This is a genomic window from Streptomyces venezuelae, assembly GCF_008642275.1.
GTDB lineage: Bacteria > Actinomycetota > Actinomycetes > Streptomycetales > Streptomycetaceae > Streptomyces > Streptomyces venezuelae_E.
The window spans coordinates 1292238-1347830 of record NZ_CP029189.1; the positions used below are offsets into that span (position 1 = coordinate 1292238).

Consider the following 55593-nt stretch of genomic DNA (forward strand, 5'->3'; position numbering starts at 1 on the left):
ACTCAGTGGTCGCCGGTGCCCGTTCCGTGGGTTTCGGCGAGGGTGCGCAGGGCGCGGGCGTCGCCGATCGCCTGCTGCTTGGCGATGCCCGGCTGGATGCCGAGGGCGGGCAGGCTGGTGCCGTCGCTGAGGTCGAGGAACACCCACGGGTCGCCCGGGCGGAGGTTGACCCGGAGGATCTGGGCCCACTCCAGGCGGCGGGTGTTGGTCAGGTTGACGACCGTGACGCCGGACTCGTCCGCGACCACCTTGGGGCGGCTGAGCAGGACGAGTACGGAGCTCAGCAGGACGGCGGTGAAGACGAAGCTGATCCGCTCGCCCGGGCTGAGGTTCTCCAGCAGCAGGGCGATGGCCGTGATGGTGGTGAACATGGCGAGGCCGACGCCCAGCAGGACGACCCGGGTACGGGTCGGCCGGAAGGTGACCGGCAGGGTGGGTGTGGCGGGCTGGGCGGCGGACTCGGCCATGGTGCGGTGCCTTCTGGAGGTGGCGTGCGGTTCGGGAGGCGGCGTGCCGGTCGGGCACGCCGGTCCTCAGAGGCGGCAGGCGTGGATCGAGGTGGTGAGGATCGCGCGCGCGCCGAGCTCGTACAGGTCGTCCATGATCCGCTGGGCTTCCTTGGCGGGGACCATCGCGCGGACGGCGACCCAGCCCTCGTTGTGCAGCGGGGAGACGGTCGGCGACTCCAGGCCGGGGGTGAGGGCGACCGCGCGCTCCAGGTGCTCGGCGCGGCAGTCGTAGTCCATCATCACGTAGCTGCGGGCCACGAGGACGCCCTGCAGGCGGCGCAGGAACTGCTGGACCTGCGGGTCGCCGGCGTCGGCGCCGTTGCCGCGGATGACGACGGCCTCGGAGGTGAGGATCGGCTCGCCGATGACTTCCAGGCCGGCGTTGCGCAGGCTGGTGCCGGTCTCGACGACGTCCGCGATGATCTGGGCGACGCCGAGCTGGATGGCGGTCTCGACCGCGCCGTCGAGGTGCACGACGGAGGCGTCGATGCCCTTCTCGGCGAGGTGCTTGGCGACGATTCCCTCGTACGAGGTCGCGATGGTCATCCCGCCGAAGTCCTCGGGGCCCTTCGCCGTGCCGGGGGTGGTGGCGTAGCGGAAGGTGGAGCGGCCGAAGTTCAGCGGCAGGATCTCCTCGGCGCTGGCGCCGGAGTCGAGCAGCAGGTCGCGGCCGGTGATGCCGATGTCGAGCTTGCCCGAGGAGACGTAGATCGCGATGTCCTTGGGGCGGAGGTAGAAGAACTCCACCTCGTTCTCGGGGTCGACGACCACGAGCTCCTTGGACTCCTTGCGCATCCGGTAGCCGGCCTCATGGAGCATCGCCGACGCCGGTCCGGAGAGTGAACCCTTGTTGGGGACGGCGATGCGCAGCATGGGGCTTCCTTTGGTGCGTGGGTTACGGGTTGTACGGGCGGGTGTGCGTGCCGGACTCAGAGGTGGGCGTAGACGTCGTCGAGGGAGATCCCGCGCGCCACCATCATCACCTGGACGTGGTAGAGCAGCTGGGAGATCTCCTCGGCGGCGGCTTCCTTGCCCTCGTACTCGGCGGCCATCCAGACCTCGGCGGCCTCCTCGACGACCTTCTTGCCGATGGCATGGACGCCCTTGTGGACGAGCTCGGCGGTGCGGGAGGTGCTGGGGTCGCCTTCGGCGGCCTTGCGCTGGAGCTCGGTGAAGAGCTCCTCGAAGGTCTTGGGGGTCTTGTCAGCCATGATGGTCCTCAGAATACGGGGTTCCCCGTCGCCACTCAGCGCCAGGGTTCGCTGACGGTGCGCAGGGTCATGGCGGTGGAGACGGCGGCGGTGACCGCTTCGTGCCCCTTGTCCTCGTTCGACCCTTCGAGGCCGGCGCGGTCCAGCGCCTGCTCGTCGTTGTCGCAGGTCAGTACTCCGAAGCCGACGGGGACTCCGGTGTCGATCGACACCTGTACCAGGCCCTGGGTGACGCCCTGGCAGACGTAGTCGAAGTGCGGGGTGCCGCCGCGGATGACGACTCCGAGGGCGACGATGGCATCGTAACCGCGACCGGCCAGTACCTTCGCCACGACCGGGAGCTCGAAGCTGCCGGGGACCCGGAGCAGGGTGGGCTCGTCGATGCCCAGCTCGTGCAGGGCCCGCAGGGCCCCGTCGACCAGTCCGTCCATGACCTTCTCGTGCCACTGGGCCGCGATCACGGCGACTCGGAGGTCTCCGCAGTTCTTCACGCTCAGTTCGGGTGCGCCCTTGCCGCTCACAGCTCTGCTCCTCGGTGGTTCGTGGTGGGTGGTGTGGATGTGTGTACGGGTGGTGGTGCGTGCCTACTGGTTGCCGCAGGCGGAGGTGGTGACGGGCCCGTCCAGCCAGGGCAGGTCGTGCCCCATCCGGTCCCGCTTGGTGCGCAGGTAGCGCAGATTGTGCTCGCCGGCCTCGACCGGCATCGACTCCCGGCTGCTGACCGTGATGCCGTGCTGGACGAGGGCGTCGGACTTCTCGGGGTTGTTGGTCATCAGCCGCACGTCGTGGACCCCGAGGTCGGCGAGGATCTGGGCGCCGGCGCCGTAGTCGCGGGCGTCGGCGGGCAGGCCGAGTTCGAGGTTGGCGTCGAGGGTGTCGCGGCCGCGCTCCTGGAGTTCGTACGCGCGCAGCTTGGACAGGAGTCCGATGCCGCGGCCCTCGTGACCGCGCAGGTAGACGACGACGCCGCGGCCCTCGTCCTTGATGCGTTCCATGGAGGCGTGCAGCTGGGGGCCGCAGTCGCAGCGCTGGGAGGCGAAGATGTCGCCGGTCAGGCACTCGGAGTGCATGCGGACCAGCATGTCGGTGCCGTCGCCGATCTCGCCGTGGACGAGGGCGACGTGCTCGACGCCGTCGACGGTGGAGCGGTAGCCGTAGGCGGTGAACTCGCCGAAGGCGGTCGGCAGGCTGACCTCGGCCTCGCGGCGCACGGTGGGCTCGGCGGAGCGGCGGTAGGCGATCAGGTCCTCGATCGAGATGATCGTCAGGCCGTGCTTGCGCGCGAAGGGGATCAGCTCGGGCAGGCGCAGCATCACACCGTCCTCGCCGGCGATCTCCACGATGGCGCCGGCCGGGCGCAGGCCCGCGAGGCGGGCGAGGTCGACGGCGGCCTCGGTGTGGCCGTTGCGGACCAGGACGCCGCCGGGCTTGGCGCGCAGCGGGAAGATGTGGCCGGGACGGACGAAGTCGCCGGGTTCGGAGACCCCGTCGGCGAGCAGGCGCAGGGTGGTGGCGCGGTCGGCGGCCGAGATGCCGGTGGAGACGCCGTGGGCGGCGCTCGCGTCGACGGAGACGGTGAAGGCGGTCTTCATCGACTCGGTGTTGTGCTGCACCATCTGGGGGAGTTCGAGCCGGTCCAGCTCGGGGCCCTCCATGGGGGCGCAGATCAGGCCGCGGCACTCCGTCATCATGAAGGCGACGATCTCGGGGGTGGCCTTCTCGGCGGCGATGACGAGGTCGCCCTCGTTCTCGCGGTCCTCGTCGTCGACGACGACGACGGGGCGGCCCGCCGCGATGTCACGGATGGCCTGCTCGACGGGGTCGAGGCGGAAGGTCTCTTCGGGGATGTCGGGCACGGGCTTGAGGGTGGTCATGCCGTTGCTCCTTCCAGGGCCTGGGCGGGGGTGGTGCGAGAACGCTGGTACCAGTCGTAGGCGCCCCACAGCACGAGGGCGAAGTACACGACGTAGACGAGGCCGGAGAAGGCCAGTCCGTTGTTGAAGGCGAGGGGGACGCCGACCAGGTCGACGAGGAGCCAGGCGAACCAGAACTCGACGAGGCCGCGGGCCTGGGCGACCATCGCGACGATGGTGCCGACGAAGATGTACGCGTCGGCCCAGGGGCTCCACGACAGCGACGGGTAGAGGGTGAAGAGGCCGCCGACGGCGAGGGTGCCGAGGGCCGCTCCGCCGAGGAGCACGCCGCGCTCGGTCCAGGTGGCGGTGCGGACGGCGATGGAGCCGTCCTGGGCCTGCTGCTTGCCGCGCTGCCAGGCGATCCAGCCGAAGACGGCCACGCCGATGACGAGGAGCTGCTTGCCGACGCCGCCCGCGAGGTGTGCGGAGGCGTAGGCGGCGATGAGGATCAGGCCGGAGAGGAGCTGGGCGGGCCAGGTCCAGATGGAGCGGCGCCAGCCGAGGGCGAGCGCGGCCAGGCCCATCAGGTTGCCGATCATGTCGGACCAGATGACCTTCTGGCCGAAGACGGTGAAGGCCTCCGCGTTGAGCCAGGTCAGGGCGCTCACCGGTCGTCTCCCGTCGCGTGCAGCGGGTTCACGCCGGCGGCCAGCAGGCGCTCGACGTACTTCGCGAGGACGTCGACCTCCAGGTTGACCGGGTCGCCGCTCTGCTTGATGCCGAGGGTGGTCAGCGCGAGGGTGGTGGGGATGAGGCTGATGGTGAACCAGTCGGCGGCGGCCTCGACCACGGTGAGGCTGACGCCGTCGACCGTGATGGAGCCCTTCTCGACGACGTAGCGGGAGAGGTTCGCGGGGAGGGCGACCTTGACGATCTCCCAGTGCTCGGAGGGGGTCCGGGAGAGGATCTCGCCGGTGCCGTCCACGTGTCCCTGGACCAGGTGGCCGCCGAGTCGTCCGCCGAGCGCCATCGGGCGCTCCAGGTTGACGCGGGAGCCCTTGGTCAGGGCGCCGAGGCTGGAGCGGTTCAGGGTCTCCTGCATCACGTCGGCGGTGAACTCGCCGTCGGCCGTCTCCACGACGGTGAGGCAGACGCCGTTGACCGCGATGGAGTCACCGTGCTTGGCGCCTTCGGTGACGAGGGGGCCGCGCAGCCGGAAGCGGGAGGCTTCCTCGAGCTGCTCGACAGCGGTGACCTCGCCCAGTTCTTCGACGATTCCGGTGAACACTCAGTGCTCCTTGGTGGCGGTGGCGGTGGTGGCGGTAGCGGGGACGGGGACTGCGGTGATGCGGAGATCGGGGCCGATGCGGACGGCCTCGGTGATGTCGAGGCGCTGCGCACCGGAGATGTTCTTGATTCCGGCGTCGGCGAGGGCCGCGGGGCCGGCACCGAGCAGGGCCGGGGCGATGTAGCCGATGACGCGGTCGACGGCGCCGCCTTCGAGGAAGGCGCCGGCCAGTGTGGGCCCGCCTTCGAGCAGGAGGGAGCGGACGCCGCGCCGGTCGAGGTGGGTGAGGAGGTCGTGGACGCCGATGCGGCCGTCGTGCAGGGGCAGCCGGAGCAGTTCGACGCCCGGCAGGTGCCGGGTGTCGGCGTCCTCGCCGACGACGAGCAGGGTGGGTGCGGCGTCGTCGAGGACGCGGGCGGTCGGCAGGAGTGCGGCGCGGGCGTCGAGGGCGATGCGCAGTGGCTGCGTGGCGCCTTCGACACCGCGGACAGCGAGGTGCGGGTCGTCGGCGCGCAGGGTGCCGGCGCCGACGAGGACGGCGTCGCTCTCGGCGCGCAGCCGGTGGACGTCGGCGCGGGACTCGGCGGAGCTGATCCAGCGGCTGCTGCCGTCGGCGGCGGCGCTGCGGCCGTCGAGGGTGGCGGCGTACTTCCAGGTGACGTGCGGCCGGCCCAGACGTACGGAGGTCAGCCAGGCGGCGTTGCCCGCTTCCGCCTCGTCCGCGAGGAGCCCGGCGGTGGTGTCGATCCCGGCGGCGCGCAGGGTGGCGGCTCCACCGCTGGCCTGCGGGTTCGGGTCGGGGACGGCGTAGACCACGCGGGTGATCCCGGCGTCCACGAGGGCCTGGGCGCAGGGACCGGTGCGGCCGGTGTGGTTGCAGGGTTCGAGGGTGACGTAGGCGGTGCCGCCGCGGGCGGCCCCGCCTGCCGCGCGCAGGGCGTGGACCTCGGCGTGCGGGCCGCCGGCCCGCTCGTGCCAGCCCTCGCCGACGATCGCGCCCGAGGCGTCGGTGAGGACGCAGCCGACGACCGGGTTGGGGCTGGTGGAGCCGAGTCCGCAGGCGGCGAGCTCGATGGCTCGGCGCATGGCACGGGTGTCCGCGTCGGGTGCTGCTGCGTGCGCGGCGTGGTTCGCCACCGGGTCCTCCTGCCTCATCGGGCACGGACTCCGGGGCCTGTCGGGATACGACAGATGAAGCGGTACAGCACACAGGGGACGCCGAGGCCGGAAAAACGGTTCGACCAGGCATATCCGTAGGGATATGCCGACGAACCGCCGACGGCGGCGTACCGGTGACTGGCCCGCCGCGCACTGCCTCCCATCCGGACTTTAACCGTCGGTCCAGGAATCTCACCTGGTCAACCGGCCGCTGGCTGCGGACGGGTCGCGGACTATAACCGCCGGTTCGGAATTACACCGACCCCGGAGTGCGCTGCTACTGGTACTCCAGCCAGTCTGCCACGGCCGATCGACAGCCATGCGGGTGATGCGGTGTGGGCTGGCTCACAAGAGCGGCGGGACGGATGCGGACTTTGTCAAGTCGAGCGGGGTTGGTCCAGACCTATTGACGGGGTGGTCTAGTCCTCTTAACGTTCCCTTCATCTTCCCGGGAACGGTCCGTCAGATGTGCACACGTCACGGGCCAACACGCTTTCGCACCACCTCTGTTGCTTCATGTTGTGTCCAGTTGTGTCCTGCATCCTCCCCTCCCCAGGAGGCACAATGCCGTCCCCCACACGTACGAGAGCGATGCTCCTGGCATCCGGCGCAGCGATCGCCGGACTCCTGGTGGGCGGGCTCTCGGCCGGCGTCTCGCACGCGGCCGACAACGAGGGCTGTCGCCCGAACGGGCTGTACAAGACCGTCGGCGTCGACGTCCCGTACTGCTCGGTCTACGACACCGAGGGCCGCGAGAAGATGGGCGCCGACCACCAGCGCCGCGTCATCGGATATTTCACCGGCTGGCGCACCGGCAAGGACGGCACCCCCGCCTACCTCGCCAACAACATCCCGTGGTCCAAGGTCACCCACCTGAACTACGCCTTCGCCCACGTGGGCGCCGACAACAAGATCTCCGTCGGCTCGGACGGCGTGAACAACGCCGCCACCGGGATGACCTGGCCCGGCGTCGCCGGCGCCGAGATGGACCCGGCCCTCCCCTACAAGGGCCACTTCAACCAGCTGACGAAGTTCAAGAAGCAGTACCCGAACGTCAAGACGCTGATCTCGGTCGGCGGCTGGGCGGAGACCGGCGGCTACTTCGGCGACGACGGCAACCGCGTCGCCTCCGGCGGCTTCTACTCCATGGCCACGAACGCCGACGGCTCGGTCAACCAGGCCGGCATCGACACCTTCGCCGACTCCTCGGTCGAGTTCGTCCGCAAGTACGGCTTCAACGGCGTCGACATCGACTACGAGTACCCCACCACCATGAAGGACGCCGGCAACCCGCTGGACTGGCAGCTGGCCAACGCCCGCCGCGCCGGCCTCGTCCAGGGCTACGCCGCCCTGATGAAGTCCCTGCGCGAGAAGCTCGACCGCGCGGGCGCCGACGACGGCAAGCACTACCTGCTCTCCGTCGCCGCCCCCTCCTCCGGCTACCTGCTGCGCGGCATGGAGACGTTCCAGATCCAGAAGTACCTGGACTACGTCAACATCATGTCCTACGACCTGCACGGCGCCTGGAACGAGTACGTCGGCCCCAACGCCTCGCTCTTCGACGACGGCAAGGACGGCGAACTCGCCGCCGCCGGCGTCTACTCCACCTCCCAGTACGGCGGCATCGGCTACCTCAACACCGACTGGGCGTACCACTACTTCCGCGGCTCGATGCCGGGCGGCCGGATCAACATCGGCCTGCCCTACTACACCCGCGGCTTCAAGAACGTGCAGGGCGGCACCGACGGCCTGTGGGGCAAGGCCCCCGCCACCACCTGCCCCGCCGGAGCGGGCCTGACCAAGTGCGGCGACGGCGCGGTCGGCATCGACAACCTGTGGCACGACAAGGACACCAACGGGGCCGAGTCCCCGGCGGGCTCCAACCCGATGTGGCACGCCAAGAACCTGGAGAAGGGCGTCGTCGGCGACTACGTCACCAAGTACGGCTTCCCGGCGAACACCACGCTGACCGGCACCTACGCCCGCAAGTACGACTCCACCCTGGTGGCGCCGTGGCTGTGGAACGCGCAGAAGAAGGTCTTCCTCTCCACCGAGGACGAGCAGTCGGTGGCCGCCAAGGCCGACTACGTGGTCGACAAGGGCATCGGCGGCACGATGGTCTGGGAGCTCGCGGGCGACTACACGTACAACGCGGCCAAGGGCCAGTACGAGATGGGCGACACGCTCACCGACACGATGTACCAGAAGTTCAAGTCGGCCTCCCCCTACGGCGCGAAGAAGGCGGGCGCCACCGCCCTGCCGACCCAGGCCGTGGACATCAGGACGGAGTTCACCGAGTTCAAGCTGGGCGACTCCAACTACCCGCTCACCCCGAAGCTGAAGATCACCAACAACACGAACGCCACGCTGCCCGGCGGCACCGAGTTCCAGTTCGACTACGGCACCTCCGCCCCGAACAACGCCTCCGACCAGTCCGGCTTCGGTACGACCGTGATCAGCAGCGGCCACACCGGCACCAACGTCGGCGGCCTGAAGGGCGACTTCCAGCGGGTCTCCCTGAAGCTCCCGGCCTGGCAGACGCTGGCACCCGGCGCCTCCGTCGACCTGGCGTTCAACTACTACCTGCCGGTGTCCACGCCCTCCAACTGGACCGTGAAGATCTCCGGCACCACCTACGCCCTCGCCGGCGACCTGGCCCGCGGGACGACGCTGGTCCAGCCCGGCTCCACCCAGCCCCCGACGACTCCCCCCACCACTCCCCCGACCACCCCGCCCACCACTCCCCCCACGACGCCGCCGACCACGCCGCCGGGCGGGACCTGCACCAACCCGGCGTACGTGGCGGGCACGATCTACAACAGCGGCGACGTCGTCTCCCACAAGGGCCGCAACTGGAAGGCCCAGTGGTGGACGCAGAACGAGGAGCCCGGCACCACCGGCGAATGGGGTGTCTGGAAGGACCAGGGCGCCTGCTGACCCCCGCACCCTGATCCACGAGTGAACGTGAGGACCCGGTGGCCCGGCGGCCACCGGGTCCTCGCTCTTTCCGCGCCTGACCGGACTCGTACGCTGCAGCGGTGATCACACACATCACCGCGTCCGACGCGGACTTCGAGGAAAACCGTCCCCGGATGTTCGGCATCGCCTACCGCATGCTCGGCTCGGCCGCGGAGGCCGAGGACACCGTGCAGGAGGCGTACCTGCGCTGGGCGTCGGCGGACCGCGCGGAGATCGAGCACCCGGGCGCCTGGCTCGCCAAGGTCGTCACGAACCTGTGCCTCAACACCCTCACCTCGGCGCGGGTCCGGCGCGAGGCGTACGTCGGCCCCTGGCTCCCGGAGCCCGTCCTCACCGGGGACGGCACCCTCGGCCCGCTGGAATCCGCGGAGCAGCGGGACAGCGTGTCCATGGCCCTGCTGGTGCTGCTGGAGCAGCTCACGCCGGTGGAACGGGCCGTGTACGTACTGCGCGAGGCCTTCGCCTACAGCCACCGGGAGATCGCCGGACTCCTGGACCTCACCGAGGCCAACTGCCGCCAGCTCTACCGGCGGGCGGCCGGCCGGGTGACCGCGGAGCGGCCGGCCGCGGCGGAGCCACGCTTCGAGGCGGACCCCGAACGGTGGCAGAGCCTCGTGGAGACCTTCATGACGGCGGCGCGCAGCGGGGACCTGGCCCGGCTGGAGGGGCTGCTGACGGCCGACGCCCGGTTCGTCTCCGACGGCGGCGGCGTGGTCAGTGCAGCGCTGCGGCCGATCCTGGGGCGGGAGAAGGTGGCCCGGTTCACGATCGGGGTGCTCAAGAAGTTCGCCGGGGACCTGCAGGTCAGCGTCGCGGAGATCAACGGGGTACCGGCACTCGTCTTCGGCGGGACGGGCGTCCTCCTGGTGGAATTCGAGAACGGGCTGGTCAGCGGGCTCAGCACGGTACTCAACCCGGAGAAGCTGGAGTTCCTCCAGCGGCAGCTGTCACATTCCTGAGAGCCCTCCGGTCTCCGCTGCGGAAGAACCTTCATCGGCGAAAGGCGGACCCCATGAGCACCATCCTCGTCACCGGCGGCACCGGCACCCTCGGCGTACTGGTCGTGGACCGGCTCCGGAACGCGGGCCACGAGGTCCGCGCACTGAGCCGGCACGCCCCGGAGTACCCGGTCGACCTGTCGGACGGCACCGGGCTGGACGTGGCGATGGCGGGCGCGGAGGTGGTCGTGCACTGCGCGAGCGACACGCGCGGCGGGGGCAAGGACGACGAGGCCGCCGCCCGGCACCTCGTCGACGCGGCCCGGCGGGCCGGGACCGTGACCAACGTCGTCTACATCTCCATCGTCGGGGTGGACGTGGTGCCGTTCGGCTACTACCGGACGAAGCTGAAGGTGGAGCGGCTGCTGGAGGCGTCCGGGCTGGGCCTGACCATCCTGCGCACGACCCAGTTCCACGACCTGGTGGCGCAGGTGGTGGACATGGCGGCGAAGCTGCCGCTCGTGCCGATGCCCAGCGGGGTACGGGTCCAGCCGATCGCCGTCGGCGAGGTGGCGGACCGGCTGACAGAACTGGCCGTCCCGACCCCGTCGGGCCGGGTCCCGGACATGGGCGGCCCGGAGATCCACACGCTGCCCGACCTGGCCCGCACCTACCTGACCGCGATGGGCCGCCACCGCCGGGTGATCTCCCTCCCCCTGGCGGGCAAGGCCTACGCGGGCTTCAAGCGCGGCGGCAACCTGGCCCCGTCCCACGCGGTGGGCCGCCTCACGTTCGCCCAGTTCGCGGCGTCGGCGGCGCCGGCGGCGCCTGAAGCCGGGCGGGGGCGGTAGGGGCGGGGGCGGCAGGGGCGGGGCCGGCCGACCGGGGTCGGAACGGTACGTCGGGGACTTCGCGGGGCGGGAGCCGCCCCCACCCCTACCCCCCGAACAGCACCGCCTGCGCAGCCTCCCGCGCCGCCAGTTCGGCTCCTGCCAGGACCGCCGGGTCACCCAGGGTCGTGGCGCGGATCTCCGTCGGGACCGGGGTCAGTTTCGCCACGCGGTGGGCGACCCGGGCGGCCAGGGCGGGGCCGCCGGCGCGGCCCAGTTCGCCCGCCAGGACCACGCAGCCCGGGTCCAGGATCGCCGCGGCCGCCGCCGCGCCCAGCGCGAGCCGTTCGGCCAGGGCTTCGAGGAAGGCCTCGCCCGCGGCTCCGGCCACGGCCTCCTCCGCCGGGCCCGCGAAGCCGTGGGCGCGCGCCAGCGCGGTCACGGCTTCGCGGCCCACGAGGGCGTGGAATCCGCCCGCGCAGTCCTCGGCCGACGGCAGGCCTGCGGTTCCCGGTACCGGGAGGAAGCCGATCTCTCCCGCTCCGCCGGAGGCGCCCCGGCGCAGCCGGCCGTCCAGGACCACGGCGGCGCCCACGCCCGCGCCGAGCCACAGCAGGACGAAGGAGTCCAGGTCGCGGGCCACGCCCAGGCGCTGCTCGGCGAGAGCGGCGAGGTTGGTCTCGTTCTCGACGACGACCACCGCGGGCAGGCTCCGCTGCAGGGCGGTGACCAGGTCCCGGTGCCAGGCGGGGAGGCCGCTGGTGTCGCGGAGTTCGCCGGTGGCCGGGGCGACGAGGCCCGGGGCGCCCATGACGACGGTGTGCAGTTCGGCGGCGCCGGCCTCGCGTGCGGTGCGCAGCAGGGCGGCCACCGCGTCCTCGGGGGCGCCGACGGGCAGGGCGGCTTCGGCGAGGGGGCGGCCGAGGAGGTCGGTGACGACGGCGGTGACCCGGTCGGTGCGGACGTCGAGGGCGGCGAGGTGGGCGCGGTCGGCGACGATTCCGTAGAGCTTGGCGTTGGGTCCGCGGCGCTGTTCGCCGGATTCGCCGGCGACTTCGATGAGTCCGGCTTCGGTGAGGCGGTCGACGAGGTCGGCGACCGAGGGCCGGGAGAGGCCGGTCATGGTCTTCAGCTGGGTGGCCGTCAGCGGCCCGGATTCCTGGAGGAGTTGCAGGGCGAGGCGGTCGTTGATGGCCCGGGCCGTGCTGGGTGAGGCGGGGGACGGTGCCGGGGTCGTGGTGGGGGCAGGAGTCACGGAGCCCATCCTAGGGAGTCGGGCCCATTATCTATCAGGCAGGGTCCCTGATAGTTTAATCCTCATGACCGGGGACACCGACCTCAGCCCGGCGCGCCTGCGCCATGCCCGCTACGCCATCGCCGCCGTCTTCTGCATCCACGGCGCCGTCACCGGCTCCTTCGCCACGCGCATCCCCTGGATCCAGGAGAACGCCCAGCTCAGCGCGGGCACTCTGGGTCTGGCCCTCGCCGCGCCCGCCGTGGGCGCGGCCCTCGCGATGCCGCTGGCGGGCCGGATCAACCACTGGCTCGGCGCCCGGACCGCGCTTCGGGTGCTGCTCTCGCTGTGGACCCTGTCGCTGATCCTGCCGAGCCTCGCCCCGAACCTGCCCGCCCTCTGCTTCGTACTGTTCGTCTACGGGGCCACCGCCGGCATGTCGGACGTGGCGATGAACGCGCTGGGCGTGGAGACCGAGAACCGGCTGGGCCGTTCGATCATGTCCTCGCTGCACGGCATGTGGAGCGTGGGCGCGCTGCTCGGCTCGGCCGCGGGTACCGTCGCCGCGCACGCCGGGGTCGACGCCCGGCTGCACCACCTGGTCGCCGCGCTGGTCCTGACGGCGGGCGGGCTGTTCGCCGTACAGGGCGTGCTGGACCTGAGGGCCGACGAGGAGGCTCAGGCGCCGCCGCACTTCGCGCTGCCGCCGAAGTCGGCGCTGCTGATCGGGGCCGTCGGCTTCTGCGCGGTGTTCGCCGAGGGCGCGAGCCTGGACTGGTCGGCGGTCTACCTGCGGGACGTCCTGCACACGGACGCGGGCCTGGCGGCGGCCTCCACCACCGCCTTCGCCCTCACGATGGCCGTGGCCCGGCTGGTCGGTGACCGGGTGGTGGACCGGTTCGGGGCGGTGCGCACGGTCCGGGCCGGCGGGCTGGTCGCCACCGCGGGCGGGCTGCTCGTGGTCGGGGTCCGGCATCCGGCGGGCGCGCTGGCCGGGTTCGGGCTGATCGGGCTCGGGATCGCGGTGGTGGTCCCGCTGGCCTTCGCGGCGGCGGGACGCAGCGGCCCGGCTCCGGCGCAGGCGATCGCCGGTGTCGCGACGATCACGTACACCTCGGGGCTGATCGCGCCGTCGGCGATCGGCGCGGTGGCGGACGCGACCTCGCTGGTGGTGTCCTTCGGACTGGTGACCTTGCTGGCGTTCGCACTGGTCGCGGGTGCCGCGGTACTGCGCCAGGGACCGCCGGTGCGGCAGGCTGGGGCCGGTCTCGGCGGGGTGTCGGCGAAATCCGGCCCCACCGACCTCGACGAACCTGCTCAAACCCGGCCGTAACATGTCGACTGGCCGCAGCGGCACGCACCCGTGCGCTGCGGCCTCGATGTGTGAGCAGCCGGAGAAACGGAGTGGAACATGGGCCTCGGCGTGGGCTGGACCCTGCACGGAGACGGGCGGACTCCCGCCCCCGGGGCGGTGGTCCGGCCGGATGAGCGGCTGTCGTGGCCGCGGACCGCCGGGCTGGGCGCGCAGCACGTCGTGGCGATGTTCGGTGCGAGTTTCGTCGCTCCGGTCCTGATGGGCCTGGATCCGAACCTGGCCATCATGATGTCCGGTGTCGCGACGGTGATCTTCCTCCTCGCGACCCGCGGCAGGGTCCCCTCGTACCTGGGCTGCTCGCTGTCCTTCGTCGGTGTGGCGGCGGCCATCCGGGCCGCCGGCGGGGACAGTGCGGTGGTCACGGGCGCCGTCTTCGTCGTGGGCGTGGCACTGTTCCTGGCGGGCCTGGTGGTCCGGCGCTTCGGTGCCCGCGTCATCCACGCGGCGATGCCGCCCATCGTGACGGGCGCGGTGGTGATGCTGATCGGCTTCAACCTGGCGCCGGTGACGGCGAGCACGTACTGGCCGCAGGACCAGTGGACGGCGCTGCTGACGATGCTGTTCACGGGGGCTGCCGTGGTCTGCCTGCGCGGGTTCTGGTCGCGGATCGCGATCTTCCTCGGCCTGCTCTTCGGGTACGGGATCTCCTGGATCTCCGACCTGCTCTTCGGGAAGATCCACTCGACGCTGGGCGGGGAGGCGGCCGTCGACCACTGGCGCCTCGACCTCTCGGCGGTGGCCAAGGCCGACTGGATCGGGCTCCCGTCCTTCCACGCGCCCGCCTTCGAGTGGTCGGCGATCCTGATCGCCCTGCCGGTGGTGATCGCGCTGATCGCCGAGAACGCGGGCCACATCAAGGCCGTGGGCGAGATGACCGGCGATCCGCTCGACGACGAGCTGGGTACGGCGATCGCGGCGGACGGCGCCGCGTCCATGCTGTCCACGGCGGTCGGCGGTCCGCCGAACACCACCTACTCCGAGAACATCGGTGTCATGGCGGCCACCCGGGTCTACTCCACGGCGGCCTACTGGGCGGCCGCGGGCTTCGCGCTGCTCTTCGGGCTGTGTCCCAAGTTCGGTGCGATCGTCGCGGCGATCCCGGGCGGGGTGCTCGGCGGCATCACGGTCATCCTCTACGGGATGATCGGCCTGCTCGGCGCACAGATCTGGATCAACGGCGGGGTGGACCTGCGCAATCCGCTGAACCTGGTGCCGGCCGCGGCGGGCATCATCATCGGCGTCGGCGGGGTGAAGCTGCAGATCACCGACACGTTCGAGCTGGGTGGCATCGCGCTGGGCACGGTCGTCGTGATCACGGGCTACCACGCGCTGCGGTTCCTCGCGCCCGCGCACCTCAAGCAGGAGCCCCTCCTCGACGAGGGCACCTCGGGCTACGACACCGGCGACGGCCCCGGGGGCGGCCAGGACAAGCCCCGTTGACGGGGTTTCGCCCGAACCGGGGAAGCGTACGGCCAAGTTCCCCGGATCCGCGTCGGCGCCTGCGACTCTGCCCCCATGGAAGCGGTGCTGGCGCGGATGCGCGCCCTGGAGGAGCGGCTCCCGCCGCAGGACGGTGTCGCCGTCTTCAACCGGGTCTACCTGACCGTGACGGAGACCCTGCACCGGCGGATCGAGCACGGCGCCTTCCCGGCGCCCCGGCGGGCGGAGACGCTCAGTGTGCGGTTCGCGGAGCGGTACCTGACGGCGGTCGAGGCGGAGCGGGCCCCGGCCTGCTGGCGTCCGCTGCTGCAGTACCGCCGCCACCCCGGGATCCGCCCGCTCCAGCACGCGCTGGCCGGGATCAACGCGCACATCGGCCACGACCTGGCGCTGGCGGTGGTCGCCACGTGCGGTGAGCTGGGATGTGAACCGCGTGCTCTGGAGGCGGACTTCGACCGGGTCGGGGACACGCTGGTCTCCCTGGAGGAGCACATCCGGGAGGACCTGATGCCGGGCCCGGACCTGTTGGAGATCGCCGACCCGCTGACCCACCTGGTCGGCTCGTGGAGCCTGGAGCGCGCCCGCGCCGGGGCCTGGTCGGCGGCCCGCCTGCTGTGGACGCTGCGCCGGGCGCCTGAACTGGCCGAGGAGTTCACGGACTCGCTCGACGCGGGCGTGGGCCTGGTGGGCCGCTGCCTGCTGACCCCGCGGGGCTGACCCGCCCCGCGGCCACGCGCCGTCGGCGCGGTCCCGCTGGTACCCCCTCGGGGCCGCCTCGGGCGTCTTCACTACGCTCTGCTCAATGGCAGGAAGAATGAGCGAGCAGAACCGCACCGTCCCCCGCTGGTTCCGTGGCGGCCCGGAGCTTCACCAGTCCCTGCTGGACCTCACGGCATGGCATCCGGAGGCGACCGAGATCGCCACGTCCCCCAGGGCGCCGGACGACTTCGCCACGGACACGATGCTGGAGTTCCTGTCCCAGGAGCTGATGCGGTCCGGATACGCGGACGACTGGTCGGTGACCTCGCACGGGCAGGAGATCGAGGACCTCATCGACGTGTTCCACCGCATCGCACAGCGCAGATGGCCGGCTGCGGGGTGAGCCCCGGACGGCTGCCTGCCGGGCCTCGGCGGAGGCGGCCGCCGAACGCGACCCGCGCAGGAACCCGGTCCGGCGGCGCGCCCGCCGGCCCGGACATGGAGAACGGGCCGCCGGCCCGCGTGCTGACGGCGCGGGGCGGCGGCCCGTGATCATGGGACCGGAGGATCAGTCCTCGGGGAGTTCGACCGGGGCGATGTCGTCGTAGACGTCGCCCGGGCCCGGGTTGGTGGAGTCCGTGGAGCCACCGAGGTGGTGCATGACGCCCCAGACCGCGTTGAGGGCGGTCTGGACCGCGCCCTCGGCCCAGCCGGCCGTCCACGAGATGTCGTCGCCCGCGAGGAAGATGCCGCGCTTGTCCTCGGGGAGGCGGTCCTGCATGAAGTGGGTGAACAGGCGGCGCTGGTACCGGTAGTGGCCCGGCAGGTTGGCCTTGAACGCGCCCATGAAGTAGGGCTCGTCCTCCCAGGACACGGTGACCGGGTTGCCGATGATGTGACGGCGGATGTCGACCTTGGGGTAGATCTCGCCCAGGGACTTCAGCATGACCTCCATCCGCTCGTTCGCGGACAGCGGCAGCCACTTGAGGCTGTCGTCGCACCAGGTGTACGAGAGGCAGATGACGGCGGGCTTGTCCGGTCCGTTGTCCAGCAGGTACGTGCCGCGGGTCATCCGGTCGGTCAGCGTCATCGACATGACGTCACGGCCGGTCTCCTCGTCCTTGTCCAGCCAGAACGGCCGGTCGACGGGGACGAACAGCTTGGACGACTCCATGTAGTGGGTGCGCTCGATCGCCGTCCAGTGGTCGATCGGGAACAGCGTGTCGTCGCACTCGATCTTCGACAGCAGCATCCAGGACTGGGCCGTGAAGATCGCGGCGCGGTACGTGCGGATGTCGCCGGAGGAGTCGGTGACCGTGATGCGGTTGCCGGCCGTGCGGTGCAGGCGGGTGACCGCCGGGCGCGGGGTGCCGTCGTGCAGGGAGGACAGCGAGGTGCCCTGGGCCCAGTGCACGATCTTCTCGGGCTCGCGCTCCCACAGGCGCAGCGGCAGCTGCTGCGAGCCGCCCACGATGCCGCGGTGGTGGTCGTCGGCCTCGGTGTAGACGACGCGCAGGATCTCCAGGATGGAGTTCGGGAAGTCGGTGTCCCAGCCGCCCGTGCCGAAGCCGACCTGGCCGAAGATCTCGCGCTTGCGGAAGGACTTGAAGGCCTCGGACTTGCAGAGGAAGCCGTAGAAGGTCTCGTCGTCGAGCTTCTCGACGAGCTTCGCCCAGATCTCGCGGATGCGCGGGACGTCCCGCTCGCGCATCGCGGTGTTCATGTCGGAGAAGTCGGCGCCCTCGTCGAGGCAGGCGTTCCACGCGGCGGACACGTCGCGGTAGATCTGCGGGAGGTCCGCGATCGTCTCGGCGTAGTGCGTCTCGCCCTTGAGGTCGACGACCGTCGAGGGGGTCGACTCGGCGAGCGGGTTCGGGAAGGGCTCCGTGACCAGGCCGACGAGGTCGATGTAGTGCTGCAGGGCGGTGGAGGACGGCGGGAAGCGCATGGCGCCCATCTCCGCGGTGAGGCCCTCGGTCTCGGCGCCCTCGAAGCCGACGGTGCGCAGGCGGCCGCCGATCTGGTCGGCCTCGTAGACGACGGGCTTGAGGCCCATCTTCATCAGCTCGTACGCGGAGATGATGCCGGACAGCCCGCCGCCGATGACGGCGACCTCGGTGCCGAGCTCGGTCGCCGGTATCTGGCCGAGGCCGGCCGGGTGGGCGAGGAAGTCGTCGTACGCGTAGGGGAAGTCCGGACCGAACATGGTGATCGGCGGCTGTCCGTCGCTGTGCGGGACGGCGGTGGTGGGCACCGTGGACGTCATGGGGGTACGTCTCCTTGCGGCAGGGCTGGGGGAGGAAGAGGGCTCAGACGAGGGAGGCGTAGAGCCCCGGTCGGCGGTCGCGCAGGTACGGGTTGTTCTCGCGCGAGGCGGACAGCAGCTCGGGGTCGGCCTCGCCGAACACCAGCTCCTCGCCGCGTCCGGCCCGGGTCCGGGTGACCCCGTCGGGGCTCGCCAGGCAGCTGAGTCCGACGAACTCGAACTCGCCTTCCGGGCCGGTGCGGTTGACGTACGCGATGTACATCTGGTTCTCGAAGGCCCTTACGGGGACCAGCTGTTCGGCGACGAACTGGAACGGGTGCATCTGCGCGGTCGGCACCAGGAGGAGGTCGGTACCGGCGAGCGCGTGCGCCCGGACGTTCTCGGGGAACTCCACGTCGTAGCAGATCATGATGCCGATGCGGAGGCCGTTCAGGTCCGCCTGGACGACGGGGGTGTCGCCGGGGGTGAAGGCGTCCTGTTCGAAGCAGCCGAAGAGGTGGGTCTTGCGGTAGTTCGCCAGCGCCGCGCCGTCGGGGCCGATGAGCTGGGCGGCGTTGTAGACGACGCCGTCCGCGCTCTCGGGGTAGCCGTACAGGACCGCGATCCCGTGGCGGCGGGCGATCTCGCCGATGGCCTGGGCGGAGGTGCCGTCGGCCGCTTCGGCGAGGCCGGGGATGTCCTGGAGGTCCAGCGCGTAGCCGGTGAGGAACATCTCCGAGGTCACGAGGAGCCCGGCCCCGCTCTGTGCGGCGCGCGCGGCTGCCTCGTCGAGCGCCTTGAGGTTCTCGGCGGTGTCGCCGAGAACGCCGGAGCTCTGGAGGAGGGCGGTGCGCAGCGGGGGCATGGGCTACCTCTGTGACAGGCGGGAAGGGGGTTATCAAACGGTACGTTCGCGCGTTCGACCCGGACAAGCCGTGAGCGTTGCGCTCCGCGCATCGATTCGTTGCGTGTTCCCCCGTCGGCGCGGTGATTCGTTGCGCGGGTGCCCCGCGCCTTCCTCGTGGACCCGTGCGCCGGCCTGCTACGAGCCGGTGCGGAAGGCCGGGTGGGCGGCCAGGAAGCGCAGGTCGTCGAGGATGTCGGGGGTGTGGTCGGAGACGACGCGGCCGCTCCAGGTGTCGACGAGGGCGGGGACGGTCAGGGCGCCGTCGAAGTGGTGTCCGGTGGCCTCGTAGGCCAGGCGGAGCGCGCCGTGGTCGGCCGCCCGGGGGTCCGCGCCGAGGACGGTGGCGGTGACCGCGCGGGCCAGGCCCAGCTCGGCGAGGGCGCCGGTGATCCGCCGGGAGCGGGGACAGCCGGCGCGGAGGTAGAGGTGGTAGCGGTGCGGTACGGGGGAGAAACCGGCTCCGATGCGGCCGCGCGGGGCGGGCGCCGGGCCGGTGCGGGGCAGGGGGGTGCGGGGCAGGACGGTGTGCGACATGACGCTCCCGGGGTGGAGGACAACACGGCTGGGCCCGGGGGCGGCGCGGTGCGCGCTCCCGGTCCGGGTCACTCGTCTCTGAGGGGTCAGCCGCGCGGGCCGAATGCGCTGCACACCCGCAGGAGGTCGATGTGCAGGCGCCGGGTGAGCCACCAGCGTCGGCGGGTCCGGGCGCGCGCGTCCGTGTCCGTTTCCGCCGTCCAGGCCGTGTCCGTGGGCCGGGCCGTGTCCGCGGGCCGGGCCGTGTCCGTGGGCCGGGCCGTCTTTGCCGTGCGGGCCGTGTCCACCGCCGCTCACCCCCGTCCCTGTCCTGGGCCGCTCCCGTCCGGTGCTGGTTAGGCTTCCGGTGGCGGGCGCCGTCCGTCCTGGCCGTCCCCCGCAGTCTCGTGGTGGCGCCGGAGGCCGTCAAGAAGGCGGCCACGACCCGGACGCCGCCGCCCGTGGAAGGAGTCCCCCACCGATGTCCCCCGAAAGCGGCACGCTGAACGGCAGTGAGGTCCTCGACAATCCGGTCTGGGCCGCGCTGACCGGGACGCACCGGGATTTCGCCGAGTTCGCGCCCGCCGGTCTGGCGGCCCGGTACACGCCGGACACCTCCCCCTTCGCGGCGCTCGCCGATCCCCTGGATCCGCGGGCGTGGGCGGATCTGGCCGAGCTGGCCGGTCCGGGGCAGGAGGTCTGGGTGACCGGGCTGCTGACCCCGCCGCCGGGATGGCAGACGCTGGTGGAGGTCGCGGGCGTGCAGCTGGACGGGCGCGGCGTTCGGGCGGTGGCGGCGCCGGATGCGGTGCCGCTCGGGCCGGATAACGTACCGGAGATGCTGGAGCTGGTGGGGCTGACCCGGCCAGGCCCGTTCCTGGACCGTACGGTCGAGCTGGGCACGTACCTCGGGATCCGCCACGAGGGCCGGCTGGTCGCGATGGCCGGGGAGCGGATGCGGCCGGAGGGCTGGTCGGAGATCAGCGCGGTGTGCACGCACCCGGACCACCGGGGCCGGGGCCTGGCGGACCGGCTGGTACGCGCGGTCGCGGCGGAGGTCCGGGAACGCGGGGATCAGCCGTTCCTGCACGCGGCGGCGGACAACACCGGGGCCGTGCGGCTCTACGGGGCGATGGGCTTCACCCTGCGCCGCAGCCCCCTCTTCGTGGGTGTGCGTACCCCGGCCTAGGTGTATTGCCCAGTGAGGTTGGGGACGCGGCTGGCGGGTGGTTTGCCTGCGAGCGCGGTGTGTCCGCGGTGGTGATTGTAGGTGTGTAGCCATTGGGGGAAGGCGTCGCGTCGTTCCTGCTCGGAGCGGTAGGGGCGGGCGTAGGCCCACTCGTCCAGCAGGGTCCGGTTCAGTCGTTCGACCTTGCCGTTGGTCTGGGGCCGGTAGGGCCGGGTTCGCTTGTGGGCGATCCCGGCCGCTGCCAGCAGGTCACGCCAGGCGTGGGACTTGTAGCAGGAGCCGTTGTCGGTCAGGACCCGTTCGACGGTGATTCCGGCACTGGCGTAGTAGGCCTGGGCCCTGCTCCAGAAGGCCGTGGCGGTTTCCTTCTTCTCGTCGGCGTGGATCTCGCTGTAGGCGAGGCGGGAGTGGTCGTCGACGGCGGTGTGGATGTACTGGTAGCCGACGCCGGTCTTGGTTTTGCGGCCGGCCTGCCGGCCGAGGGTCTTGTGGCCGCCGCCGTCGGGGATGTTGCCGAGCTTTTTGATGTCGACGTGGACGAGTTCGCCCGGACGCTCACGTTCGTAGCGGCGTATGACACGGCCGGTGGCCCGGTCCAGATGCGTCAGGCGGGCCAGGCCGAACCGGGCCAGCACACGGTGCACGGTCGAGGGCGCCAGGCCCAGCAGGTGGGCGATGCGGGCCGGACCCCACCGCCGCTGGATGCGGACCTTGATGATCCGGCGTTCGGTGCGGGTCGCGGTCCGGCGAGGGCTGTGGTGCGGTCGGGAGGAATGGTCGGCCATACCGGCCTCGCCCAGGGCCCGGTAGCGGATAGCCCACCGCTGGGCGGTGGTCGGCGAGACCTGGAAACGCTCGGCAGCCCGCCGAAGGGGCCAGCCGTCCACGACCACACAACGGGCCAGGCGTAGTCGTCCGGTCTCGGTCAGGGGTGCATTACGGTGGGGCACGAGGGCCTTTCTGGTCGCCGGTGCAGATGTCGCAATCCACACCAGGCCAGAAGGCCCTCACCCATTTCAAGATCCCTCAACCGAGACCTGCATCACCCGTCCACAACCTCCCCGGACAGAACACCTAGGCCGGGGCGCCCGAGGTGAAGCGGCGCAGGAGCGGGGAGAGGACGAGCACCGACTTGGTGCGTTCCACGAACGGCTCGCCCGCGATGCGTTCCAGGACCCTCTCGAAGTGGCGCATGTCCGAGGCGAAGACCTGGACGAGGGCGTCCGCGTCGCCGGTGACGGTCGACGCGGCCACCACCTCGGGGTACCGCTCCAACCCTCGCCGGATGTCGTCCGGCGAGGTGTTGTGGCGGCAGTAGATCTCGATGAAGCCCTCGGTCTCCCAGCCCATCGCGGCCGGGTCCACCCGGACCGTGAAGCCGGTGATGGCGCCTTCGGCACGCAGCCGGTCCACGCGCCGCTTCACGGCGGGGGCCGAGAGACCGACCTCGGAGCCGATGTCCGCGTAGGAACGCCGGGCGTCCTCGGCGAGGGCGTGCACGATGCGTTCGTCGAGATCGTTCAGTCGCACTGCGGGTGGATCACTTCTCTGCTGTGGCCAGTCGGGAGCGGCGGATGCCGTACAGGAAGTAGAACACGAGGCCTGCGATCATCCAGCCACCGAAGACGATCCACGTGGCGGTATCGAGGCTGAACATCATGTAGCCGCAGGCGATGACGCCGAGGATCGGCGTGACCGGGAACAGCGCGACCTTGAAGGTGCGCGGCATGTCCGGGCGGGTCCTGCGCAGGATGATGACGGCGACGTTGACGAGGCCGAAGGCGAAGAGGGTTCCGATGCTGGTGGCGTCGGCCAGCTTGCCGAGCGGGATGAAGGCCGCGAGGGCTCCGCAGAAGAGGGAGACGATCACCACGTTGGCGCGGGGGGCTCCGGTCTTCGCGTTGACCTTGGCGAAGACCTTGGGGACGAGGCCGTCGCGGGACATGGCGAAGAGGATGCGGGTCTGGCCGTAGAGCACGGCGAAGACGACGGAGGCGATGGCGACGACGGCACCGGCGGCGAGGACGACGCCCCAGAAGGTGTGGCCGGAGACGTCGGTCATGATCTGCGCGAGCGCGGCCTCGGTGCCCTCGAAGTCCTGCCACGGCATGGCGCCGACGGCGACGAAGGCGACGAGGACGTAGAGCACGGTGACGATCAGCAGCGAGAGCATGATCGCGCGGGGCAGGTCGCGCTTGGGGTTCTTGGCCTCTTCACCGGCGGTGGAGGCGGCGTCGAAGCCGATGTACGAGAAGAAGAGCGTGGAGGCGGCGGCGCTGATGCCGGTGACGCCGAGCGGGGCGAGCGGGGCGTAGTTGCCGGCCTTGATGCCCATGAAGCCGATGCCGATGAAGAGCAGCAGGGTGACGATCTTCACGCCGACCATGATCGAGTTGACCCGGGCGCTCTCCTTGGCGCCGCGCATCAGGAAGACCATGGCGAGGAGGACCACGACCAGCGCGGGCAGGTTGATGAGACCGCCGTCGCCGAGGGGTGCGGAGACCGCTTCGGGGATGGTGATGCCTATCGTCCCGTCGAGCAGTTCGTTGAGGTACTCACCCCAGCCGACGGCGACCGCCGCGACGGACACGCCGTACTCCAGGACCAGGCACCAGCCGCAGATCCAGGCGATGAGCTCGCCCATGGTGGCGTAGGAGTACGAGTACGAGGACCCGGAGACCGGGACCGATCCGGCCAGCTCCGCGTAGGAGAGCGCCGAGAACAGGGCGGTCAGGCCCGCGATGACGAAGGAGATCGTCACGGCGGGGCCGGCCTTGGGGGCCGCGGTGCCGAGGACCACGAAGATGCCGGTGCCCAGGGTGGCGCCGATGCTGATCATCGTCAGCTGCCACATGGTGAGCGAGCGGCGCAGCGTGCCGCCCTCGCCCTGGCCGCCCTCGGCGACGAGCTGCTCGACGGGCTTGCGGCGCATCAGCGGGTGGACGGGCCTACTGGGCTCGGACGTGAGCGGTGGCGCCTGGCCGGTTTCGAGCACGTGTGACTCCTTTGACACTGCGGGTGGGGATAAGGCTTCGACCGCAGCGGTCCGGAGCGGGCGGGCAGGAGCCAGCCTGGGCATGGGGAACCGCCGAGCAGGCGGTCCACGCCACTCCACGTACAGCGAGTGAGCCTACGAGCTGAGAGATACCGCCCGTAATGCACCATCCTTGCACATTGGCGCACGATCATTGCGCGGATCTGTCACCGACAGTCGTTTGTTGCGTATGGATGATCGATCGCTGCGCAGGTCTCCCGGAAGCCCGTTCATTGACACTTCGTCAGATCTGTCGCAGCGTGTGCCGCCCCGGACCCTCCCGGATCACGCGGGGTGCCGCCCGGGCCGGACCGGCGGCATTCGTCCGCTCCGCGGCGGTGCAACGGGGCCCGCGCGGGGTACGGGTGAACGCGGTGGCACCGGGGGTGGTGCGGACCCGCGGGCCGTTCCCGTATCCGACGATCGGAGGCGACCAGTGACACCAGCGGGACCAGCAGGGCCGGCGGGCCCCGAGGGGCTGGAAGGGCCAGGACTGCCCGGCGAGCCCGCCGGACCGGCGTGGTCGGCCGGGCTGCGGCGCCACCCCGACGAGCCGTGTCCCTGGCAGGACGCGCTCCCCTTCCTGCGCGGCGTCGCCTGGCTGGACCGGGGACGGCCGGTGCGCGCCGACCCGGCCGACACCATGCGGCTGCCCTGGGACACCGGTGAGCGCTCCACCCTGCCCATCGGCGTCCGGCTGGAGTTCACCACCGAGAGCGCGCGGGCGGTGGAGGTCCGCTACCGGGCGACCGTGCCCGGCCCCACCGACGCGCTGCGCGACCTCGCGCACGGCTTCGCGCTCTGGGACCGGCACGGGATCGTCACCGAGGTGTTCACCGACCCGGCCGCGGAGGCCGTCGTACGCATCGGCCTGGGCGGCGGCACCGGCCCGTTCACCATCCACCCGCCCGAGACCCAGTCCCCCCTGATCCTCGGACTGCGCGGGATCGGCGGCCCGCTCGCCCCGGCTCCGCCCGCCCCGCGCTGGGTGGTGCACGGCGACTCCATCACCGAGGGCTGGTGGTCCACCCGCCCCGCGCACGGCTGGCCCGCCGTCACCGGGCGGGCGCTCGGCTGGGACACCGTCAACCTCGGCTACGCGGGGGCCGCACGCGGTGAGCTGGCCACCGCCGAACAGCTGGCGGGCCTGCCCGCCGACGTCCTCACGCTCGCCTTCGGCACCAACTGCTGGTCCCGGGTGCCCTTTTCGGCTCCCCTGCTGTACGAGACCACGCGGGCGTTCCTCGAACTCGTCCGCCAGGGCCACCCGCGGACCCCGATCCTGCTGGTCTCCCCCGTCCTGCGGCCCGACGCCGAGCGCACTCCCAACCGACTCGGCGCCACCCTCGGCGCCCTGCGGGACGCCATGGAGCGCGCCGCCCGGGACCGGATCGCCGCGGGGGACGACCGGCTGTCCGTGCTCCCGGGCCGCGACCTGCTCGGTCCCGAACACCTGGCGGACGGGCTGCACCCCAACGACAGCGGACATCAGGTACTGGGCCTCGCTGTGGCCACGGCTCTGCGGCGCGCGGGGTTCGGACCCGGCTGAGTGAAACAGCCCACACCGGAGCGGGTGAACAGATCGCGCCCACCGCGGCGTGTCCTGGGCAGAGTTGACGCCATCACGGTGGCGGACACGAAGCACACCACACGTGGGAGAGATCAAGATGGGCATCAAGCGCGGAACCACCCTGGCCTCGGCCGCGATCGTCGTCGTCCTCGCGGCAACGGCCTGCGGCCCCACGGACGACAAGGCCGCGGACACGACCAAGCCGGTGGGGGCCGCCGCCGCTGCCCAGGACTACGGGCAGGCCCCGGCCGCCGCCGACGGCGCCCCGGGCACGGGGCCCGCCGGACAGCTGGCCGCCGCCCCCAACGACCAGCTGGGTTCGGTCCTCACCGACAGCGCCGGGCTCACCCTCTACCGCTTCGACAAGGACACCGCCAAGCCGCCGAAGTCGAACTGCGACGGCGACTGCGCGAAGACCTGGCCGGCGGTCGCCGCGGGCGATGTCACCGCCGCGTCCGGCATGGACCCGGCGCTGCTGGGCGAGGTCGTGCGCACCGACGGCAGCAAGCAGCTGACGGTGGCCGGCTGGCCCGCGTACCGGTACGCCAAGGACGCCAAGCCGGGCGACGTCAACGGCCAGGGCGTCGGCGGGGTCTGGTTCGCCTTCGGGCCGGACGGCAAGAAGGCCGCCAAGGGGGCGGCGGCGGCGCCCGCCGCTCCGGCTGAGGGCGAGGCCCCGGCCGGTGGCGCCGCCCAGGCCGACGGGAAGCTGTCGGTGGCCAAGGACCCCAAGCTGGGCGAGCACATCGTCGACGGCAAGGGCATGACCGTCTACCGGTTCAAGCCGGACACCCAGTGGCCGATGACCTCCAAGTGCGTGGGCGACTGCGTGGCCAAGTGGCCGGTCGTCGCGCCGGTGGAGAAGGCCGAGGGCAAGGGGATCGTCGAGAAGAACTACACGGTGCTCAACCGCCCGGACGGCCAGAAGCAGCAGAGCGTCGACTGCTGGCCCGTGTACACCTTCACCGGCGACAAGAAGCCCGGAGACGTCAACGGCCAGGGCGTGGGCGGCACTTGGTACGCCGTGTCCCCCGACGGCAAGCTCATCACCGTCCAGTAGCCCCTGCCGTCCCTCCCCCCACCCCCGTTCGCGCGGCCCTCGCCCACATCCCCCCTGGGCGGGGGCCGCGCCCCTTAGACTCGGGCGCATGCTGCGCGTTCTGGCCGTCGACGACGAGAAGCCGCTCCTGGAGGAACTCCTCTACCTGCTGCGCTCGGACCCCCGGGTACGCCGCGCGGAAGGCGCCTCGGACGCCACCGAGGCCCTGCGCCGGGTCACCCGGGCGCTGGAGTCCGGCCCCGACGGGGCCGACGGCATCGACGTGGTGTTCCTGGACATCCACATGGCCGGGCTGACCGGGCTGGACGTCGCACGCCTGCTGGCCGGGTTCGCGCGGCCGCCGCTGATCGTGTTCGTCACCGCCCACGAGGGTTTCGCCGTACAGGCCTTCGACCTGAAGGCCGTGGACTACATACTCAAGCCCGTGCGCCCCGAGCGGCTGGCCGAGGCCGTCCGGCGGGCCTGCGAGCAGCTGAGCCGGTCCGAGGAGGGCCCGGTGGCCGCCGGGCCGGCCGCAGCGGCCCCCGTGGCGGGCGCACGGGCCGTGACGGCGCCGCGCCACCCGCTCGCCGAGGTCACCGTCGCCGACCGCGGACCGGACCAGATCGCCGTCGAACTGGGCGGGGTCACCCGCTTCGTGGCGATCGCGGACATCTCCTACGTCGAGGCGCACGGAGACTACGCCCGCCTGCACACCGACGAGGGCAGCCACCTCGTCCGGATCCCCGTGTCCACGCTGGAGGAGCGCTGGGCGGCGCGCGGGTTCGTACGGATCCACCGCCGTCATCTGGTGGCCCTGGCGCGGATCGACGAGCTGCGGCTGGAGGCCGGGACCACCAGTGTCCGGGTGGGCGCGGCCGAGCTCCAGGTGAGCCGCAGGCACGCGCGGGAGCTGCGGGATCTGCTGATGCGGCAGGCGACCGGCTGAAACCGGCCGCGCCCCGGCCGTCCCCGCCACCGCCGTCGGTCCGTCCGCGCCCGACCGTCCGGCGCTCGGGTGCGCCGTTCGTCGCGCGGGGAGGGACGTACGGCGATCCGCCGGAACCGTCGGCCGCACCGCCCGTCGATCGGCCCTCGGCGCCGCCGCCCCTCTCGTATCGTGGATCTTCCGGCGCGGGAGGAGCGAGATGTCCGAGATCCAGGCGCTGGTCGACGCCCTGAGCGGGCTGCCCCGGGCCCGGCCCGCAGGGCCCGCCGAAGCCGAGGTGCTGCTGGCCCGGCTGCGCAGTGCGGCGGCCCGCTGGGCCGACATCCTGTACGAGGCCCGCGAGGGGGTCCGTGAACAGGTGCCGCCGCGCGCGGAGGCGGCCCTGACCCTGGCGTTCCGGCGTGCGGAGGAGTCGTACGTGGAGCTGGAGATCGCCCTGCGCGACTGCGCGGAACACCGCGACCCGGCCCTCTGACGGGGGCTGTCCGGCCGGGCGGATCCGACGGCTCCGGTGGGTCCGAATCGAGCCTGTCGCCCGGTCGGGGGCGTGCGTAGACTCCGGACACCCCCTCCAGCCGAAGGACCGCCCGGTGAACCAGACGTACGCGCTGACCGCGGTCGCCGTCGTCGTCCTGGTGACGGTTCTGGTCGGCGCGCTGGGCCTGCGGATGTCCCGGACCACCTCCGACTTCTACGTCGCCTCGCGCACGGTGGGGCCCCGGCTGAACGCGGCGGCCATCAGCGGCGAGTACCTGTCCGCCGCGTCCTTCCTCGGAGTCGCGGGGCTGGTGCTGCTCCAGGGGCCCGAGATGCTCTGGTATCCGGTGGGCTACACCGCCGGGTACGTGGTGCTGCTCGTGCTGGTGGCGGCCCCGCTGCGCCGCTCGGGCGCGTACACGCTGCCCGATTTCGCGGAGGCGCGGCTGGAGTCGCCGGTGGTGCGCCGGATCGCGGTGCTGTTCGTGGTCGGGGTCGGCTGGCTCTACCTGCTGCCGCAGTTGCAGGGGGCGGGGCTGACGCTGGAGATCCTGACCGGGGCGCCGTACTGGGTCGGCGGGCTGGTCGTCGCGTTCGTGGTGACGGTGGCGGTGGGCTGCGGCGGGATGCGTTCGGTCACCTTCGTCCAGGCCTTCCAGTACTGGCTGAAGCTCACCGCTCTGCTGGTGCCGGCCTTCTTCCTGATCGCCGCCTGGGCCGGGGACGGCTCGCCGCGGGCCACCTTCGACGCACCGGCCGTCTTCCGGGAGCACACCGCGGTGACGGTCGCGCAGGACGTGCGGCTGTCGGTGGCGAAGCCCCTGACGGTGACGGTGACCGGGCAGGTGGACGGGCACGGCTACGTGTCGGTGCCGCTGACCCTGGCCGCCGGCGAGCATTCCGTACGGGCGCACGCGCGGCTGGAGTTCGCCCCGGACACGCCCGTTCCGGACACCCTGGCCGAGACGCGGCCCGGGGTGTCCACCTGGGCGGTGCCGACCTCCGACGGGCTGCGCGCGTACCGGCTGTACGCCACCTACGGGCTGATCCTGGCGACCTTCCTCGGCACGATGGGCCTGCCGCACGTCGCGGTGCGGTTCTACACCAGTCCCGACGGGCGGACCGCGCGGCGCACCACGCTGGTCGTGCTCGCGCTGGTCGGCGTCTTCTACCTGCTGCCGCCGGTGTACGGGGCCCTGGGCCGGATCTACACGCCCGAGCTCGCCCTGACCGGTGACGCGGACGCGGCGGTGCTGGTTCTGCCCGGGCGGATGCTCGGCGGGGTGCTCGGCGAGCTGCTGGGTGCGCTGCTGGCCGGGGGTGCCTTCGCGGCGTTCCTGTCGACGGCGTCGGGGCTGACCATGGCGGTGGCGGGGGTGCTGCACCAGGACGTGCTGCCGGCCCGCGGGGTGCGCAGTTTCCGCTCGGCGGCGGTCGTGGCGATCCTGGTGCCGCTGGCCGGGAGCGTGGCGGCGACGCAGGTTCCGGTGGCGGACGCGGTGGGCCTGGCCTTCGCCGTGTCGGCGTCCTCGTTCTGTCCGCTGCTGGTGCTGGGCATCTGGTGGCGCGGGCTGACGCCGCCGGGTGCGGTGGCCGGGCTGGTCACGGGCGGCGGGGCGGCGCTGGGCGCGGTGCTGGCGACCCGGGCCGATCTGGCGCCGCCGGGCTGGACGCACACGCTGCTGGCGTGGCCGGCGGCGTGGTCGGTGCCGCTCGGGTTCCTGACGATGGTGGGGGTGTCGCTGGCCACCCGGTCGCGGATCCCGGCGGGCACCGCGGCCACCCTGGCCCGGCTGCACCTGCCGGAGGTCGTGGCCGGGGAGCGGGCGGGGGGTCCGCGGTGAGTGGGGTGGCGCCGGTGGTCCTGGCTTCGCTGGCGCTGGCGGGTGCGGTGCTGCTGCTGGGCGCGGGGTGGGCTGCGGGCCGGTGGCACGCCCGCCGTGGGGAGCGGGCGGCGGGCCTGGACCTGGGGACCCCGGTGGAGCGGGCCACCTTCCACACCCTGCACACGGCTTCGCTGGCCGCTCCCCCGCTGCGCGCCGGGCTGACCGAGGACGCCGCGCGCAAGGCGGCCCGGCGGCTGCGGTCGCTGCTGGGCACGGAGGCGCTGTGCCTGACCGACCGGGAGGCGGTGCTGGCGTGGGACGGGCCGGGCGCCGATCACCATCAGCGCCGGGCGATGGCCCGGGTGGCGGTGATGCTGGCGTCGGGGCGCAGCCAGAGCGTGCGGACGGAGTGCCAGCGGCCGGACTGTCCGCTGAAGTGGGCGGTGGTGGCCCCGCTGACCGGTGAGGACGGGGTGCTGGGCGCGCTGGTGGCGTACGGTTCGCGGGAGTCGGCGGTGCTGGTGCGGGCGGCGACGGAGGTCGCCCGGTGGGTGTCCGTACAGCTGGAGCTGTCCGAGCTGGACCGGTCGCGGACCCGGCTGATGGAGGCGGAGATCAAGGCGCTGCGGGCGCAGATCTCCCCGCATTTCATCTTCAACTCGCTGGCCGCGATCGCCTCGTTCGTCCGGACGGATCCGGAGCGGGCCCGGGAGCTGTTGCTGGAGTTCGCGGACTTCACCCGGTACTCGTTCCGGCGGCACGGTGACTTCACCACGCTGGCCGACGAGTTGCGTTCCGTGCAGCAGTATCTGGCGCTGGCCGGAGCCCGGTTCGGCGACCGGCTGAAGGTGACCCTGCAGGTGGCGCCGGAGGTGCTGCCGGTGGCGCTGCCGTTCCTGTGTCTGCAGCCGCTGGTGGAGAACGCCGTGAAGCACGGGCTGGAGGACTCCACCGAGGAGTGCCGGATCGCGATCACGGCGCGGGACGCGGGGGCGGAGGCGGTGATCACGGTGGAGGACAACGGGGTCGGGATGGATCCGGCGCTGCTGCGCCGGATCCTGGCCGGGGAGCACGGTGGCTCTTCCGGGATCGGTCTGCCCAATGTCGACGAGCGGATCCGTCAGGTGTACGGCGACGAGTACGGTCCGGTGATGGAGACGGGGGTCGGGGCCGGCATGAAGGTCACCCTGCGCATCCCCAAGTACCGGGTGGGGGTGCACAGTTCGCCGTCGCGGCAGCCGCCTCCGCGGTGTTGAGGAACCGTCGGCCCGTGGACCGTGGACGCCCGTGGCCCCGGGCCGTCCTGCGGGGGACGGTCCGGGGCCACGGGAGGGAAGTGACTAGCTCCAGCTGGCGTGCAGCGGCTTGCCCTCGGCGTAACCGGCCGCGGACTGGATGCCGACCACGGCCTTCTCCTCGAACTCGGCGAGGGAGCCGGCACCGGCGTAGGTGCAGGAGGAGCGGACGCCCGCGATGATCGAATCGATCAGGTCCTCGACGCCCGGGCGGGCCGGGTCGAGGAACATGCGCGAGGTGGAGATGCCCTCCTCGAACAGACCCTTGCGGGCGCGGTCGTAGGCCGACTCCTCGCTCGTGCGGTTCTGCACCGCGCGGGCGGAGGCCATGCCGAAGGACTCCTTGTAGAGGCGGCCGTCGGCGGACTGCTGGAGGTCGCCCGGGGACTCGTACGTACCGGCGAACCAGGAGCCGATCATGACGTTGGACGCGCCGGCGGCCAGCGCCATCGCGACGTCACGCGGGTGACGGACGCCGCCGTCGGCCCACACGTGCTTGCCGTACTTCTTCGCCTCGGCGGCGCACTCCAGCACCGCGGAGAACTGCGGGCGGCCCACGCCGGTCATCATGCGGGTGGTGCACATGGCGCCGGGGCCCACACCGACCTTGATGATGTCCGCGCCGGCGTCGATGAGGTCCTTGACGCCCTCGGCGGCGACGATGTTGCCCGCCACGATCGGGACCTGCGGGTCCAGGGCCCGGATGGCCTTGATCGCGTTGATCATCGACTCCTGGTGGCCGTGCGCCGTGTCGATGACGAGCGTGTCCACGCCCGCGTCGAGCAGCTGCTTGGCCTTGGCCACGAAGTCGCCGTTGATGCCGACGGCGGCCGCGATGCGCAGCTTGCCGTTCGCGTCGGTGGCCGGGGTGTAGAGCGTCGCGCGCAGTGCGCCCTTGCGGGTGAGGATGCCGACGAGCCTGCCGTCCTCGTCGACGGCCGGGGCCAGCTTGCGGTGGCCGGCGTCGAGCTGGTTGAAGGCCTCGCGGGGGTCGATGTCGGCGTCGATGAGCAGCAGCTCCTTCGACATGACCTCGGAGAGCTGGGTGAAGCGGTCGACACCGGTCAGGTCGTGCTCGGTGACGACGCCGACCGGGCGGCCCTCGGCGTCGACGACGACTCCGGCGCCGTGGGCGCGCTTGGGCAGCAGGGACAGGGCGTCGGCGACGGTCTGGGTGGGCGCCAGCGTGATCGGGGTGTCGAGCACGTGGTGGCGGGTCTTCACCCAGGAGATGACGTCGGTGACGACCTCGATCGGGATGTCCTGCGGGATGACGACGATGCCACCGCGGCGGGCGACCGTCTCGGCCATCCGGCGGCCCGCGATGGCGGTCATGTTGGCCACGACCAGGGGAATGGTGGTGCCGGTTCCGTCGGGCGAGGACAGGTCGACACCCTGACGGGAACCGACCGCGGAGCGGCTCGGCACCATGAACACATCGTCGTACGTCAGGTCGTACGGCGGCTTCAGGTCATTGAGGAAACGCACGTGCTGAACATCCCAGTCGATCGAAGGATCCGTCTACGCCCCGGCAGGACAGCCGAGGAAACGCACGTACTTCATTCTCCCACGACCTGGCGTTCACGCCGCCCGGGCTGATCGTCCAGTACGGACCCGGCCGGGTGGTTCTTTCCTACGGGACCTTGGTCCCGGCGGGCCGGGTCCGGCGGTGCACGGGGCCGTGCCGCCGGGCCAGCGGGAGCACCGATCCGCCGTGCCGGACGGCCGTGAACTCGGCCGCTATGGCCAGGGCGGTCTCCTCCGGGGTGGCGCCGCCGAGGTCGAGTCCGATGGGTGAGCGCAGGCGGGCCAGGGCGGTGTCGGTGACGCCCTCGGCCCGCAACCGTCTCTCGCGTTCGGCGTGCGTGCGCCGTGACCCCATGGCCCCCACGTATCCCAGGGGCAGCCGCAGGGCCAGTTCGAGCAGGGGTACGTCGAATTTGGCGTCGTGGGTGAGGACGCAGACCGCGGTACGGGAGTCCAGGCGGCCCGCGTCCCATTCGGCGGCCAGGTGCCGGTGCGGCCAGTCGACGACGACCTCGTCGGCGCCGGGGAAGCGCGCCGGGGTCGCGAAGACGGGCCGGGCGTCACACACGGTGACCCGGTGGCCGAGGAAGGCGCCGATCCGGGCGAGGGCGGCGGCGAAGTCGATGGCGCCGTAGACGAGCAGCCGGGGCGGCTCGGCGGCCGATTCGACGAGGAGGGTCAGGGGCTGCCCGCAGAGCCCGCCGGCCGTGCCGAGCTCGGCGGTGCCGGTGCGACCGGCCAGCAGCAGCGCCCGTACCTGCCGGGCGGCGGCCCGGTCCAGGTCGGAGCCGCCGGCGAGCCCGCCCTCGTAGGAGCCGTCGGCGTGGACGGCGAGCGCGCGGCCCAGCTGCGGCGGCGGTCCGGAGACCACCCGGGCGAGTGCGGCCCGGGTGCCCCCGGCGGCGGCGTCGAGCACCGAGCCGAGCACGGGCCGGACCGGATCGAGGCCGCGCACCGGGGTGACGAGGATGTCGAGGACTCCGCCGCAGGTCAGGCCCACGGCGAAGGCGTCGTCGTCGCTGTAGCCGAAGCGGTGCACGCCGCCTTCGCCGGAGGCGAGGGCGTCCAGGCACAGCTCGTGCACGGCGGACTCCACGCAGCCTCCGGAGATGGAGCCGAGCGCGGTGCCCTCGTCGTCGACGGCGAGGGAGGCGCCGGGGCCGCGGGGAGCGCTCCCACTGACGGCGACGACGGTGGCGAGGGCGAACTCCCGCTGCGCGGCGCACCACGCGCGTAGCTCGTCGGCTATGTCGAGCATCAGCGGATGTACTCGCGGCGCGGGGTCTGTCCGGGCAGGTGCGGGCGCGGCGGCCGGACGGCCGGGGTCGCCGGCCGGGCTGGCGCGGGTGCGTGCGGTGCGGCCGTCGCGGCGGCCGACCGGGTGGGTCCGGGGTATCCGTCGGGGATCGGCGGGCGGGCGCCGAGCAGTCGTGCGGCGTGGGCCACGCTGGCGAGGGTGGCGTGGTGGTGCCAGCCCCGGAAGGAGCGGCCCTCGAAGTCCCGGATGCCCACGGGTTCGCAGGTCTCGGCGAAGTCGAGGGAGACGCGGTCGGTGAGTTTCGCGAGCAGGAACAGCTGGGCGAGCGGCCGGTCGCCGATGTTGGTGATCCAGAACTCTGAGGGCAGCAGGGCGGTCTCGGTCCAGGCTCCGACCAGCAGCAGCGGGGTGGGCGGCGCGGGCACGGGGCGGTCCTCGCAGGGGGTGGCGAAGATCGAGGCCGAGGTCAGCAGGGTCACGGCGCCTTCGGCGCGGCCGTGCCGGGTCCATTCGACGACGCGGCGCTGGGAGCGCAGGGAGTCGATGAGTTCACGGGCGGGGGCGGTGTGCGGCCCGGGTTTGTACCGGCCGGCGCCACCGAAGGACACGGGGAGCGAGCCGTCGACCTTGAAGACGAAGGGGATGTCCTGGAGGGTGAAGGACTCGATGCTCTGGGGGAGATCGCAGTTGGCGACCTCCATCACCACGGGCCGGCGCTGGAGTTGCCAGCTGGCGGCCATCCGCTGGACGGCGTGTACGGCGTCCTGGGCGGGGGTGAGGGAGCGGGCCGTGTCCGGGATGCCGGCCCGGCGGCGGCGCAGGAGTTCGCTGGTCCAGGGCCCGGGGAGGGTGAGGGTCCATTCGACCGGGAAGCTGGCCTCGCTGGAGGCGAGCCAGATCCCGCTCGCCTGCTGGCAGTTGGCGGTGCGGCCGAGCTGGGGGACGAACTGCCGGCCGACGCCGACGGAGCGGTCCCCCGCCTTCTCTATGACCATGGGCTGGAGCACCCAGGCCAGGGGGCGCTGTGCGGTGCGTTCGAGGTGCTGGGCCAGGGAGCGGCGGACCGGTGTCCAGTCCCAGGGGGACTTGCTGATGAACTGCTGGAGGCTCTGCTCGACGGAACTGGCCCCTGTTCCGGCGATGTTACGAATTGTTTTCTTTCCGGTGGTCCGCACCAGGCCGTTCAGATAAACGCGGGCCCAGTTTCGCTGGTCCCGCCGGGGTAATGATTCGAAGAGAAGAGAGATCAGGACGTCGATCAATTCGGAGATTTCCGTCGTGGAATCCTCCGGCAGAACTACGCGAGCCATCTGGGCCTCCCCCGCGACCAGCTAGATCCAATACCCTACTTGACCGTGTAGAACGGCCGTAGGCCCCGGCGGCTACTTCCTGAGGTCGCTGGCAGTTTCGAGCCGCTCTTCCTCTACCACGAGGGGGATGGGGATCTGGTTCGCCGCATAGTAGATCGCGATCAGGAAGTGGGCGACAAGTGTGAGCGGTGCGGAGTAGAAGGCCAGCAGGACGGTGAGGGGGTACGCGATGGCCCCGAGACCGAAGCGCACCCGTGTGGCGCGTGCGCCCTCCTTGTCCACCTGCTCGTGGAAGAGGTGGCCGACCCGGGTGACGTACCACCAGAAGGCCAGGAACGCCAAGGCGTAGGCCACCGTGACGGCGCTGTAGAGGACGGCGGCCGGACTGGCGGAGCCGCCGCCCTCGGTGAGGTGCTCGGCGAGGACGTTGGTGGTGTACGGAATCACCGACACCACCATGAGTACCAGGAGATTCAGGAACAACAGGGGGCGGTCGACCCTTTTGAGGTGACTGAAGATGGTGTGGTGGTTCACCCACATCACGCCGATGATGAGGAAACTCACGACGTAGGCGGCGTAATGGGGCCATTGTTCTGCGACTCCGTGCCAGAAGTCCGAGCCGGTTTCTTCCGGAACCTTCAATTCCAGAACGAGGATCGTGATGATGATGGCGAAAACGCCGTCACTGAACGCCTCGATCCGACCGGTTTCGTTTTCCATTGCCTCCCCTTTGCCGTCTCCTGCATATATGCAGCCCGCGCGTACGCGCTATGCCACACATACGGGGAGGGCGCTGCGGCGCCCTCCCCGCACACGCTACCCAGATTTCGGCCGTCAGCCGCCGAATCCGGCTGTCTGGCGCCAGATTCGGCCATCGCGGACGACGAGCGTCCCGAACGCGTGCTCCGGTTCACCGTTCAGGTTCATGATCGCCCGGTAGAAGATGGTGTCTTCGGTCTCGATGTACTCCTGGAGTTCCACGAGCGTGGGCTTCACCGTGAGATAGCCGGTGAACGTCTCGCGAACCGCTTCGATCCCGACCGAGACCCCCTCGAACCGCAGCAGCACGGCGTCGTCGGTGTAGTTCTTCATCACCGCCTCGATGTCGAGGGCGGCCAGCGCCTCCATCTGACGGACGAACACCGGGTGCAGCTTGGAGATGTCGTACTTGGCCATGTCGACTCCGTTTCAACTGGGAGAGGTGCCCACGATGGGTGCCGTTTCGGGTGTTGCCGCAGGTGAGGCGCAGGACTGGGCGCTGCCGGCGAACGGCAGCCGGACGACCATCCGGGTCTCACCGGGACGCGAGCGGGCGGTGATCGACCCGTGATGGCGCTGGGTCACGATGCGGTAGCTGAGGTGCAGCCCCAGGCCCGTGCCCTTGCCCACGTCCTTGGTGGTGTAGAAGGGTTCGAAGATCCGCGGCAGGGATGCGGCGGGGATGCCGCGGCCGGTGTCGGCGATCTCGACGACCATGCAGACGCCTTCGGCGCGGGCCCGCAGGGTCAGCACCCCGGAACCCTCCATGGCCTCGGCGGCGTTGTCGACCAGGTTGGTCCACACCTGGTTCAACTCGCTCGGATAGCCCGTCAGTTCGGGCAGGCCGGACTCGTACTCACGCACGATGCTGATGCCCGCGAGCTTGGCACGCAGGACGACCAGCGTGTTCTCCAGTCCGTCCGTCACCGGGAAGCGCTGTTCGGGCGCCCGGTCGAGGTTGGCGTAATCCCGGGTGGCGGAGACGAGCTGGGAGATCCTCGGACCCGCGGCCCGGAGCTCCGCCGCGAGCGAGCGGATCTCCAGCAGCGCCGCCAGGTGGTCCAGGGCCGGGACCAGGGCCGGCTCCGCCACGCCCTCCAGCCGCTCCCGCAGCCAGCCCAGCTCCAGCCCGAGGTCCGCGACCCCGGATCCGAGCAGGCCGGGCCGTTCGCTGCCCGCCTCCTCGGCCCAGTCGGTGATCTCCTCCTCGGCGTCGGCCTGGGCGAACGGGTCGGTGGTCGCCGGTGGCGGCAGCTTGTCCAGCTCGTCGGCGAGCCGGTCCAGGAGCGAGCGCTCCGCGCCCGAGGCGGCCGCCCCCCAGGCCTGGGCGGTACGGGTGAGCCGGTCCAGGGCCGGGGCCAGTTCCTGCGCGGCCCGGGCCACGGCGGCCGCCGGGTTGTTCAGCTCGTGGGCGAGTCCGGCGGCCAGGGTGCCGAGCGCCTCCACGGTGGCCCGTTTGCGGGCCTGCACCTCGGAGGACTTGATGCGCCAGGCCAGTACGGGGATCAGTACGGCGGCCACCCCGTGGCAGCGGGTCAGCATCTCGAAGAAGACCGGCTTCGGATAGGCCACCACCGTGGTGGCCGGGCCGCTGGCGGCCGCGGTGGCCACGTAGGACCCGTCGGTCAGCAGGGGCAGCTCGCCGGTGAACCGGTGGGCGGCGGACGGCTTGCCGTCGTGGTCCTCGGCGGCGGCGCTCTCCTCCTCGGTGGAGTGCCGGGTGAGCACCTCCTCCCGGCCGTCGACGACCTTGGTGACGACCAGCCCGCCGGAGAGCAGGACGTGGAAGCCGGTGGCCTCCTCGCCGTCCCGGAAGAGGACGTCGCCGTCGGCGAGGACGCGGGGCTCGGACACCGAGACCAGCCAGTCCAGCTGCTCCTCGGTGATCCCGGCGAAGATCTCCAGCTCGCGCAGGGCCGACCGCAGTTCCTGGTCCTTCATGTCCGCCGCGTTCACGCCGTACTCCCCTCGGCCCGGGTACGGGCGGCCAGTCGCAGGGTGGCCAGCAGGGCCAGCGCGCACACGCCGGCCACGGCTGCCATGAAGCCGACCGAGGTGCGGTGCAGCCCGTGGACGTTGGTGAGCATCCCGGCGAGGACCGCCGGCACGCTCATCGCGAGGTACGCGAACACGTACACGGCGGCGGTCAGTTCACCGCGGTGCGCCGGCTGCGCGAGCGTACTCAGCGCGCGGAACGAACCGAGGAACGCGGCGCCCCAGCCGCTGCCGAGGACGGCCGTGGCCACGAGGAACACGGCCGCCGAGCGGATCCCCAGCGCGACCAGCACCAGGCCGAGCCCCGCGAGGAGCCCGAACAGACCGAGCACGGCGGTGCGCAGCGCCCCGGTGCGTCCGAGCATCAGCTGGGCGGCGGTGGCGGCGCCCGCGAGCAGGGCGACCGTGGCGCCGCCGACCAGGTAGTTGGTCGACTCCAGCAGGGACAGGGCCAGGTGCGGCCCGAGGGAGAGGTAGAAGCCTCCCACCGACCAGACCGCGACGATGGTCAGGACGAGGACGCCGAAGCGGCCGCGGGCGTCCGCCGGAACGCGGATCCTGTGCGGGACCACCCGGAAGCGGCCGCCCGCGCCCGGTGCGCTCTCCCGCATCCGGATCACCCCCACCAGGGTCACGGCGAAGGCCCCGACCAGCAGCAGGTAGCTCAGCACGGTGGGCGCGGGCGCGAACTGGACGAGGAGTCCGGCCCCGATCCCGCCGAGCCCGATGCCCACGGTCGGTCCGGCGCTGTTGACCTGGGCGCCGAGCGCGGGCCGGGAGGCGGGGCTGAGTTCCAGCAGGGCCGCGCCCATCGCCCCGGTGGCCAGGCCCACGGCGAGACCCTGCACGGCGCGGGCGGCCAGCAGCAGCCCGAGCCCCTGGGCCCCGGCGAACAGGGCCATCGAGACGATGGCCAGGACCAGTGCGGCGCCCAGGACCGGGCGCCTGCCCAGGGTGTCGGAGAGGGAGCCGAACAGCAGGAGCCCGGCGAGCACGGTGACCGCGTACAGGGCGAAGACCACCGTGATGGTGCCGGAGGAGAGCCCCCACCGCTGCTGGTAGAGCACGTAGAGGGCGGAGGGCACGGAGGAGGAGAGCATCAGCAGGACGAGGACCGCTCCCACCACCCAGAAGCCGGAGCCTCTGGGCGCCCTGGCCGCGTGGGCGGCTGGGTGCACGGTTACCCCCGCGGTCGTCTCGGATGTGTCGGCCACTGCGTCACTCAACTCCCCCGTGATGGGGCCCGTGCCGGGCCCCGTGGTGTGCCCGTCCCGGGCTATCGGTCGCGAGCCTGCTCGGCCCTCTGCAGGGCTCGGGCGGTGAGCACCCCGACGAGATGACCGAGGTACTCGGCGGAGGTGCCGCGCCCGGGGACGAAGAGCTCCCTGGGTTCGGCACGGAAGGCCGCGAGCACGGCCTCGGTGCGGTACGGGCCCCCGCGCAGCCGGTCCTCGACCCCGCGCAGCCGCACGGGCCGGGAGGTGGCTCCGGTGACGGCGATGCGCGGCCCGTCCGGGGTGATCCGTACGGCGGTGGCGCACACCGGGTAGCGGGTGGCGCGGTCGGCGGTCTTCTCGAAGGCGGCGGCCGGTCCGGCGGCGGGCACCAGCAGCGCGGTGAGGACCGAGCCGGCGGGCGGGGGCCCGGCGGCGAGTTCCTCGGCCGGTACGGTGGACCGCCCGCCCGGGCCGGCCAGTTCGGCCACGGCGTCGGCGGCCATGGCGGCGACCGGCAGGTCGGTGGCGCGCCCGGTCGCGGCGAGGTTGCCGCCGACGGTGCCGAGGTTGCGTACCTGGGGGTCGCCGTTGGCGCGGGCGGCGGCGGCCAGTTCCGGGGCCCCGGCGAGCACCAGCGGGTCGGCGGCGAGCTCGGCGAGCGTGGTGAGGGCACCGATCCGCAGCCGTGCCCCGTCGGGGGTGCGGGTGACACCGCGCAGCTCCGCCAGCCGCCGGATGTCGACCAGGAGCGCGGCCCGGTCGGCTCCCGCGCGCAGGTCGGGCAGCAGGCTCTGGCCCCCGGCCAGGATCCGGGCGCCGCGCGTCCCGGACAGCAGGGTGAGCGCCTCGTCGAGGCCGGCGGGCCGGACGTAGTCGAACTCGGTGAGGATCACTGGGCTTCCCCTCTCAGGCGGCGCCAGACCTTTTCGGGGGTGAGCGGCATGTCGATGTGCTGGACGCCCAGATCGGACAGGGCGTCGACGACGGCGTTGACGACGGCCGCGGCGGGCGGGACGGTGGCGATCTCGCCGGCGCCCTTGGCGCCGAGCGGGTTGTGCGGGCTGGGCGTGACGGTCTTGTCGAGCGTGAAGAACGGCACGTCGGCGGCGCGCGGCAGGGCGTAGGTGGTCAGGTCAGAGCTGACGAGCAGGCCCTGTTCGTCGTAGACGGCGGCCTCCATCAGGGCCTGGCCGAGGCCGTGCGTGATGCTGCCCTCGATCTGGCCGAGGACGATCTTGGGGTTGCCGATGTGGCCGGCGTCGTCGACGGCGGTGTAGGACACCACCTCGGTCTCGCCGGTCAGTTCGTCGATCTCGACGACCGCCACGTGCGTTCCGAAGGGGTAGTTGAAGTCCGGCGGGTCGAAGTGGGTGGTCTCGTCCAGGGCTGGCTCGATCTCCGCGGGCAGCCCCCAGCCGTACCACATGGACATCGCCAGCTCGGCGAAGGTCTTGGCGTTCTTCTCGTTGCCCTCCTCGTGGACACCGCCGCCCTCGTAGACGACCTTGTCCTCGGGGATCCCCAGGAAGACGGCGCCGGCCCGGATCAGCTTGCTCTTGATCTTGCGGGCGGTGAGGGCGACGGCGGGCGCGGCCATGCTGTACGAGCGGGACCCGTAGGTGCCCTGCCCGTACGGGGCCTTCTGCGTGTCACCCTCCAGCACCTGGACGGTGGCCGGGTCGATGCCGAGCTCGTCGGCGGCGACCTGGGCGAAGACCGTGCCGTGGCTCTGGCCGGTGGAGGCGGAACCGACGATGACGGTGACCTCGCCGGTCGGGTGGACGCGGATGTTCGCGCTCTCCCAGGTGCCGCCGAGCATGCCCTCCTGGGACATCCGGGTGGAGGGGCCGACCCCGCAGATGGCGACGTAGGTGGCGAGGCCGACACCGAGCCGTTTGCCGCGGGTGCGGGCTTCGGCCTTGCGGGCGGGCATGTCGGCGTAGCCCGACAGCTCGATGGCCCGGTCGAAGTTCAGCTGGTAGTTCCCGGAGTCGTAGGTCCAGCCGAGTCCGTTGTCGTACGGGAACTTCTCCTTCGGCACCAGGTTCTTGCGGCGGACGGCCGCCGGGTCCATGCCGATCTCGGAGGCGTACCGGTCGACGAGGCGTTCCATGAGGAAGGCGGCCTCGGCGCGTCCGCTGCCGCGCTGGGCGCCGAGCGAGACCGTGTTGGTGAAGGCGGCGTACACCTCGCAGAAGGCGGCGCCGATGTCGTACATGCCGCTGATGGAGCGGCCCATCAGCGCGGTGGCGACACCGGGGCCGATGGTGGAGGGGTATGCGCCGAGGTTGGCGTAGCTGGTGCAGCGCACGGCGGTGATCCGGCCGTCGCGGGTGCCGGCGAGGGTGACGTGCTGGCGGTGGTCGCGGCCCTGGACGGTGGAGTTCATCAGCCCGGTGCGGGTGTCCACCCACTTCACCGGCCGGCCCAGCGCCTTGGACAGCAGCAGGACCAGCGCCATGTCGGGGTACAGGTAGCCCTTGGTGCCGAAGCTGCCGCCGACGGTCGGGGCGATCACCCGGAGCTTGTTGAAGGGGATGCCGAGGACCAGTGCCGAGAGCAGGAAGCGGTGGTTGTGCGGGCCCTGGGTGGAGGCGTAGAGCGTGTACTCGCCGGTGGCCGCGTCGTAGTCGCCGACGGCGCCGCGCGGCTCGATGGGGCTGTTGATGGTGCGCTGGTTGACCAGGTCGAGCTCGACGGTGACCTCGGCCTCGGCGATGGCCGCGTCGGTGCGGTCCTTGTCGCCGCAGGTCCAGTACGCGTTCAGGTTGCCCGGGACGGCCTCGTGCAGCTGGGGTGCGCCCTCGGCGAGCGCCTCGTCGGCTCGGGTGACCACGGGCAGCGGCTCGTACTCGACGGCGATGGCGGCGAGTGCCGCGGTGGCCTGGCGCGGGGTCTCGGCGACGACCACGGCGATCGGGTCGCCCACGTGCCGCACGGTGTCGCCGGTGAGGACCGGGCGGGCTCCGGGAAGTCCGTAGGGGTGGGGCGGGAAGTGGCTCTCGACGCCGCCGGGGATCCAGATGCAGGGCAGCGGCATGACGTCGGTGAAGTCGGCGGCGGTGGCCACCTTGAGCACACCGGGCAGCTGCTCGGCGGCCTTGGTCTCGATGGAGAGGATCTTCGCGTGCGCCACCGGGCTGCCCAGGATGGCCATGTGGGCGGTGCGCGGCAGGTCGATGTCCGCCACGTACGTGGCCTCGCCGCGCAGCAGCTGCGGATCCTCGCGGCTGTCCAGCGGCTGCCCGAGGACGCCGCTCCCCGTGGCCGGGGCCTCCCCCGTCACTGCGGTCATGTCCCTCACACCTCCTGTCCGGCAGCGGAGCGGGCGGTGGCGCAGGCGCGCTGCACGCCCCGTACGACGCTGTGGTAGCCGGTGCAGCGGCACAGGTTGCCGGTGAGCCACTCGCGGATCTCGGGCTCGGTGGGGGCCTCTCGGTCCGCGGCGTTCTCGACGAGTTCACCGAGGGCCATGACCATGCCGGGGGTGCAGAAGCCGCACTGGGTGCCGTGTTCCTGGCGCAGTGCCTCCTGGAGGCCGGACAGTTCACCGCCGCGGGTGGTCTCGCCCTCGATGGTGGCCACCTCGCCGCCGGCGGCGGACGCGGTCAGGACCAGGCAGCTCTTGACCGACCTGCCGTCGAGGCGGACGACGCAGGTTCCGCACTGGCCGGTGTCGCAGCCGACCTTGGTGCCGGTCAGCCCGAGGCCGTCGCGGAGCCGTTCCACGAGCAGTTCGTTCGGCTGCGCCGCGAACTGCTCGGGTCTTCCGTTCACGTTCAGTGTGATATCCATGCCAGCGCCTGCGCTTCCGTGAGCGGCCGGTTGAAAAGGGGCCCGCCGGGCTGCTGGAGAATTCCTCCGGAGTGCAGCGGGCCGGTGTCCACGGGTGCGAATCCCAGATCCGTGATGATTCCCGCGACGATTTCCTTCGATTTCCCGTCGTCGCCCGCCGTGAAATGTGCCAGGCGCTCTCCCGGAGTGGTTCCGGCGGCGGTCCCGGCGACGGCGAGGGTTTCGAAATGCATGGTGTTCAGGGATTTCACGATCTGGGCGTCCGGGTACCACTCGGCGACCAGGTCGCTGGAGCCGCGCCCGCCGAGGTCGGCGGGGGTGCCGGGGCCGCCGAACGCGTTCGTGGCGTCGACGAGCACCTTGTCCTGCACGGCGTACGGCGGGAGCAGCCCGCGGACGCGCTCGAAGGGCACCATCAGCACCAGGAGTTCGGCCCGGTCGGCGGCCTCGGCGGGGTGCGCCGCCGAGGCCGCCCGTCCCAGCTCGGCCACGAGCGGGCCGAGGGTCTGCGGGCCCCGGGCGTTGGCGAGGACGACCTGGTGGCCTGCCGCCACGAGGATCCTGGCCAGGGTCGAGCCGATCCGCCCGGTGCCGATGATGCCTGTCCGCATTGCCGCTCCTCGGGAATGGGTGTGTCGCTCGCGGTCGCCGGTCTCGGTCGCGATCGCGCTCTCAGTCCATGCCGATCCAGACCGACTTGGTCTGGGTGTAGCTCTCCAGCGACTCGGGGCCGCACTCGCGGCCGTAGCCGGAGGCCTTGTAACCGCCGTAGGGCACGGCGGGGTCGTACTGGTTGTAGCAGTTGACCCAGACCGTGCCGGCCTTGATCTGCGAGGCGACGCGGTGGGCCCGCCGCAGGTCCTTGGTGTGGACGCCGGCGGCGAGGCCGTACGCGCTGTCGTTGGCGATGCGGACGGCGTCCTCCTCGGTGTCGAAGGGGATGATCGACAGGACCGGGCCGAAGATCTCCTCCTGGGCGATCCGCATGCTGTTGTCGACGCCGGTGAAGATGGTCGGCAGGAAGTACAGGCCTTGGCTTGAGGCGCCCTCGGGGGTCCAGCCGCTTCCGCCGGTGCGCAGGACCGCGCCTTCCTTCTCGCCGACCTCGATGTACGAGCTGACCTTGTCGAACTGTCCGCGGTGGGCCAGCGGTCCGAAGAGGGTGGCCGGGTCGCGGGGGTCGCCGGGCTTGAGGTCGGCGGCCCGGCGGACCAGGCGTTCGACCATCTCGTCGTGGATGGGGCGCTGGAGCAGCAGCCGGGAGCCGGCGGTGCAGATCTCGCCCTTGTTGTAGTAGATGCCGAAGAAGGCGAGTTCCTCGGCGGCGTCGAGGTCGGCATCGGCGAAGACGATGTTGGCAGACTTGCCGCCGAGCTCCATCGTCACCTTCTTCAGGGTGCCGGCCGCCTTGCGGATGATCGTCTGGCCGACCGAGGTGGAGCCGGTGAAGGCGATCTTGTCGATGTCGGGGTGGCCGGTGAGGGTCTCCCCCAGTTCCACGCCCGGACCGGTGATGACGTTCAGCACCCCGTCGGGGATCTCCGCCTCCTGGAACAGCTCGGCGATCTTCAGGGCGGTCAGCGGGGTGGCCGGTGAGGGCTTGTGGACCACCGTGTTGCCCGCGGCGAGTGCCGGCGCGATCTTCGTCATCGACAGCAGCAGCGGGAAGTTGAACGGGGTGATGGCGCAGACCACGCCCAGCGGCTCGCGCAGGGTGTAGGCGAGCTGGCCGCCGGCCGGGGCGCGCGAGGATCCGTCGACACGGGTCACGGCCCCGGCGTAGTAGTGCATGAGCTGAGCGGCCATGGGGGCGTCGACCGTGCTGGAGAACGCGAACGGCTTGCCCATGTCCACGGTCTCCAGCAGGGCGATCTCCTCCAGGTCGCGCTCGATGAGCTCACCGACCCGGTTCAGCCGCAGCGCGCGCTCCTGGGCGGACAGTCTGCTCCAGGGGCCTTCCTCGTACGCCGTGCGGGCGGCGGCCACGGCCGCGTCCGCGTCGGCGGCGGCCGCCTGGGCCACCGGTACGATCTCCTGTCCGTCCACGGGGCTGATGTCCGGTTCGGTTCGGCCGTCCCGGGCCGGGACCCAGGCGCCGCCGATGAACAGTTTCCCGGGGTTGTCGAGGGGCTGGCCGCTCAGCTCACGCTTGGTCATGGCTGCCTTCCGGTTTCGGGTGCGGGGGTCTAGCCCTTCGCGAGCTGCCTCAAGAAGGTCTCGGCGAGGGCCTTGGAGGAGTAGGGGTTCTGGCCGGTCGTCAGCTTGCGGTCGACGACCACGTGCGAGTCCCAGATCGCTTCGGCCTTCTCGTAGCGGGCACCGAGCCGGGTGAGTTCGACCTCCAGGATCAGCGGAAGCCGGCCGGCCATGTTGGTGACCAGTTCCTCGCTGTGCGAGAAGGCGGTCATCCGGTAGCCCTCGAAGGGCCAGCGGCCTTCGCCGTCGCGCAGTGCGAGCAGCGAGGTGTGGCCGTGGCACACGGTGGCGAGCGGTTTGTCCTGGGCGATGACCCAGCGCAGGATCTGGGCGAGCTCGTCGGACTTGGGGAGGTCGCCGATGGCGCCGTGGCCGCCGCTGACGTAGACCCCGTCGTAGTCCGTGATGTCCTTCTCGGTGAGGGTCTCCAGGGCGATGGGGGTCCTCAGCTGGGGGGTGTTCTCGATGACCCGGACGTACTCGGCGGCGTTGGCCGCGTCCTCGTCCGGCGAACCCTGGGGGCGGACCCACTGGAGGAACTGGGGGTCGATGCTGGTCTGGTCGACCGTCGGCGCCCGGCCTCCGATCGTCGCCACGTCCACGTCGTGGCCGGCCGCCTTGAAGAGCGTGAAGGGAACGACGAATTCCTCGGCCCAGAATCCCGAGGGGTGCTGTTCGCCGTCGAGCAGATGCAGTGTGGCTTTGGCCGTCATGACGACGAGAATCTTCATGATTCTCTCCTTGTTCTGGATTCGCTGCCGATTCAACACGCCACCCGCAGGGGGCGTAAGGGGGATGACGTCAGGCCCGCGATACTTCGTCACGTGCGTCCAACGCCGAGATGATGGTGCGGAATTCACCGACCAGGGGGTGGTCGGGGTGAGCTTCGGCGAATATGCGCTCCCCGTACAGAGCCGCCATTTCCGGCGAGTAGGGAAGGATTCCGGCCAGTGGCGCCCCGTAGACCGCCTCGGAGCGCTTGCGGGCCGCTTCCCGGTCGATGCCTTCGGGGGCCATGCTCAGTACCAGGGTCCGCCGGCAGGTGAGGCGTCCGGCGAGGGCGATGGTCTCCTCGACCCCGGAGAGGTCGATGCGGTCGGCCCGCGCCATGATCATCAGTACGTCGGCGCTCGCCATGGCGGTCACCGACTCGTTGTTGAGCCCGGCGTGGGTGTCGAGCAGCAGCACGTCGAGGGCGTGGTGCGCGGCCAGCCGGTCGAAGCCCTCCGGTAGCAGCCCCACGTCGTAGCCGCCGCCCATGATCTCGCGGAGGGCGGCCGTCCCGGTCCGGGCCGGTACGACGTACAGACCCCCCTGACCGGGGAACGCGCCCGTCTCCTGGGCGGTGGTCTCGATCTCGCAGCGCCCGAGCAGGTAGTCGGTCAGGGAGGCGCCGGGCCCCAGGCGGAACAGCAGGTCCAGGGTCGGCGACTGGATGTCGGTGTCGACCAGCCCCACCCGGCGCCCCTCGGCCGCGAGGAGCAGCGCGAGGTTCGCCAGTACCGAGGACTTGCCCGTCCCACCGCGGTGCGAGTGCACGACGATGGTGCGGGTCATCTAGGCCACCACCCGGGTGCCGGCGCCGTCCGCGTGCGGCCCCCGCGCCGCGCGTGGCCGGTGCAGGGCCAGCATGGTGACGTCGTCGTGCTGTTCGGCGGTGCCGGTGTGCTCGCGCACCGCCCAGTCCATCCGGTCGACCACGTCCTTGCCGCTGGCCGCCGGACCGGCGAGGAGTTCGAGCATCCTGTCGTCGCCGAGGAAACTGCCGTTCGGGCAGCGGGCCTCGGGGACTCCGTCGGTGAACGCGAACAGGGTGTCGCCCGGGTCGAGCTGGGCGTAGCCGAGGGTGTAGACGCAGTCGGGCAGGATCCCGACGGCCGGTCCGGTGATGTGGAGGGCGACGGGCGGGCTGCCGTCGGCCGGCAGCAGCAGGGGCGGGTTGTGGCCGCCGTTGATGTAGACGAGGCTGCCGGTGAGCGGGTCGAGCACCCCGAAGAAGAGGGTGGCGAAGTAGCCCTGCCTCAGGTGGTTGCGGGTGAGGTAGCCGTTGGTGGCGGTGACCGCGTTGAGCAGCGGGGTGGCGCCGACGACCGGGATCCGCCGGCTGCCGCCGGCGCGTCCGGCGACCAGGTGCTGCAGGCCGCTGTTCTGCGCGGTGTGCCGCAGCAGGGAACGGATGAGCGCCATGAACAGCGCGGCTCCGACCCCTTTGTCGCAGACGTCGGCGACGACGAAGGCGAGCCGGCGGCCGCGGGAGATCTCGAAGACGTCGTAGAAGTCTCCGGCGACCTGCCGGGCGGGACGGAACCGCACGTCGATCTCCCAGCCGTCGGGGACGGGCATCGATTCGGGCAGGAAGCCCGCCTGGATCTCCCGGCCGATCTCCAGTTCCTTCTCGTAGCCCATGAGTTCGGCGCGGGCGTCGGCCTCCCGCAGGGTGCGGCCGAGTCCGGCGCGCTCCGAGCAGCTGTGCAGCCGGGCCCCGACGAGGGCGGGCAGGAAGGGCGGTACGAGGTAGTCGTGCCCGATCCGGACGTGCTCCTCCAGGGCGGCGAACTCCGTCACCGTCCAGACGACCACGATGGGGGCCCCGGCCCAGCGGCGGAGCCGGCGTACGGCCATCCGCACCGCCTCCCCGTCGGACTCGGCCGGGGCGAGCAGCACGTCCGCGACGGGCAGCAGTTCCATGGCGCCTTCGCGCAGCTCCGTCAGGGAGCGGGTGACGAGTGCCGCGTCCATCGTCCGCAGAGCGTCGAGCAGCTCGGGCGGCGGTAGCGGGTACGCGTCGAGGATGATCACGGTCGTGGAGGGCATGGGTCCGTCCCCTCAGCCTTCACAGTCAGGGTGCTGATGTTGCGGCCGTCCCTGTGCGCGTAGCCGAACTCGTCCACACTGGTGAGCGCCAGGTGGATGCCGAGGCCGCCGATCCGCCGTTCCTCGGGTGGGACCCCGGGGGCGGGCGGCAGGCGGCCTTCGACGGGGTCGAAGGGGGGTGCGCAGTCCTCGATGACGATCTGCACCCCGCCCGGGCCGGAGCGGCCGCGGACGGTGATCCGTCCGTCACCGCCCCGGTACCCGTGCATCACGATGTTCGTGGCCAGTTCGTCCACGGCCAGCCGGAGCCGGTAGGCGGCGCCCTTGTCCAGGCCCGCCGCCCCGGCCAGCCGCAGGACGAACGAGGCGATGTCGCCCAGTGCCCCCACCGTCGCGGGCACTTCCATGACGCAGGACGTCCTCGCCAGTTCGACCATGTCAGTCACGGTGGTCACTCATCGGAGAGGACGATGCTGCGGTCGAGCCCGGCGGTCCGGATGGTCCGGGACACGGGCTCGATGGCGCCGACCACCTTGATGGTGACGTCGTTCGCGACCTTCTGCTGGGCGAACACCAGGGAGCGCAGTCCGGCGCTGGCCATGTAGCCGACGCCCGCCATCCTGATCTCGACGGTCTGGGTGCCGTGGCCGGCGGCCTTCTCGATGGTCCTGTGGAAGTCCGGCGCGGTCTTGGCGTCCAGCTCGCCCGTCAGTTCGATCACGGTGGTGTCGCCCTCGATGCTCAGGGACACGGAAAGCGGCATGTCAGGTCTCCTTCGGTCAGGGCGTGTCGTGCTCGTCGGAAGCGTTCGTGCGGCCCACCAGGATCACCACCGAGCGCGGGCCGATCAGGTACTTCCCGGCGTTGTCCAGTTCCTGCTCGGCTCCGGGGGTGCGGATGTCGTACGGTGCCTCGGCCCCGGTGTCGGCGAACAGGTGCCAGCTCCGGCCTCCCGGCAGGGCGGGCAGTTCCAGGTCGTGCGACTCCCAGTGCGCGTTCATGGCCACGTACACCACGTCGTCGTCGCCGGTGCCGCAGCGGGCCACCGCCAGCAGCCGGCTCTCGGCCGACCAGTCGGGCTGCCAGGCCCGCTCCCCGTGCCAGCTGATGTCCGGCAGGCCCAGGTGCTCGCGGACCCGGCCGGTGGGGTGGGCGGTCGCGCGCAGCTCCCGGTGGTGCTTGCGGAACTCGATCATCTCCCGGGTGAACCGGAGCAGTTCGGCGTTGTCGTCGACCTGGTCCCAGTCGAACCAGGAGAGCTCGTTGTCCTGGCAGTAGGTGTTGTTGTTGCCCTGCTGGGTGCGCGCGACCTCGTCCCCGGCCAGCAGCATCGGGATGCCCTGACTGGTGAAGAGGATCGCGAGGGCGTTCTTCATCTGCCGGGTGCGCAGCGCGTTGATCTCCGGGTCGTCGGTGGGCCCCTCGGCGCCGCAGTTCCAGCTGTTGTTGTCGTTGGCGCCGTCGTTGTTGTTCTCGCCGTTGGCCTCGTTGTGCTTGTCGTTGTAGGAGACCAGGTCGGCGAGGGTGAAACCGTCGTGCGCGGTCAGGAAGTTGACCGAGGCCGCGGTGCCGCGGGTGGCGTACAGGTCGGGCGATCCGGCGATCCGGGTGGCGAGCTCGCCGGTGACCCCGGGGTCGCCCTTGAGGAAGCTGCGCACGGTGTCGCGGTACTTGCCGTTCCACTCGGCCCAGCGGCCGTACGCCGGGAAGTTGCCGACCTCGTAGAGGCCGCCGGCGTCCCAGGCTTCGGCGATGAGCTTGGTGTGCCGCAGGACCGGGTCGTAGGCGAGCAGTTCCAGCAGCGGCGGGTTGGGCAGCGGGGTGCCGTCCAGGGCCCGGCCGAGGATGGCCGCCAGGTCGAAGCGGAAGCCGTCGATGTGGTAGTCGGCGACCCAGTGGCGCAGGCAGTCGAGCACGTAGTTGCGCACGACGGGGTGGTTGCAGTTGACCGTGTTGCCGGTGCCGCTGAAGTTGAAGTAGTACCCCTCGGGCGTGAGCATGTAGTACGTGGCGTTGTCGAGCCCCTTGAAGGAGATCGTCGGGCCCTGCTCGTTGCCCTCGGCGGTGTGGTTGAAGACGACGTCGAGGATGACCTCGATGCCGGCCGCGTGCAGGTCCTTGATCAGGGTGCGGAACTCGTCGCCCTGCATGCCGTAGCGTCCGGTGGCCGCGTAGCCGGCCTTGGGCGCGAAGAAGGAGACGGTGTTGTAGCCCCAGTAGTCGAAGAGCTGCTCGCCCGTCTCCGGGTTGGTGCGCGGGTTGTCGCTCTCGTCGAACTCGAACACCGGCAGCAGTTCGATGCAGTTGACCCCGAGCTCCTTCAGGTACGGGATCTTCTCGCGCAGCCCCGCGAAGGTGCCGGGTGCGGTCACCTGCGAGGAGGGGTGCCGGGTGAATCCGCGCACATGGGTCTCGTACACGACGAGGTCCTCGGCGGGGATGCCCAGCGGAGTGTCGTCGCCCCAGTCGAAGTCCTGGAGGCAGACGCGGGAGCGGTACTGGTAGCCGCGGCTGCGGTCCGGCTCCACGCCCCACACGTCACGGCCGGCGATGAGGCGGGCGTACGGGTCGGAGAGCACCTGCCGGGCGTCGAAGCGGTGGCCGGTGACCGGGTCGTAGGGGCCGTCGGCCCGGTACCCGTACTCGATGTTCTCGTGGTCGAGGCCGAAGACGGTCATGGCGAAGACGCTGCCGGTGCGGAATTCCTCGGGGAACTCCAGTTCGGCCATCGGCTCGGGCTCTCCGCGCTTGAAGATGACCAGGGTCATGGAGGTCGCCTGGTCGGAGAAGACGGAGAAGCTGACCCCGCCGGGGACCACGTTGGCCCCGAAGGGGAACGGTTTGCCGGCGCGGACGCGGTACCCGCCCACCTCGTGGGTCGGGTACGCGTCGACGCGCAGCACCTGCTCGGACCGGGTCTCGGTCATCGCGCGGCCTTGGCCTTGGCCGTCGCCGCGACGGCCTCGCCGGTCTCGAAGAAGTCGAGGAAGCCGGTGGCCGACATGACGAACCGGACTTCCTCGCTCACCCCGTAGAGGGTGACGGCGACGCCGGCGTGCTGCGCCTCGCGGTAGACCACGAGCAGGGTGCGCAGGCCGGCGCTGGAGACGTAGGTGACCGCCGTGAGGTCGATCTTCAGCGGCTTGCCCTCGCGGACCAGCGGCAGCAGTGCCTGGAGCAGCGAGCCGGACGTCTCGCTGTTGATCTCGCCGGTGGCGACGAGCACGGTGCCCGTCTTGTTCCGGCGTTCCTTGACGTTGAGAGTCATTGCGTTCCCCTCTGGTTGGGGCGCCCCCCGTTGAGCGCTACTTGGTCACCGGGCGCAGCCGGACCTTGACCTTCACCCGACTCTGGACGTCGGGCAGCCGTACGGTGAGTGCGTCGGCGTCGAAGTCGGTGTACGGCTTCTCGTCGATCTCCACGGACGCGATCCGCACCGAACCGGCGGGAAGCAGGTCGGGCGAGACGCGCAGGACGCGGTCGGGCAGGTTCGTCGGGTCGGGCTGGAAGTGGAAGTCCATCTCCCGGCCGTTGACGAGCAGGTTGTTGTAGACGGCGGAGAGGTAGCAGAGCTCCGCCGAGTGGTACATGGACATCGAGTGGCTGCCCTTGAGCCGCTCGGTGCCGAGCAGGTACGGCGTACCGCTGGCGAGCACGTTGAAGTAGACGGCTCCCTCGTCGTGGTCGAGGAAGAAGGTGTTGTAGAAGGCCTGGGCCTGCCGGGCCTCGCGCAGGTTCGCGTCGCCGCCGACCGTGCCGTTCAGGATGAGGTAGGCGAGGATCGCCTGCTCCTGCTGCCACCAGGCCTTGCGGTCGTGCCAGGCGAACCGGTAGGCCTCCTGGTCGCCGTCCTTGATCCGCTCGACGACGTCGTACCAGCCGCCGCGCTGCACGTCGCTGCCGACGGCCGGCATGATCTCACCGATCTTCTTGGCGAGCTGCTCGTACTCCGGCTTGGCCTTCAGCGAGTTCATCCGCATCAGGTTCCAGGCGATCTTCAGGTTGTGGCCGACCACCGCGCGGTTCTGCTGCCAGCTGTGCGCGGTGTCGTGCGACCAGTCGCGGAAGAAGCGCTCCTGGACGAAGGGGCTGTTCTCGTAGTCCGGGAACTTGTCGGCGATGGTGTCGAAGGTGTATTCGAGGAAGTCGGCGTACTTCTGGTCGCCCGTCGCCAGGTACAGGTTGATCAGGTAGGCGGGCGCGTGGTCGCCGACCGAGTTCCAGTTCTTGCGCTCGGCGTTCTCGCCGAGGGACTCGTGGTCGGCGCTGAAGAGGATCGGGTCGATGTGGGAGTAGTAGCCGCCCTGCTCCGGGTCGAAGAAGAACTTGTCGAACAGCCGGATGGTGGCGTCCGCGTCGTTCTTGATCCGGACGTCGCCGGTGACCCGGTACGTCTGGATGGGGCCGGCCAGCGCGTAGATCTGCTCGTACATCGGGATCGCGTCGTAGTCGTCGGAGAACTCCGAGGTGAAGAGCTTGCGCTCGCTGTCCCCGTCGACGCTGATGCCGTGGTACCAGAAGACCACGTCCTCCTCGCTGTCCACGACCCGCATGTGCTTGCGCAGGTACTCGGTGCCGCGCTCGGCGACTTCCAGGTACTCGTCCTTGCCGGTCAGCAGGTAGGCCGAGGCCATGCCGTAGACCAGGCGGGAGATCGTGTCGGTCTCCTGGACGTGGCTGGCGGTCTTGTCACCGCCGAGCCGGATCTCGGTGCGGTATTCGGTGAAGTCCACCGGCCCGTCGCCGAACTGCGCCCGCTTGTAGAAGTCGGCCAGGGATTCGATCTGCTTGATCCACCAGCTGGGCTCCTCGAAGCGGTAGTCCTCGGCCCCGCGGCCCAGGAAGACCAGCCGCTTGGCGTCGAAGCGCCCGCCGCTCTCGGGGTAGTGGACCCCGTAGACGAAGAGGAACCGTCCGGGCGAGAGCATCTCGTCGATGTGCCCCGAGGCGTCGATGTAGGGCTCGTCCAGGTTGCGGACCAGCTCGGCGCTCGGGGCACCGGCGAGGGAGACCTCGAACTCGCGCCCGTCGGAGGTCTTCAGCCTCAGCAGCCGGGCCCCGGAGTCGAAGCGGGTGACGTATCCCGCGATCGTGTCGGAGAAGGAGAAGGTCACGGCGTCAGCCATGGGTCACGCACCGTCCTTGTCGTGAGAGCCGTCGTCCTCGTACCCCTGGCTGACCTCGACGACGACCCCGTCGGGATCGCGGACCCACACGGTCCGCCAGCCGCAGATGAAGTCGTCGAAGTCCAGTGGTCCCAGGGTCACTTCCGCCGCGTCGCCCAGCTCCGCCAGGAACGCGTCCACGCTGTCGGTCTGGAAGGCCAGGTGGCGCATCCGGCCGGGGGCCTGCGGACCGTCGCCGTTCGCCTGCCGGGCCGGTCCGGTGTCGCCCGCCGCGAAGAGCTCCAGGTACGCGTCCCCCTTGCGCAGGAACACGATCTGCGTCTCCCCGAGGTCGACCACCCGGGCCCGGGTGAAGCCGAAGTAGCGGGTGTAGAACTCCTCGGTGGTCTTCTGGTCCGTGCAGTTCAGGCCCACGTGGGACCACCGCAGCCCGGCGGCCATCAGCCGGCGCCCCGGCCCCGGCCGGCCGCGACCAGTTCGATGATCCGGCGGGCGAACAGGTGGTGGTGGGCGCCGGTGCGGCCGGTGACCAGGTCCCCGTCGACGACCACGTCCTCGTCGACGTACTCGCCGCCCATGTTCCGGACGTCACCGATGAGGTTGTTGTGGCAGACCACCTTGCGGCCGCGGATCCTGTCCGGGATCGAGGAGGCCAGCCACATGCCGTGGCAGATGATCCCCTTGAGGACCGTCGGCTCCTCGAAGGCCCGGCGCAGCAGCTCGGTCGCCGGAGCGAGGACGTCCACGTCCTCGGTGTGGCGCAGCCGGTCGGCCACCATGCCGGAGGGCACGATGAGCGCCGCGTAGCGCCGCAGGTCGTCGTCGCTCAGTCCCTCCAGGGACTGCGTGGCGGTGAAGGGCGCCCGGTACTCGTGCCCGGTGAAGGTGATGGAGTCGTTGCCCCACAGCCGGGTCAGGAAGTCGACCTCGGCACCCTCCTCGGCGAAGCGGCGCTGGTAGTAGAAGATCTCCGGCTCGTAGTAGTCGCTCTCGACCAGGACCGCGATCCGGGTCCCGGACAGCGCGCCCTCGCGCAGCACCGCGTCAGACACGGGAGGCTCCCTTCAGGAAGTCCGCCGCGCGCTCGGCGATCATCGCGATGGCGGTGTGGCAGTTGCCGGACGGGACGGCGGGCATCACGCTCGCGTCGACCACGCGCAGGTTCCGTACGCCGTGCACCCGCAGCTCGGGGTCGACGACGGAGAGGTCGTCGACGCCCATGCGGCAGGACCCGGCCTGGTGGTGGTAGCTCTCCGACTTCTGCTTCACGAAGGTCCGCAGGTCGTCGTCGCTCGCGTACCCGGGGCCGGGCTGCAGCTCCTGCTTGTACCAGGGCGAGAAGGCGGAGGTCGCGAAGAGCTCCCGGGCGATCTTCACGCCCTGCACCATCCGTTCCAGGTCCCACCGGTCACCCAGGTAGTTCGGGTTGATCAGCGGGTGGGCCAGCGGGTCGGCGCTCGCCAGCCTGATCCAGCCGCGCGAGACGGGCCGGACGACTCCGGGCAGGATGGACACCGTGTTGGGGTGGTCCTGGCCGACGATCACGTCGAACGGCACGTGGACGAAGGCGATCTGCAGGTCAGGGGCGGGCAGCCCGGGCCGGGAGGCCAGGAATAGAGCGCTCTCCGACAGGTTCTGCGCCGGCGGCGGGAGCTCCTGGGTGACCTCGGCCATCAGCCCGGTCAGGACGTGGTTGTGGAAGTTCTCACCGACCCCGGGCAGGGCCGCGGTGACCTCGATGCCGTGCTCGCGCAGCTGCTCGGGGTGGCCGATGCCGGAAAGCAGCAACAGCTTCGGGGACTCGATCGCCCCCGCCGCCACGATCACCTCCCGGCGGGCCCGTACGGTGTGCAGGCCGGGCGCGGCGGGGGTGCTGTGGCCGTCCCGGACGGTGCGGCCGGGGAACTCCGCGGGGGGCTGGAGCTGGACGTACTCGACGCCCGTACAGGTGTCCCCGTCGACCAGCAGCCGGGTGCTCTGCGCGTGGGTGCGCAGGGTCAGGTTGGCGCGCCGCAGGGCAGGCTCCAGGTAGGCGGCGAGGACGCCCTGGCGGCGGCCGTCGGCCACGTCGATGTGGTGCCAGCCGGTGCCGAACAGGCCGCGCCGGGGGCCGTCGGTGTTGAAGTCGTCGATCTCCTGGTGGCCCAGCTCGACGGCGGCGTCGATGAAGGCGCGGGAGACCGGGTTGGGGCCGTGCCGCCCGGCGTTGGTGATCCGCTGCGGGCCCCGGGTGCCGGTCGTGGCGGCGGTGGCGTCCTCCTGGCCCTCCAGCAGGGCGAAGTAGGGCAGTACGTCCTCGTGGGACCAGCCGGCGGCGCCCTGGTAGGCCCAGTTGTCGAAGTCCGAGGCGTGGCCCCGGATGTGCATCATGATGTAGAGGTTGCTGCTGCCGCCGGGGGCCTTGCCGCGCGGTTCGTACGTACGGCGGCCGTCGAGTCCGGGCTGCGGGGTGCTGGTGTAGCCCCAGTCCACCGGCCCGCCGAGGAGCTTGTACCAGGAGGACGGGTCGTCCACCTCGGGCGGGATACGGGAGCCGCCCGCCTCCAGGACCAGGACGGAGACGTCCGGGTCCTCGGAGAGCCGGTCGGCCAGCACGCTGCCGGCGGTGCCGGATCCCACGACGATGTAGTCGTACTCTTCGACGCTCACGGATCCCCCTCAGCCCTGGCCGAGCACCTGGAAGGGAACCGTGTCGTGGTAGTTCGCCATGTAGGCGATCTTTCCGTCCACGATCCGGAAGAAGTTCATGACCTCGGCCTCGATGGCCTCGCCGGAGGCGCTGACCGCGGTCAGGTGCGAGACGGCCGCGGCCTTCTCCCCGTCGACGAGGAAGTGCACGGGCTCGTTCCGGAAGACCCGGTACATGGTGCCCATGCCCTTCATCATCGAGCGCAGCACCTCCAGGCCCTCGATGTGGCCGGCGAGCTGCTCGTCCATCACCTGGTCGTCGGCGAAGAGGTCGCACCAGCGGTCCCAGTCCCCGGCGTTGGCGTACTCGTAGTACTTTCGAAGGATTTCGGTGTGGCTCTCGTGCG

Annotated in this window: 55 protein-coding genes and 1 riboswitch (1 of these 56 cut by a window edge); of the genes, 15 read left to right on the forward strand and 40 right to left on the reverse strand. The window is 71.4% G+C overall.

All coding sequences use genetic code 11. The features are described 5' to 3' along the window. Positions 1-2: 2 nt before the first annotated feature. From DEJ51_RS05090 to ribD, 8 genes are all read right to left on the reverse strand, one after another. The gene (locus DEJ51_RS05090) at positions 3-467 is read right to left on the reverse strand and encodes a PH domain-containing protein (RefSeq protein ID WP_150256508.1); all 465 of its coding nucleotides are present in this window, start codon (positions 465-467) and stop codon (positions 3-5) included. A 66-nt stretch (positions 468-533) separates the two neighbouring features. Continuing rightward, a complete protein-coding gene (hisG, locus tag DEJ51_RS05095; protein WP_150256509.1) occupies positions 534-1382 on the reverse strand; it encodes an ATP phosphoribosyltransferase in 849 nt (282 codons plus the stop codon). A 56-nt stretch (positions 1383-1438) separates the two neighbouring features. Continuing rightward, a complete protein-coding gene (locus DEJ51_RS05100; RefSeq protein ID WP_030774590.1) occupies positions 1439-1720 on the reverse strand; it encodes a phosphoribosyl-ATP diphosphatase in 282 nt (93 codons plus the stop codon). Positions 1721-1755: 35 nt separating this feature from the next. Continuing rightward, complete coding sequence (gene ribH / locus DEJ51_RS05105; protein WP_007262951.1) at positions 1756-2241, reverse strand: 6,7-dimethyl-8-ribityllumazine synthase; 486 nt, start codon at positions 2239-2241, stop codon at positions 1756-1758. Positions 2242-2304: 63 nt separating this feature from the next. After that, positions 2305-3594 (reverse strand): bifunctional 3,4-dihydroxy-2-butanone-4-phosphate synthase/GTP cyclohydrolase II, encoded by a 1290-nt coding sequence (locus DEJ51_RS05110; RefSeq protein WP_150256510.1) that lies wholly within the window; start codon positions 3592-3594, stop codon positions 2305-2307. Beyond that, positions 3591-4244 carry a nicotinamide riboside transporter PnuC gene (locus DEJ51_RS05115; protein ID WP_150256511.1) on the reverse strand — a complete coding sequence of 218 codons (654 nt, stop codon included), beginning with the start codon at positions 4242-4244 and terminating at the stop codon, positions 3591-3593. Before DEJ51_RS05115 ends, DEJ51_RS05110 begins: the two co-directional genes overlap by 4 nt. Further along, a complete protein-coding gene (locus DEJ51_RS05120; RefSeq protein WP_150256512.1) occupies positions 4241-4864 on the reverse strand; it encodes a riboflavin synthase in 624 nt (207 codons plus the stop codon). Before DEJ51_RS05120 ends, DEJ51_RS05115 begins: the two co-directional genes overlap by 4 nt. Then, entirely contained in the window at positions 4865-6019 is a 1155-nt protein-coding gene (gene ribD, locus DEJ51_RS05125) for a bifunctional diaminohydroxyphosphoribosylaminopyrimidine deaminase/5-amino-6-(5-phosphoribosylamino)uracil reductase RibD (protein ID WP_150256513.1), read from the reverse strand. Between the two features lie 149 nt (positions 6020-6168). Next, a riboswitch (FMN riboswitch) is annotated at positions 6169-6299 on the reverse strand. Between the two features lie 287 nt (positions 6300-6586). Here ribD and DEJ51_RS05130 point away from each other — a divergent pair. From DEJ51_RS05130 to DEJ51_RS05140, 3 genes are all read left to right on the forward strand, one after another. Beyond that, a complete protein-coding gene (locus DEJ51_RS05130; RefSeq protein ID WP_150256514.1) occupies positions 6587-8959 on the forward strand; it encodes a chitinase C-terminal domain-containing protein in 2373 nt (790 codons plus the stop codon). 101 nt (positions 8960-9060) lie between these two features. Continuing rightward, positions 9061-9960 (forward strand): RNA polymerase sigma-70 factor, encoded by a 900-nt coding sequence (locus DEJ51_RS05135; protein ID WP_223835676.1) that lies wholly within the window; start codon positions 9061-9063, stop codon positions 9958-9960. 53 nt (positions 9961-10013) lie between these two features. Further along, positions 10014-10790, forward strand: coding sequence for an SDR family oxidoreductase (locus DEJ51_RS05140; RefSeq protein ID WP_150256515.1), 777 nt, complete (start codon positions 10014-10016; stop codon positions 10788-10790). Positions 10791-10875: 85 nt separating this feature from the next. Here the strand turns inward: DEJ51_RS05140 and DEJ51_RS05145 are convergent, their stop codons facing one another. Then, complete coding sequence (locus tag DEJ51_RS05145; protein ID WP_150256516.1) at positions 10876-12033, reverse strand: ROK family transcriptional regulator; 1158 nt, start codon at positions 12031-12033, stop codon at positions 10876-10878. Between the two features lie 55 nt (positions 12034-12088). On the opposite strand from DEJ51_RS05145, the gene DEJ51_RS05150 reads away from it, so the two are divergent. The 4 genes from DEJ51_RS05150 (at position 12089) to DEJ51_RS05165 (ending at position 15920) form a co-directional block, all read left to right on the forward strand. After that, positions 12089-13336, forward strand: coding sequence for an MFS transporter (locus DEJ51_RS05150; RefSeq protein WP_150256517.1), 1248 nt, complete (start codon positions 12089-12091; stop codon positions 13334-13336). Between the two features lie 78 nt (positions 13337-13414). Beyond that, positions 13415-14818 (forward strand): uracil-xanthine permease family protein, encoded by a 1404-nt coding sequence (locus DEJ51_RS05155; protein WP_150256518.1) that lies wholly within the window; start codon positions 13415-13417, stop codon positions 14816-14818. Between the two features lie 75 nt (positions 14819-14893). Beyond that, positions 14894-15535, forward strand: a complete 642-nt coding sequence (locus DEJ51_RS05160) for a DUF5995 family protein (protein ID WP_150256519.1) — start codon at positions 14894-14896, stop codon at positions 15533-15535. Positions 15536-15620: 85 nt separating this feature from the next. After that, positions 15621-15920: a hypothetical protein gene (locus DEJ51_RS05165; RefSeq protein ID WP_150256520.1), complete on the forward strand. Its 300-nt coding sequence runs from the start codon at positions 15621-15623 to the stop codon at positions 15918-15920. A 165-nt stretch (positions 15921-16085) separates the two neighbouring features. On the opposite strand, the gene DEJ51_RS05170 is transcribed toward DEJ51_RS05165, so the two are convergent. From DEJ51_RS05170 to DEJ51_RS05185, 4 genes are all read right to left on the reverse strand, one after another. Next, positions 16086-17783 (reverse strand): flavin monoamine oxidase family protein, encoded by a 1698-nt coding sequence (locus DEJ51_RS05170; RefSeq protein ID WP_150256521.1) that lies wholly within the window; start codon positions 17781-17783, stop codon positions 16086-16088. A gap of 43 nt (positions 17784-17826) precedes the next feature. Further along, positions 17827-18627, reverse strand: coding sequence for a carbon-nitrogen hydrolase family protein (locus DEJ51_RS05175; RefSeq protein ID WP_150256522.1), 801 nt, complete (start codon positions 18625-18627; stop codon positions 17827-17829). Positions 18628-18804: 177 nt separating this feature from the next. Then, the gene (locus DEJ51_RS05180; RefSeq protein ID WP_150256523.1) at positions 18805-19203 is read right to left on the reverse strand and encodes a hypothetical protein; all 399 of its coding nucleotides are present in this window, start codon (positions 19201-19203) and stop codon (positions 18805-18807) included. An 86-nt stretch (positions 19204-19289) separates the two neighbouring features. Then, a complete protein-coding gene (locus tag DEJ51_RS05185) occupies positions 19290-19490 on the reverse strand; it encodes a hypothetical protein (RefSeq protein WP_150256524.1) in 201 nt (66 codons plus the stop codon). Positions 19491-19663: 173 nt separating this feature from the next. On the opposite strand from DEJ51_RS05185, the gene DEJ51_RS05190 reads away from it, so the two are divergent. Beyond that, positions 19664-20371, forward strand: a complete 708-nt coding sequence (locus DEJ51_RS05190; protein ID WP_150256525.1) for a GNAT family N-acetyltransferase — start codon at positions 19664-19666, stop codon at positions 20369-20371. On the opposite strand, the gene DEJ51_RS05195 is transcribed toward DEJ51_RS05190, so the two are convergent. The 3 genes from DEJ51_RS05195 to DEJ51_RS05205 all read right to left on the reverse strand — a co-directional run bounded on the left by DEJ51_RS05195 (position 20368) and on the right by DEJ51_RS05205 (position 23366). Further along, on the reverse strand, positions 20368-21321 hold the full coding sequence (locus DEJ51_RS05195) for an IS481 family transposase (protein WP_150256526.1): 954 nt from the start codon (positions 21319-21321) through the stop codon (positions 20368-20370). The genes DEJ51_RS05190 and DEJ51_RS05195 overlap by 4 nt on opposite strands. A gap of 124 nt (positions 21322-21445) precedes the next feature. Beyond that, on the reverse strand, positions 21446-21901 hold the full coding sequence (locus DEJ51_RS05200; RefSeq protein ID WP_030388502.1) for an Lrp/AsnC family transcriptional regulator: 456 nt from the start codon (positions 21899-21901) through the stop codon (positions 21446-21448). A 10-nt stretch (positions 21902-21911) separates the two neighbouring features. Beyond that, positions 21912-23366: an amino acid transporter gene (locus tag DEJ51_RS05205; protein ID WP_150256527.1), complete on the reverse strand. Its 1455-nt coding sequence runs from the start codon at positions 23364-23366 to the stop codon at positions 21912-21914. Positions 23367-23599: 233 nt separating this feature from the next. Between DEJ51_RS05205 and DEJ51_RS05210 the strand changes: the two genes are divergently transcribed. From DEJ51_RS05210 to DEJ51_RS05245, 7 genes are all read left to right on the forward strand, one after another. Next, positions 23600-23845, forward strand: a complete 246-nt coding sequence (locus tag DEJ51_RS05210; protein ID WP_223836139.1) for an SDR family oxidoreductase — start codon at positions 23600-23602, stop codon at positions 23843-23845. 92 nt (positions 23846-23937) lie between these two features. Continuing rightward, a complete protein-coding gene (locus DEJ51_RS05220) occupies positions 23938-24954 on the forward strand; it encodes a GDSL-type esterase/lipase family protein (protein WP_150261708.1) in 1017 nt (338 codons plus the stop codon). A 118-nt stretch (positions 24955-25072) separates the two neighbouring features. Continuing rightward, a complete protein-coding gene (locus DEJ51_RS05225; RefSeq protein WP_150261709.1) occupies positions 25073-26035 on the forward strand; it encodes an SCO0930 family lipoprotein in 963 nt (320 codons plus the stop codon). A gap of 88 nt (positions 26036-26123) precedes the next feature. Further along, positions 26124-26963, forward strand: a complete 840-nt coding sequence (locus DEJ51_RS05230; RefSeq protein ID WP_150256529.1) for a LytR/AlgR family response regulator transcription factor — start codon at positions 26124-26126, stop codon at positions 26961-26963. A 199-nt stretch (positions 26964-27162) separates the two neighbouring features. Further along, positions 27163-27438, forward strand: a complete 276-nt coding sequence (locus DEJ51_RS05235; RefSeq protein ID WP_030769309.1) for a hypothetical protein — start codon at positions 27163-27165, stop codon at positions 27436-27438. A gap of 115 nt (positions 27439-27553) precedes the next feature. Continuing rightward, positions 27554-29284 (forward strand): cation acetate symporter, encoded by a 1731-nt coding sequence (locus tag DEJ51_RS05240; RefSeq protein ID WP_150256530.1) that lies wholly within the window; start codon positions 27554-27556, stop codon positions 29282-29284. A 5-nt stretch (positions 29285-29289) separates the two neighbouring features. Beyond that, entirely contained in the window at positions 29290-30522 is a 1233-nt protein-coding gene (locus tag DEJ51_RS05245; RefSeq protein WP_150261710.1) for a sensor histidine kinase, read from the forward strand. Positions 30523-30606: 84 nt separating this feature from the next. On the opposite strand, the gene DEJ51_RS05250 is transcribed toward DEJ51_RS05245, so the two are convergent. The 24 genes from DEJ51_RS05250 to DEJ51_RS05365 all read right to left on the reverse strand — a co-directional run. Beyond that, on the reverse strand, positions 30607-32049 hold the full coding sequence (locus tag DEJ51_RS05250; protein WP_223835677.1) for a GuaB1 family IMP dehydrogenase-related protein: 1443 nt from the start codon (positions 32047-32049) through the stop codon (positions 30607-30609). A 145-nt stretch (positions 32050-32194) separates the two neighbouring features. Then, positions 32195-33346, reverse strand: a complete 1152-nt coding sequence (locus tag DEJ51_RS05255) for an XdhC family protein (protein ID WP_150256532.1) — start codon at positions 33344-33346, stop codon at positions 32195-32197. After that, on the reverse strand, positions 33346-34656 hold the full coding sequence (locus DEJ51_RS05260) for a transposase (RefSeq protein ID WP_150256533.1): 1311 nt from the start codon (positions 34654-34656) through the stop codon (positions 33346-33348). Before DEJ51_RS05260 ends, DEJ51_RS05255 begins: the two co-directional genes overlap by 1 nt. Before the next feature lie 72 nt (positions 34657-34728). After that, positions 34729-35376 (reverse strand): TMEM175 family protein, encoded by a 648-nt coding sequence (locus DEJ51_RS05265; RefSeq protein ID WP_223835678.1) that lies wholly within the window; start codon positions 35374-35376, stop codon positions 34729-34731. Positions 35377-35490: 114 nt separating this feature from the next. Then, positions 35491-35832, reverse strand: coding sequence for a nuclear transport factor 2 family protein (locus tag DEJ51_RS05270; RefSeq protein ID WP_030656331.1), 342 nt, complete (start codon positions 35830-35832; stop codon positions 35491-35493). Positions 35833-35844: 12 nt separating this feature from the next. After that, positions 35845-37371 (reverse strand): ATP-binding protein, encoded by a 1527-nt coding sequence (locus tag DEJ51_RS05275; RefSeq protein ID WP_150256534.1) that lies wholly within the window; start codon positions 37369-37371, stop codon positions 35845-35847. Then, on the reverse strand, positions 37368-38624 hold the full coding sequence (locus tag DEJ51_RS05280) for an MFS transporter (protein ID WP_150256535.1): 1257 nt from the start codon (positions 38622-38624) through the stop codon (positions 37368-37370). The genes DEJ51_RS05275 and DEJ51_RS05280 overlap by 4 nt, the downstream gene beginning before the upstream one ends. A 62-nt stretch (positions 38625-38686) precedes the next feature. Beyond that, entirely contained in the window at positions 38687-39520 is an 834-nt protein-coding gene (locus tag DEJ51_RS05285; protein WP_150256536.1) for an FAD binding domain-containing protein, read from the reverse strand. Further along, positions 39517-41922 carry a xanthine dehydrogenase family protein molybdopterin-binding subunit gene (locus DEJ51_RS05290; protein WP_150256537.1) on the reverse strand — a complete coding sequence of 802 codons (2406 nt, stop codon included), beginning with the start codon at positions 41920-41922 and terminating at the stop codon, positions 39517-39519. The genes DEJ51_RS05285 and DEJ51_RS05290 overlap by 4 nt, the downstream gene beginning before the upstream one ends. Before the next feature lie 5 nt (positions 41923-41927). Continuing rightward, positions 41928-42404 carry a (2Fe-2S)-binding protein gene (locus DEJ51_RS05295; RefSeq protein ID WP_317852343.1) on the reverse strand — a complete coding sequence of 159 codons (477 nt, stop codon included), beginning with the start codon at positions 42402-42404 and terminating at the stop codon, positions 41928-41930. 2 nt (positions 42405-42406) lie between these two features. Then, a complete protein-coding gene (locus DEJ51_RS05300; RefSeq protein WP_150256539.1) occupies positions 42407-43033 on the reverse strand; it encodes an NADPH-dependent F420 reductase in 627 nt (208 codons plus the stop codon). A gap of 61 nt (positions 43034-43094) precedes the next feature. Continuing rightward, positions 43095-44579, reverse strand: coding sequence for an aldehyde dehydrogenase family protein (locus DEJ51_RS05305; RefSeq protein WP_150256540.1), 1485 nt, complete (start codon positions 44577-44579; stop codon positions 43095-43097). 29 nt (positions 44580-44608) lie between these two features. Next, positions 44609-45349 carry a type 1 glutamine amidotransferase domain-containing protein gene (locus DEJ51_RS05310; protein WP_150256541.1) on the reverse strand — a complete coding sequence of 247 codons (741 nt, stop codon included), beginning with the start codon at positions 45347-45349 and terminating at the stop codon, positions 44609-44611. Positions 45350-45419: 70 nt separating this feature from the next. Next, a complete protein-coding gene (locus DEJ51_RS05315; protein ID WP_150256542.1) occupies positions 45420-46175 on the reverse strand; it encodes a MinD/ParA family protein in 756 nt (251 codons plus the stop codon). After that, positions 46176-47432 (reverse strand): PP2C family protein-serine/threonine phosphatase, encoded by a 1257-nt coding sequence (locus DEJ51_RS05320; protein ID WP_150256543.1) that lies wholly within the window; start codon positions 47430-47432, stop codon positions 46176-46178. Further along, positions 47414-47887: an ATP-binding protein gene (locus tag DEJ51_RS05325; protein ID WP_223835679.1), complete on the reverse strand. Its 474-nt coding sequence runs from the start codon at positions 47885-47887 to the stop codon at positions 47414-47416. Before DEJ51_RS05325 ends, DEJ51_RS05320 begins: the two co-directional genes overlap by 19 nt. After that, positions 47884-48195, reverse strand: a complete 312-nt coding sequence (locus DEJ51_RS05330; protein ID WP_030008825.1) for an STAS domain-containing protein — start codon at positions 48193-48195, stop codon at positions 47884-47886. The genes DEJ51_RS05325 and DEJ51_RS05330 overlap by 4 nt, the downstream gene beginning before the upstream one ends. Before the next feature lie 16 nt (positions 48196-48211). Then, complete coding sequence (gene glgX / locus DEJ51_RS05335; RefSeq protein ID WP_223835680.1) at positions 48212-50359, reverse strand: glycogen debranching protein GlgX; 2148 nt, start codon at positions 50357-50359, stop codon at positions 48212-48214. Beyond that, positions 50356-50700, reverse strand: a complete 345-nt coding sequence (locus DEJ51_RS05340) for an STAS domain-containing protein (RefSeq protein ID WP_150256544.1) — start codon at positions 50698-50700, stop codon at positions 50356-50358. Before DEJ51_RS05340 ends, glgX begins: the two co-directional genes overlap by 4 nt. A 37-nt stretch (positions 50701-50737) precedes the next feature. Then, positions 50738-52558 carry an AGE family epimerase/isomerase gene (locus DEJ51_RS05345; RefSeq protein WP_150256545.1) on the reverse strand — a complete coding sequence of 607 codons (1821 nt, stop codon included), beginning with the start codon at positions 52556-52558 and terminating at the stop codon, positions 50738-50740. A 3-nt stretch (positions 52559-52561) separates the two neighbouring features. Next, the gene (locus DEJ51_RS05350; protein WP_150256546.1) at positions 52562-52999 is read right to left on the reverse strand and encodes a VOC family protein; all 438 of its coding nucleotides are present in this window, start codon (positions 52997-52999) and stop codon (positions 52562-52564) included. Then, entirely contained in the window at positions 52999-53610 is a 612-nt protein-coding gene (locus tag DEJ51_RS05355; protein WP_150256547.1) for a DJ-1/PfpI family protein, read from the reverse strand. The genes DEJ51_RS05350 and DEJ51_RS05355 overlap by 1 nt, the downstream gene beginning before the upstream one ends. Next, complete coding sequence (locus tag DEJ51_RS05360) at positions 53603-55207, reverse strand: GMC family oxidoreductase (protein WP_150256548.1); 1605 nt, start codon at positions 55205-55207, stop codon at positions 53603-53605. The genes DEJ51_RS05355 and DEJ51_RS05360 overlap by 8 nt, the downstream gene beginning before the upstream one ends. Before the next feature lie 9 nt (positions 55208-55216). Then, positions 55217-55593, reverse strand: the 3' portion of a protein-coding gene (locus DEJ51_RS05365) for a nuclear transport factor 2 family protein (protein WP_150256549.1). 7 nt of this gene lie beyond the right edge of the window; the window shows 377 of its 384 coding nt (coding positions 8-384); the start codon falls outside the window, past its right edge; it ends in the stop codon at positions 55217-55219.

Excerpts from the sequence above, each read along its gene's own strand:
- DEJ51_RS05090 (WP_150256508.1), bottom strand. The coding sequence starts at position 467 with ATGGCCGAGTCCGCCGCCCAGCCCGCCACACCCACCCTGCCGGTCACC.
- hisG (WP_150256509.1), bottom strand. The coding sequence starts at position 1,382 with ATGCTGCGCATCGCCGTCCCCAACAAGGGTTCACTCTCCGGACCGGCG.
- DEJ51_RS05100 (WP_030774590.1), bottom strand. The coding sequence starts at position 1,720 with ATGGCTGACAAGACCCCCAAGACCTTCGAGGAGCTCTTCACCGAGCTC.
- DEJ51_RS05110 (WP_150256510.1), bottom strand. The coding sequence starts at position 3,594 with ATGACCACCCTCAAGCCCGTGCCCGACATCCCCGAAGAGACCTTCCGC.
- ribD (WP_150256513.1), bottom strand. The coding sequence starts at position 6,019 with ATGAGGCAGGAGGACCCGGTGGCGAACCACGCCGCGCACGCAGCAGCA.
- DEJ51_RS05130 (WP_150256514.1), top strand. The coding sequence starts at position 6,587 with ATGCCGTCCCCCACACGTACGAGAGCGATGCTCCTGGCATCCGGCGCA.
- DEJ51_RS05140 (WP_150256515.1), top strand. The coding sequence starts at position 10,014 with ATGAGCACCATCCTCGTCACCGGCGGCACCGGCACCCTCGGCGTACTG.
- DEJ51_RS05145 (WP_150256516.1), bottom strand. The coding sequence starts at position 12,033 with ATGGGCTCCGTGACTCCTGCCCCCACCACGACCCCGGCACCGTCCCCC.
- DEJ51_RS05150 (WP_150256517.1), top strand. The coding sequence starts at position 12,089 with ATGACCGGGGACACCGACCTCAGCCCGGCGCGCCTGCGCCATGCCCGC.
- DEJ51_RS05155 (WP_150256518.1), top strand. The coding sequence starts at position 13,415 with ATGGGCCTCGGCGTGGGCTGGACCCTGCACGGAGACGGGCGGACTCCC.
- DEJ51_RS05160 (WP_150256519.1), top strand. The coding sequence starts at position 14,894 with ATGGAAGCGGTGCTGGCGCGGATGCGCGCCCTGGAGGAGCGGCTCCCG.
- DEJ51_RS05165 (WP_150256520.1), top strand. The coding sequence starts at position 15,621 with ATGGCAGGAAGAATGAGCGAGCAGAACCGCACCGTCCCCCGCTGGTTC.
- DEJ51_RS05170 (WP_150256521.1), bottom strand. The coding sequence starts at position 17,783 with ATGACGTCCACGGTGCCCACCACCGCCGTCCCGCACAGCGACGGACAG.
- DEJ51_RS05175 (WP_150256522.1), bottom strand. The coding sequence starts at position 18,627 with ATGCCCCCGCTGCGCACCGCCCTCCTCCAGAGCTCCGGCGTTCTCGGC.
- DEJ51_RS05180 (WP_150256523.1), bottom strand. The coding sequence starts at position 19,203 with ATGTCGCACACCGTCCTGCCCCGCACCCCCCTGCCCCGCACCGGCCCG.
- DEJ51_RS05190 (WP_150256525.1), top strand. The coding sequence starts at position 19,664 with ATGTCCCCCGAAAGCGGCACGCTGAACGGCAGTGAGGTCCTCGACAAT.
- DEJ51_RS05210 (WP_223836139.1), top strand. The coding sequence starts at position 23,600 with ATGATCGATCGCTGCGCAGGTCTCCCGGAAGCCCGTTCATTGACACTT.
- DEJ51_RS05225 (WP_150261709.1), top strand. The coding sequence starts at position 25,073 with ATGGGCATCAAGCGCGGAACCACCCTGGCCTCGGCCGCGATCGTCGTC.
- DEJ51_RS05230 (WP_150256529.1), top strand. The coding sequence starts at position 26,124 with ATGCTGCGCGTTCTGGCCGTCGACGACGAGAAGCCGCTCCTGGAGGAA.
- DEJ51_RS05235 (WP_030769309.1), top strand. The coding sequence starts at position 27,163 with ATGTCCGAGATCCAGGCGCTGGTCGACGCCCTGAGCGGGCTGCCCCGG.
- DEJ51_RS05255 (WP_150256532.1), bottom strand. The coding sequence starts at position 33,346 with ATGCTCGACATAGCCGACGAGCTACGCGCGTGGTGCGCCGCGCAGCGG.
- DEJ51_RS05260 (WP_150256533.1), bottom strand. The coding sequence starts at position 34,656 with ATGGCTCGCGTAGTTCTGCCGGAGGATTCCACGACGGAAATCTCCGAA.
- DEJ51_RS05265 (WP_223835678.1), bottom strand. The coding sequence starts at position 35,376 with ATGGAAAACGAAACCGGTCGGATCGAGGCGTTCAGTGACGGCGTTTTC.
- DEJ51_RS05270 (WP_030656331.1), bottom strand. The coding sequence starts at position 35,832 with ATGGCCAAGTACGACATCTCCAAGCTGCACCCGGTGTTCGTCCGTCAG.
- DEJ51_RS05290 (WP_150256537.1), bottom strand. The coding sequence starts at position 41,922 with ATGACCGCAGTGACGGGGGAGGCCCCGGCCACGGGGAGCGGCGTCCTC.
- DEJ51_RS05300 (WP_150256539.1), bottom strand. The coding sequence starts at position 43,033 with ATGCGGACAGGCATCATCGGCACCGGGCGGATCGGCTCGACCCTGGCC.
- DEJ51_RS05305 (WP_150256540.1), bottom strand. The coding sequence starts at position 44,579 with ATGACCAAGCGTGAGCTGAGCGGCCAGCCCCTCGACAACCCCGGGAAA.
- DEJ51_RS05310 (WP_150256541.1), bottom strand. The coding sequence starts at position 45,349 with ATGAAGATTCTCGTCGTCATGACGGCCAAAGCCACACTGCATCTGCTC.
- DEJ51_RS05315 (WP_150256542.1), bottom strand. The coding sequence starts at position 46,175 with ATGACCCGCACCATCGTCGTGCACTCGCACCGCGGTGGGACGGGCAAG.
- DEJ51_RS05320 (WP_150256543.1), bottom strand. The coding sequence starts at position 47,432 with ATGCCCTCCACGACCGTGATCATCCTCGACGCGTACCCGCTACCGCCG.
- DEJ51_RS05330 (WP_030008825.1), bottom strand. The coding sequence starts at position 48,195 with ATGCCGCTTTCCGTGTCCCTGAGCATCGAGGGCGACACCACCGTGATC.
- glgX (WP_223835680.1), bottom strand. The coding sequence starts at position 50,359 with ATGACCGAGACCCGGTCCGAGCAGGTGCTGCGCGTCGACGCGTACCCG.
- DEJ51_RS05340 (WP_150256544.1), bottom strand. The coding sequence starts at position 50,700 with ATGACTCTCAACGTCAAGGAACGCCGGAACAAGACGGGCACCGTGCTC.
- DEJ51_RS05345 (WP_150256545.1), bottom strand. The coding sequence starts at position 52,558 with ATGGCTGACGCCGTGACCTTCTCCTTCTCCGACACGATCGCGGGATAC.
- DEJ51_RS05350 (WP_150256546.1), bottom strand. The coding sequence starts at position 52,999 with ATGGCCGCCGGGCTGCGGTGGTCCCACGTGGGCCTGAACTGCACGGAC.